Annotated in this window: 55 protein-coding genes and 1 tRNA gene (2 of these 56 only partly in view); 30 read left to right on the top strand and 26 right to left on the bottom strand. The window is 60.6% G+C overall.

Features of this window, described 5'->3' with window-relative positions; translation table 11 throughout:
* The 3 genes in view from mutL to Q1A32_RS04580 are tightly spaced (each overlapping or abutting the next) and all read left to right on the top strand, a layout consistent with a single transcriptional unit that may run on beyond the window.
* On the top strand, positions 1–1,796 hold the 3' portion of the coding sequence (gene mutL / locus Q1A32_RS04590) for a DNA mismatch repair endonuclease MutL (RefSeq protein WP_299650144.1). Its footprint begins 1 nt before the window's first position; only the last 1,796 of its 1,797 coding nucleotides appear in the window; only part of the start codon is in view: it crosses the left edge, with 2 bases visible at positions 1–2; the stop codon is at positions 1,794–1,796.
* Entirely contained in the window at positions 1,793–3,031 is a 1,239-nt protein-coding gene (locus Q1A32_RS04585; RefSeq protein WP_299650140.1) for a DNA recombination protein RmuC, read from the top strand. The genes mutL and Q1A32_RS04585 overlap by 4 nt, the downstream gene beginning before the upstream one ends.
* A complete protein-coding gene (locus Q1A32_RS04580) occupies positions 3,028–4,299 on the top strand; it encodes an adenylate/guanylate cyclase domain-containing protein (RefSeq protein WP_299650137.1) in 1,272 nt (423 codons plus the stop codon). Before Q1A32_RS04585 ends, Q1A32_RS04580 begins: the two co-directional genes overlap by 4 nt.
* Here Q1A32_RS04580 and Q1A32_RS04575 read toward each other — a convergent pair.
* The 4 genes from Q1A32_RS04575 to Q1A32_RS04560 all read right to left on the bottom strand — a co-directional run bounded on the left by Q1A32_RS04575 (position 4,266) and on the right by Q1A32_RS04560 (position 7,103).
* Complete coding sequence (locus Q1A32_RS04575; RefSeq protein ID WP_299650135.1) at positions 4,266–4,883, bottom strand: HD domain-containing protein; 618 nt, start codon at positions 4,881–4,883, stop codon at positions 4,266–4,268. The genes Q1A32_RS04580 and Q1A32_RS04575 overlap by 34 nt on opposite strands.
* Positions 4,883–5,761 (bottom strand): phytanoyl-CoA dioxygenase family protein, encoded by an 879-nt coding sequence (locus tag Q1A32_RS04570; protein ID WP_299650132.1) that lies wholly within the window; start codon positions 5,759–5,761, stop codon positions 4,883–4,885. Before Q1A32_RS04570 ends, Q1A32_RS04575 begins: the two co-directional genes overlap by 1 nt.
* Before the next feature lie 155 nt (positions 5,762–5,916).
* Positions 5,917–6,573: a ChrR family anti-sigma-E factor gene (locus tag Q1A32_RS04565; RefSeq protein WP_299650128.1), complete on the bottom strand. Its 657-nt coding sequence runs from the start codon at positions 6,571–6,573 to the stop codon at positions 5,917–5,919.
* Between the two features lie 5 nt (positions 6,574–6,578).
* Positions 6,579–7,103: a sigma-70 family RNA polymerase sigma factor gene (locus Q1A32_RS04560; RefSeq protein WP_299610906.1), complete on the bottom strand. Its 525-nt coding sequence runs from the start codon at positions 7,101–7,103 to the stop codon at positions 6,579–6,581.
* Between the two features lie 229 nt (positions 7,104–7,332).
* Here Q1A32_RS04560 and Q1A32_RS04555 point away from each other — a divergent pair, with 229 nt between their 5' ends.
* From Q1A32_RS04555 to Q1A32_RS04530, 6 genes are all read left to right on the top strand, one after another.
* Entirely contained in the window at positions 7,333–8,634 is a 1,302-nt protein-coding gene (locus tag Q1A32_RS04555; RefSeq protein ID WP_299650125.1) for an NAD(P)/FAD-dependent oxidoreductase, read from the top strand.
* Positions 8,631–9,389 carry a DUF1365 domain-containing protein gene (locus tag Q1A32_RS04550; protein ID WP_299650122.1) on the top strand — a complete coding sequence of 253 codons (759 nt, stop codon included), beginning with the start codon at positions 8,631–8,633 and terminating at the stop codon, positions 9,387–9,389. The genes Q1A32_RS04555 and Q1A32_RS04550 overlap by 4 nt, the downstream gene beginning before the upstream one ends.
* Positions 9,386–10,621, top strand: a complete 1,236-nt coding sequence (locus tag Q1A32_RS04545) for an MFS transporter (protein WP_299650119.1) — start codon at positions 9,386–9,388, stop codon at positions 10,619–10,621. Before Q1A32_RS04550 ends, Q1A32_RS04545 begins: the two co-directional genes overlap by 4 nt.
* Position 10,622: 1 nt before the next feature.
* A complete protein-coding gene (locus Q1A32_RS04540) occupies positions 10,623–11,201 on the top strand; it encodes a DUF3833 family protein (RefSeq protein ID WP_299650116.1) in 579 nt (192 codons plus the stop codon).
* Complete coding sequence (locus tag Q1A32_RS04535; RefSeq protein WP_299650113.1) at positions 11,198–11,935, top strand: SDR family oxidoreductase; 738 nt, start codon at positions 11,198–11,200, stop codon at positions 11,933–11,935. Before Q1A32_RS04540 ends, Q1A32_RS04535 begins: the two co-directional genes overlap by 4 nt.
* Positions 11,936–12,157: 222 nt before the next feature.
* Positions 12,158–12,481, top strand: coding sequence for a DUF3775 domain-containing protein (locus Q1A32_RS04530; RefSeq protein ID WP_299609087.1), 324 nt, complete (start codon positions 12,158–12,160; stop codon positions 12,479–12,481).
* A gap of 36 nt (positions 12,482–12,517) precedes the next feature.
* Here the strand turns inward: Q1A32_RS04530 and Q1A32_RS04525 are convergent, their stop codons facing one another.
* The 5 genes from Q1A32_RS04525 to Q1A32_RS04505 all read right to left on the bottom strand — a co-directional run bounded on the left by Q1A32_RS04525 (position 12,518) and on the right by Q1A32_RS04505 (position 16,431).
* Positions 12,518–13,651 (bottom strand): saccharopine dehydrogenase C-terminal domain-containing protein, encoded by a 1,134-nt coding sequence (locus Q1A32_RS04525; protein WP_299650110.1) that lies wholly within the window; start codon positions 13,649–13,651, stop codon positions 12,518–12,520.
* Positions 13,652–13,726: 75 nt separating this feature from the next.
* On the bottom strand, positions 13,727–14,107 hold the full coding sequence (locus Q1A32_RS04520) for a hypothetical protein (RefSeq protein ID WP_299650107.1): 381 nt from the start codon (positions 14,105–14,107) through the stop codon (positions 13,727–13,729).
* On the bottom strand, positions 14,107–15,159 hold the full coding sequence (locus Q1A32_RS04515) for a saccharopine dehydrogenase (protein WP_299650104.1): 1,053 nt from the start codon (positions 15,157–15,159) through the stop codon (positions 14,107–14,109). The genes Q1A32_RS04520 and Q1A32_RS04515 overlap by 1 nt, the downstream gene beginning before the upstream one ends.
* Positions 15,156–15,767 (bottom strand): glutathione S-transferase family protein, encoded by a 612-nt coding sequence (locus tag Q1A32_RS04510; protein ID WP_299650100.1) that lies wholly within the window; start codon positions 15,765–15,767, stop codon positions 15,156–15,158. The genes Q1A32_RS04515 and Q1A32_RS04510 overlap by 4 nt, the downstream gene beginning before the upstream one ends.
* Before the next feature lie 10 nt (positions 15,768–15,777).
* A complete protein-coding gene (locus Q1A32_RS04505; RefSeq protein WP_299650097.1) occupies positions 15,778–16,431 on the bottom strand; it encodes a histidine phosphatase family protein in 654 nt (217 codons plus the stop codon).
* A 236-nt stretch (positions 16,432–16,667) separates the two neighbouring features.
* Between Q1A32_RS04505 and fdhF the strand changes: the two genes are divergently transcribed.
* Both fdhF and Q1A32_RS04495 read left to right on the top strand, forming a co-directional pair.
* Positions 16,668–19,433, top strand: coding sequence for a formate dehydrogenase subunit alpha (gene fdhF / locus Q1A32_RS04500; RefSeq protein ID WP_299650094.1), 2,766 nt, complete (start codon positions 16,668–16,670; stop codon positions 19,431–19,433).
* A gap of 102 nt (positions 19,434–19,535) precedes the next feature.
* Positions 19,536–20,738 carry a hydantoinase/carbamoylase family amidase gene (locus Q1A32_RS04495; protein WP_299650091.1) on the top strand — a complete coding sequence of 401 codons (1,203 nt, stop codon included), beginning with the start codon at positions 19,536–19,538 and terminating at the stop codon, positions 20,736–20,738.
* Here the strand turns inward: Q1A32_RS04495 and Q1A32_RS04490 are convergent.
* Genes Q1A32_RS04490 through Q1A32_RS04480 form a run of 3 tightly spaced genes read right to left on the bottom strand, consistent with a single transcriptional unit; the run spans position 20,720 to position 23,559 of the window.
* Positions 20,720–20,941: a WGR domain-containing protein gene (locus Q1A32_RS04490; protein WP_299650088.1), complete on the bottom strand. Its 222-nt coding sequence runs from the start codon at positions 20,939–20,941 to the stop codon at positions 20,720–20,722. The genes Q1A32_RS04495 and Q1A32_RS04490 overlap by 19 nt on opposite strands.
* Before the next feature lie 27 nt (positions 20,942–20,968).
* Positions 20,969–21,670: a response regulator transcription factor gene (locus tag Q1A32_RS04485; RefSeq protein WP_299650085.1), complete on the bottom strand. Its 702-nt coding sequence runs from the start codon at positions 21,668–21,670 to the stop codon at positions 20,969–20,971.
* Positions 21,667–23,559 (bottom strand): PAS-domain containing protein, encoded by a 1,893-nt coding sequence (locus Q1A32_RS04480; protein WP_299650082.1) that lies wholly within the window; start codon positions 23,557–23,559, stop codon positions 21,667–21,669. The genes Q1A32_RS04485 and Q1A32_RS04480 overlap by 4 nt, the downstream gene beginning before the upstream one ends.
* Positions 23,560–23,751: 192 nt before the next feature.
* Between Q1A32_RS04480 and Q1A32_RS04475 the strand changes: the two genes are divergently transcribed.
* Entirely contained in the window at positions 23,752–25,722 is a 1,971-nt protein-coding gene (locus Q1A32_RS04475) for an AMP-binding protein (RefSeq protein ID WP_299650079.1), read from the top strand.
* A 134-nt stretch (positions 25,723–25,856) separates the two neighbouring features.
* Here Q1A32_RS04475 and Q1A32_RS04470 read toward each other — a convergent pair whose 3' ends face one another.
* Complete coding sequence (locus Q1A32_RS04470) at positions 25,857–26,021, bottom strand: hypothetical protein (protein WP_299609121.1); 165 nt, start codon at positions 26,019–26,021, stop codon at positions 25,857–25,859.
* Between the two features lie 82 nt (positions 26,022–26,103).
* Between Q1A32_RS04470 and Q1A32_RS04465 the strand changes: the two genes are divergently transcribed.
* The 3 genes from Q1A32_RS04465 (at position 26,104) to Q1A32_RS04455 (ending at position 28,652) form a co-directional block, all read left to right on the top strand.
* Positions 26,104–26,922 carry an ABC transporter ATP-binding protein gene (locus tag Q1A32_RS04465; protein WP_299609124.1) on the top strand — a complete coding sequence of 273 codons (819 nt, stop codon included), beginning with the start codon at positions 26,104–26,106 and terminating at the stop codon, positions 26,920–26,922.
* A gap of 120 nt (positions 26,923–27,042) precedes the next feature.
* Positions 27,043–27,621, top strand: a complete 579-nt coding sequence (locus Q1A32_RS04460) for a hypothetical protein (RefSeq protein WP_299650074.1) — start codon at positions 27,043–27,045, stop codon at positions 27,619–27,621.
* Entirely contained in the window at positions 27,621–28,652 is a 1,032-nt protein-coding gene (locus tag Q1A32_RS04455) for a branched-chain amino acid ABC transporter permease (RefSeq protein WP_299609128.1), read from the top strand. Before Q1A32_RS04460 ends, Q1A32_RS04455 begins: the two co-directional genes overlap by 1 nt.
* A 60-nt stretch (positions 28,653–28,712) precedes the next feature.
* On the opposite strand, the gene Q1A32_RS04450 is transcribed toward Q1A32_RS04455, so the two are convergent.
* Positions 28,713–29,039, bottom strand: coding sequence for an SHOCT domain-containing protein (locus Q1A32_RS04450; protein ID WP_299650071.1), 327 nt, complete (start codon positions 29,037–29,039; stop codon positions 28,713–28,715).
* 126 nt (positions 29,040–29,165) lie between these two features.
* On the opposite strand from Q1A32_RS04450, the gene Q1A32_RS04445 reads away from it, so the two are divergent.
* The 6 genes from Q1A32_RS04445 (at position 29,166) to Q1A32_RS04420 (ending at position 34,399) form a co-directional block, all read left to right on the top strand.
* Entirely contained in the window at positions 29,166–30,242 is a 1,077-nt protein-coding gene (locus tag Q1A32_RS04445; RefSeq protein ID WP_299650069.1) for a branched-chain amino acid ABC transporter permease, read from the top strand.
* 91 nt (positions 30,243–30,333) lie between these two features.
* Complete coding sequence (locus Q1A32_RS04440; RefSeq protein ID WP_299650066.1) at positions 30,334–31,611, top strand: ABC transporter substrate-binding protein; 1,278 nt, start codon at positions 30,334–30,336, stop codon at positions 31,609–31,611.
* Between the two features lie 70 nt (positions 31,612–31,681).
* Positions 31,682–32,506 (top strand): ABC transporter ATP-binding protein, encoded by an 825-nt coding sequence (locus tag Q1A32_RS04435; protein WP_299650063.1) that lies wholly within the window; start codon positions 31,682–31,684, stop codon positions 32,504–32,506.
* Between the two features lie 12 nt (positions 32,507–32,518).
* Positions 32,519–32,899: a hypothetical protein gene (locus tag Q1A32_RS04430; RefSeq protein ID WP_299650060.1), complete on the top strand. Its 381-nt coding sequence runs from the start codon at positions 32,519–32,521 to the stop codon at positions 32,897–32,899.
* A gap of 1 nt (position 32,900) precedes the next feature.
* Entirely contained in the window at positions 32,901–33,188 is a 288-nt protein-coding gene (locus tag Q1A32_RS04425; protein ID WP_299650056.1) for a hypothetical protein, read from the top strand.
* A 5-nt stretch (positions 33,189–33,193) separates the two neighbouring features.
* A complete protein-coding gene (locus Q1A32_RS04420) occupies positions 33,194–34,399 on the top strand; it encodes a phenylacetate--CoA ligase family protein (protein WP_299652767.1) in 1,206 nt (401 codons plus the stop codon).
* Here the strand turns inward: Q1A32_RS04420 and Q1A32_RS04415 are convergent.
* On the bottom strand, positions 34,396–34,752 hold the full coding sequence (locus tag Q1A32_RS04415; RefSeq protein ID WP_299650053.1) for a DUF1428 domain-containing protein: 357 nt from the start codon (positions 34,750–34,752) through the stop codon (positions 34,396–34,398). The two genes, Q1A32_RS04420 and Q1A32_RS04415, sit on opposite strands and share 4 nt — an antisense overlap.
* Before the next feature lie 209 nt (positions 34,753–34,961).
* On the opposite strand from Q1A32_RS04415, the gene Q1A32_RS04410 reads away from it, so the two are divergent.
* Complete coding sequence (locus Q1A32_RS04410; RefSeq protein WP_299652764.1) at positions 34,962–36,563, top strand: iron ABC transporter permease; 1,602 nt, start codon at positions 34,962–34,964, stop codon at positions 36,561–36,563.
* 18 nt (positions 36,564–36,581) lie between these two features.
* On the opposite strand, the gene Q1A32_RS04405 is transcribed toward Q1A32_RS04410, so the two are convergent.
* The 3 genes from Q1A32_RS04405 to Q1A32_RS04395 form a co-directional block, all read right to left on the bottom strand.
* Positions 36,582–37,061 carry an aggregation factor core gene (locus tag Q1A32_RS04405; protein ID WP_299650050.1) on the bottom strand — a complete coding sequence of 160 codons (480 nt, stop codon included), beginning with the start codon at positions 37,059–37,061 and terminating at the stop codon, positions 36,582–36,584.
* An 83-nt stretch (positions 37,062–37,144) separates the two neighbouring features.
* Positions 37,145–38,017 (bottom strand): glutathione-dependent disulfide-bond oxidoreductase, encoded by an 873-nt coding sequence (gene yghU, locus Q1A32_RS04400; protein ID WP_299650047.1) that lies wholly within the window; start codon positions 38,015–38,017, stop codon positions 37,145–37,147.
* Positions 38,018–38,110: 93 nt separating this feature from the next.
* A complete protein-coding gene (locus Q1A32_RS04395; protein ID WP_299650044.1) occupies positions 38,111–38,974 on the bottom strand; it encodes a LysR family transcriptional regulator in 864 nt (287 codons plus the stop codon).
* 96 nt (positions 38,975–39,070) lie between these two features.
* On the opposite strand from Q1A32_RS04395, the gene Q1A32_RS04390 reads away from it, so the two are divergent.
* Entirely contained in the window at positions 39,071–40,126 is a 1,056-nt protein-coding gene (locus Q1A32_RS04390; RefSeq protein ID WP_299650041.1) for a sodium-dependent bicarbonate transport family permease, read from the top strand.
* 31 nt (positions 40,127–40,157) lie between these two features.
* On the opposite strand, the gene Q1A32_RS04385 is transcribed toward Q1A32_RS04390, so the two are convergent.
* The 3 genes from Q1A32_RS04385 to Q1A32_RS04375 form a co-directional block, all read right to left on the bottom strand.
* On the bottom strand, positions 40,158–41,075 hold the full coding sequence (locus Q1A32_RS04385) for a YeeE/YedE thiosulfate transporter family protein (protein WP_299650038.1): 918 nt from the start codon (positions 41,073–41,075) through the stop codon (positions 40,158–40,160).
* Between the two features lie 150 nt (positions 41,076–41,225).
* On the bottom strand, positions 41,226–41,351 hold the full coding sequence (gene ykgO, locus Q1A32_RS04380; RefSeq protein WP_005850168.1) for a type B 50S ribosomal protein L36: 126 nt from the start codon (positions 41,349–41,351) through the stop codon (positions 41,226–41,228).
* Positions 41,352–41,459: 108 nt separating this feature from the next.
* Positions 41,460–41,534: transfer RNA gene (locus Q1A32_RS04375), tRNA-Val, on the bottom strand.
* Positions 41,535–41,683: 149 nt separating this feature from the next.
* Between Q1A32_RS04375 and Q1A32_RS04370 the strand changes: the two genes are divergently transcribed.
* On the top strand, positions 41,684–42,544 hold the full coding sequence (locus Q1A32_RS04370) for an N-formylglutamate amidohydrolase (protein ID WP_299650035.1): 861 nt from the start codon (positions 41,684–41,686) through the stop codon (positions 42,542–42,544).
* Between the two features lie 3 nt (positions 42,545–42,547).
* Here Q1A32_RS04370 and Q1A32_RS04365 read toward each other — a convergent pair whose 3' ends face one another.
* Complete coding sequence (locus Q1A32_RS04365) at positions 42,548–43,801, bottom strand: DNA polymerase IV (RefSeq protein WP_299609167.1); 1,254 nt, start codon at positions 43,799–43,801, stop codon at positions 42,548–42,550.
* Between the two features lie 49 nt (positions 43,802–43,850).
* On the opposite strand from Q1A32_RS04365, the gene Q1A32_RS04360 reads away from it, so the two are divergent.
* Entirely contained in the window at positions 43,851–44,297 is a 447-nt protein-coding gene (locus tag Q1A32_RS04360; protein ID WP_299650032.1) for an NUDIX hydrolase, read from the top strand.
* 231 nt (positions 44,298–44,528) lie between these two features.
* Here the strand turns inward: Q1A32_RS04360 and pyrF are convergent, their stop codons facing one another.
* Positions 44,529–45,230, bottom strand: coding sequence for an orotidine-5'-phosphate decarboxylase (gene pyrF, locus Q1A32_RS04355; RefSeq protein ID WP_299650029.1), 702 nt, complete (start codon positions 45,228–45,230; stop codon positions 44,529–44,531).
* 196 nt (positions 45,231–45,426) lie between these two features.
* A complete protein-coding gene (locus tag Q1A32_RS04350) occupies positions 45,427–45,738 on the bottom strand; it encodes an orotidine 5-phosphate decarboxylase (RefSeq protein WP_299650027.1) in 312 nt (103 codons plus the stop codon).
* Positions 45,739–46,177: 439 nt separating this feature from the next.
* On the opposite strand from Q1A32_RS04350, the gene clpB reads away from it, so the two are divergent.
* Positions 46,178–48,793: an ATP-dependent chaperone ClpB gene (gene clpB, locus Q1A32_RS04345; RefSeq protein ID WP_299650024.1), complete on the top strand. Its 2,616-nt coding sequence runs from the start codon at positions 46,178–46,180 to the stop codon at positions 48,791–48,793.
* Positions 48,794–49,104: 311 nt separating this feature from the next.
* Positions 49,105–50,778: an ATP-dependent endonuclease gene (locus Q1A32_RS04340; RefSeq protein WP_299650022.1), complete on the top strand. Its 1,674-nt coding sequence runs from the start codon at positions 49,105–49,107 to the stop codon at positions 50,776–50,778.
* Positions 50,779–51,127: 349 nt separating this feature from the next.
* Here Q1A32_RS04340 and Q1A32_RS04335 read toward each other — a convergent pair whose 3' ends face one another.
* Together Q1A32_RS04335 and Q1A32_RS04330 are read right to left on the bottom strand one after the other, a co-directional pair.
* Positions 51,128–51,970 (bottom strand): ParB N-terminal domain-containing protein, encoded by an 843-nt coding sequence (locus Q1A32_RS04335; RefSeq protein WP_299650019.1) that lies wholly within the window; start codon positions 51,968–51,970, stop codon positions 51,128–51,130.
* A 111-nt stretch (positions 51,971–52,081) separates the two neighbouring features.
* A complete protein-coding gene (locus tag Q1A32_RS04330; protein WP_299650016.1) occupies positions 52,082–52,570 on the bottom strand; it encodes a fasciclin domain-containing protein in 489 nt (162 codons plus the stop codon).
* 246 nt (positions 52,571–52,816) lie between these two features.
* Between Q1A32_RS04330 and Q1A32_RS04325 the strand changes: the two genes are divergently transcribed.
* The 3 genes from Q1A32_RS04325 to msrQ form a co-directional block, all read left to right on the top strand.
* Entirely contained in the window at positions 52,817–54,310 is a 1,494-nt protein-coding gene (locus Q1A32_RS04325) for an FMN-binding glutamate synthase family protein (protein WP_299650013.1), read from the top strand.
* Between the two features lie 72 nt (positions 54,311–54,382).
* Positions 54,383–55,291, top strand: coding sequence for a protein-methionine-sulfoxide reductase catalytic subunit MsrP (gene msrP, locus Q1A32_RS04320; RefSeq protein WP_299650010.1), 909 nt, complete (start codon positions 54,383–54,385; stop codon positions 55,289–55,291).
* A protein-coding gene (gene msrQ, locus Q1A32_RS04315) for a protein-methionine-sulfoxide reductase heme-binding subunit MsrQ (protein ID WP_299650007.1) crosses the window boundary here: on the top strand, positions 55,291–55,461 show its start. It continues 432 nt past the right edge of the window; the window shows 171 of its 603 coding nt (coding positions 1–171); the start codon lies at positions 55,291–55,293; its stop codon lies off the right edge, out of view. The genes msrP and msrQ overlap by 1 nt, the downstream gene beginning before the upstream one ends.

Genomic DNA, 55,461 nt, shown 5'->3' with positions numbered 1-55,461 from the left:
TGAACACCCACGCCCCCAACATACGTCCTGTTATCCGACAGTTGGACGATGCAGCAATCAACCGCATCGCGGCGGGCGAAGTGGTGGAACGCCCGGCCTCTGCCGTCAAGGAACTGGTTGAAAACGCGATAGATGCCGGGGCCAAACGCATCTCCGTTGATGTGGCGGACGGGGGCAAGACCCTGATCCGGGTGACGGACGATGGGTGCGGTATCGCTGCTGGTGACCTGCCCCTCGCGCTCAGCCGCCATGCCACGTCCAAGATCGACGGCAGTGACCTTTTGAACATCCACACCTTCGGGTTCCGGGGTGAGGCATTGCCGAGCCTTGGCGCGGTCGGGCGTTTGACCATCACCAGCCGCGTGCCGGGTGAGGCAGCGGCAGAGATCAGCGTCGCCGGGGGCGAGATGAGCGCCGTGAAACCCGCCGCTTTGAACGGCGGCACGGTCATCACCCTGCGTGACCTTTTCTATGCCACGCCTGCGCGTCTGAAATTCCTGCGCACCGACCGGGCCGAGGCACAGGCGATCACCGACATCATCAAGCGCCTCGCCATGGCCGAGCCTTTCATCAGGTTCGAGCTGCGAGATGTGTCGAACGATCCGCGCACTGTGTTCAAGGTTGAGGCGCAAAGCGGTGACGTGATGGCAGCCCTCAAGGGGCGGTTGCGCGACGTGCTGGGGCAGGACTTTACCGACAACGCCATTGCGATTGATGCCGAGCGTGAGGGTCTGCACCTGACGGGCTACGCCGCTTTGCCAACCTATTCGCGCGGCGCGGCCGTGGCGCAGTTTCTCTATGTGAACGGCCGCCCGGTGAAGGACAAGCTGCTGACGGGTGCGCTCCGGGCCGCCTATTTCGATTTTCTTAGCCGCGACCGGCACCCGGCGGCGGCCCTGTTCGTGGATTGCGACCCGCAGCTGGTCGACGTGAACGTGCACCCCGCCAAGTCCGAAGTACGGTTTCGCGACCCCGGCACGGCGCGCGGCTTGATCGTGTCGGGTCTACGCCACGCGCTGGCGGATGCGGGGCACCGGGCGTCTACAACCGTTGCAGGCGCGACGCTGGGCGCGATGCGGCCCGAACCAACCGAGCCGCGTGTGTATCAGATGGACAGGCCCAGCCTTGGTCCCCGCGGGGACAGCGGCTTTGCCGAGATGGCGCAGGACTTCAGCGCGCAGGTGGTCGAAACAGCGCCGATGGAAGAACCCGAGGATCTGCCTCTTGGCGTCGCGCGGGGCCAAGTGCACGAGAATTACATCGTGGCCCAAACAGCGACAGGCATGGTGATCGTGGACCAGCATGCGGCGCACGAACGTCTGGTCTATGAAAAGCTGAAACGCCAGATGGCCGAGAACGGCGTGGCAGCACAGGCATTGTTGATCCCCGAGATCGTAAGCCTGTCCTCCGGCGATTGCGCGCGGCTGTTGGAGGTTGCCGACGATCTGGCGCGCTTCGGTCTGGGCATCGAAGCCTTTGGCGGGGACGCCATCGCCGTGCGCGAAACGCCGGCCATTCTGGGTGAGGTCGATGCCAAGGCGATGATCCACGACATTCTGGATGAGTTGGCCGATCTTGGGTCCTCGCAATCCGTGCAAGCGCAAGTCGAAGCGATCCTGTCCCGCGTGGCCTGCCACGGCTCCATCCGGTCGGGTCGCTGGATGCGGGCCGAGGAAATGAATGCGCTTCTGCGTGAAATGGAGGCGACGCCGCATTCCGGCCAGTGCAATCACGGGCGGCCCACCTATGTAGAACTCAAGCTGGCCGATATCGAACGGCTGTTCGGACGCACATGATCCAGATTGGCGACATGACATTTGACACTAGCGACCCGCTGGTTGTGGCCGCTCTGGTCGGGGCCAGTGCTCTGGTGCTGATCGTTTTGCTGTTGATCCTCGCCTTGCGCGCCGCTGGTCGGTCTGCACGGGCGACAGAGCCGCTGGCGCAGCAATTGGGCTATCTCGGACAGCATGTACAGGGTCTGGCGCAGGGGCAGGAAGGCCTGCGCGCCTCGATCCAGACGGTGTCCGACACTGCTACCAACGGGCAGGCACAACTGGCCCAGACGGTCGAACAACGCCTTGGCGCGGTGCAGCAGCAGATGCAGGAACGGCTGGCCGACAACGCGATGCGCAGCCAGCGCAGCCTGACCGAAATGCAGGAGCGGATGAAGGAAACCCTGCACGGGAGTTCCAAGCAAACGACCACCAGCCTGACGCAACTCCAGGAACGCCTGGCCGCCATCGACAAGGCGCAAGATAACATCACCAAACTGTCGGGCGATGTATTGAGCCTGCAAGACATCCTGTCGAACAAGCAGACACGCGGTGCCTTTGGGGAAATCCAGCTGCGCGACATTGTGGGCAAGGCGCTGCCCAAGGACAGCTATGCCTGGCAGCCGACGCTGTCGAACGGCAAGCGCGCGGATTGCATGGTGCATCTGCCGAACCCACCGGGGCCGATTGTGATCGATTCAAAGTTCCCGCTGGAAGCCTATGAAGCGCTGCGCCGGGCCGAGACGGATCAGGATCTGAAGTTGGCTGTCGCCGCGATGAAAACGGCTGTCAAAAAACACATCGCCGACATCTCGGACAAATACATCATCGACGGTGAAACAGCCGATGGTGCGCTGATGTTCCTGCCGTCCGAAGCGGTCTATGCTGAACTGCACGCCAACTTCCCCGATCTGGTGCGCGAAGGGTTCGACAAGCGCGTGTGGATCGTATCGCCCACGACCTGCATGGCGACGCTGAACACGATGCGCGCGATCCTCAAGGATGCGCGGATGCGCGAACAGGCGGGGGCCATTCGCAAGGAATTGTCGATGCTGGTGACGGATGTGGACCGGCTGGGCACGCGTGTGGGCAATCTGGACCGGCACTTTTCCCAAGCCTCCAAAGACATCGAAGACATCAAGATCAGCGCCGAAAAGGCGGGCAAGCGGGCCAACCGGCTGGACAATTTCGATTTCGAGGAACTGGAAGACCAAGCCACTCTCGCGCTGAACAGCAGCGCGCCAGCGGCGGAATGACCCCCCAGGCACAACGGATTTTCTTCGAAGCCGAAGCGCAGGCGGAACACCTGATCGGCATTCTGCGGCTGATCATTTCCAGTTCTTTGGGCGTTGTCCTGCTCGTGGCACTGTGGTTCACGGGGATGCCGCAATCTGAGGTGCTGGAACAGCAACTGCTTTATGCCGCCTTCACCATGGCCAGCTATTTCGGGTTGGGCACTGTCATCATCCTGTTGATCCGCAGCGGTCAGTTCCGCGCGTGGATGGCGTGGCCATCGGCGCTGATCGACTGTGTTTTCATTCTGCTTGGGTCATGGCTCAGCCTGTCGAACATGGGCCTGTCGGGCCAGTTCATTTCCGCCTTCCCGACGATCTGGTTGATCCCTGTCGTGCTGGCCTGCGGCGCGTTGCGGTTCAATCCGGCGCTTTTGGCCTGCATGTCCGTGGTGCTGATCGTCGGTTTTTCGGTGATCCTGAACATTCCGTTTCTGGGCCCTGAAACCGAAGCGCGGGAGGGGCTGCGCTTTCTCTTTGGCTGGCCGCCCAATGTGGTGCGGATCGTCATGATCTCTTTGGCGGCGATTGTGCTGGTGGCCGCGTCCATGCGCATTCGGGCGCTGTTGCGCCGGTCGATTGACGAGGCGCAGGCCCGCGGGCAGCTGACCCGGTTTCTGCCGACGGAACTGGATGACCAACTGGCCGTGCGGGGACTGGATGCCATGCGGGCGGGTGAACAAAAGCGTATGGCAATTCTGTTCATCGACATACGGGGCTTCACGGCGCTGGCAGAAACCATGGCCCCGCCTGATTTGTCGGCCTTTCTGGCACGTTACCGGGCGTGCATTTCCAAGGCGGCGGATGCAACGGGGGGGATCGTGGACAAGTTCGTGGGCGACGGCGCGATGATCATCTTTGATGACCGGCACGCAGATGCGGCGACCTGTGCGGTCGCTTTTGCCCATGACGTTCTGGCCCATTTCGATGAGGTGCCCCTTGGGATCGGCATTCACTTGGGCAATGTCTTTGCCGGCGTCGTCGGGGACGAGGGCCGCCTGGAACACACGGTTCTGGGGGACACGGTGAACGTCGCGGCCCGGCTTGAGGCGGCGACCAAGGCCGAAGGCATGGCGCTGCTTGTATCAGAGGACGTGATGCAAGCCCTCGATCATCGCGAGCCGGGGTGGCAACATATTCCGTCACTCACGCTGCCGGGTCGTCAGGGCAGCATTTCTGTCTGGGGTCTGTCACTGGATCAGGCGCGCGCGGCGGCCACTTCCGCGTCCTGAAGCGGGACGCGCACGCCCGGTTGCATCACATCAGGGTCGTAAGCGTCACGCGCGAACACGTCGCGCACCATGTCCCGGAAGAAATCAAGAGACAGGCTAGCATAGTCAGGGTCGACACTCGACTGGTCCCAGCGTTCGCAGAACGCCGCACAGTCGTCGAAATAGGGGTGCCCCTTGTACGCATCCCGTTTGTGCGGGTTCGCGCCCACATGCTGCCCATAATAGATCATCTGGAAATCGCCGTGTTTCTCGACCACCCATGTGCATTGCTCGCGCACACAGGATTTGAGGATCGAGGCCGCATATTCGTCGTGGTTGTAAGGGGCAAAGATGTCGCCGATGTCGTGCAGCAGGGTTGCAACCACCCAGTCGGTATCCGCCCCGTCCCGCCACGCCCGTGTGGCGGATTGGACGGAACGGCCAAGGCGTGTGACTTGATAGCCGGACAGGCTGTCATCCAGCGTTTCGAGCGCGGTCAGCAGACGGTCAGCGGTGCCGCGCGTGTATTCGATCTCGTGCGCGGTCAGGAAGTCGTAATCCTCCTTGTCGCCGTCCTTCATCGCGGTGAATTTCACATGGTCCATTAGGCGTAAATCTCCGTACTGCCCTTGGCGTCTTTCATCATGACCTTGGCCTGTGAGGCGCGGATGTCATCGTAAAGCGCCAGTGCCTCGGGCGTAAAGTTGGCAGTCGGCACCGGCACATGGATAAAATTGCCATAGGTGTCCGTGCCCCGTGCGGGCATGGCGTAGTCCTGCGCGCCGACCTCTTGCGCCATATCGGGGCGGATATAGCGGACCACGCAGGCGATACGCCGGTCGTCGGTGGTATTGGGGCCCGAGCCATGGATGGACAGGCCATGATGCAGCGACATCTGGCCGGGGTGGATTTCGATGGCGGTCTTGTCCTCGGAGGCGACGTCCACCTTCACCTCCTGGCCGCGGGACAACAGGTTGTTGGGATCAAAGTTGTCCTCGTGTTCAAGGATCGCGTTCTTGTGGCTGCCCGCGACAAAGTCCATGCAGCCGGACGCAGGTGTGGCCGGTGACAGCGCGATCCATGCCGTGACCAGCCCGTCGATGGCGCCAAGGCCCCAATAGGTCAGGTCCTGATGCATCGACACGATGTGGGCGGTGTTGGGTTCCCTGATGAAGAACTCGGTCGAATAGATCAGGATGTCGGGGCCCAAGATGCCCTCGATCACATCCAATATGGCGGGATCACGCGCGATGCGGACGGCCATTGGCATGACCACGTGGGCGTTGACGCGTTTGTAGGTGTTGAGCGGGTGAGGCAGGTCCGCCATATGATACGCAGCTTCTATATGTTCCAGCTCAGCGCGGGCAGCATGGGCCGTGTCAACGGAAATAGACGGCAGCGGAAAGAGAAACCCGTCTTGCCAATACTGCGCTTGTTGATTGGCGCTGAGCCGACCTGCGGACAAGGTATGAGACGAAAGCATGGTGCCTCCTGACCTTTTGACGTGGTCAGGGTTGGCACATGGTGCGCGCAATTCTGTTCCGAGGGCGACAAAAGCACCGTCGGATTTTGACGGGCGACACGTCCGTCTTACACGGTGGGTGGGAAGAGTAGGGCGGAGGTACCCTCCGCCAGACCTCAGATGCGTGCGAACCGTTGTGCGATCTTGGGTAGTAGCCCTTGGAAGCGCAGTGGCGCGTCCGTCACGGCTAGGCAGATGCAATCTTCATGGATGTCGGCCACGGGCGTGTGGTGCAGATCGCTGTCGGCCACTTCCACATCGCCACGGGCGAAATAGTCATCTTCGTCCTGAAACGCGCCCTGCAACACCATCGTCATCTCGGTGCCGTGGTGGCCGTGGTCGGGCATCGCCGCACCTGCCGGGATATAAAGCAGACGGGCCGAGGCATCTTTCGACGTGGGCAGGATCGCCTGTTTCACGCCCATGCCAATCGACCGCCATTTAACACTGTCAAGGCCGCCGCCCACGTAGTCTTGCAGCGGTTTCGGCAGCACAACGTCACGGCTGCGGGGTTTGCGGATCTCATCAGGGGCACCGCCGGCAATCAGCGCCATCGTGGCGGCAAAGCTGCCCGGAGTGAGCGAAATATCGTTGCCGGGTGTCTGGTCCAGTACAGCACCGCCAACAGCATCGTAGCTTTCGACTTGCGCCCGACACGCATCGCAAAGCGACACATGTGTAGCAACCATAAGGTTGAAGGCCTCGGGTAACGTCCCCGCAGCATAGCCCATCAGGATGTTATCCGTCAGGTGATGTGTGATCTGTTGTGTCATATCCGTCACTTCATCGCGTGGCGCAATCGTTCAAGCGCCAATCTAATCCTAGATTTGATCGTGCCCAGGGGCAGACCGGTTTGTTCGGCGATTTCACTGTGGGACAGATCCCCGAAATACGCCTTTTGTATCAATTCCCGCTGGGCTGCAGGCAGTTCAGAGATTGCCCGACCCAACTGTTCGCTTTCCTGTTGCAAGGCCATCACATCGGCCTGATCAGGTTCTTCTTCAGGGCCCCATGCCAAATCTTCAGGCTCAGGGCGGCGCTGCTTGCGCAGCACGTCGATCTTTCGGTTCCGCGCAATGGTGAAGATCCATGTCGCCACCGAGGCCCGCGCGGGGTCAAACATGTGCGCCTTGTGCCAGCAGGTCGCCAGCACCTCCTGGGCGCATTCTTCTGCCAGCGACGCATCCGCGCCCGACTTCATCAGGAACCCTTTGACCCGCGGGGCAAAGTGGTCGAACAGCGCGGCAAAGGCCGCCTGATCCTGATCGTCGCGAATACGAACCATGTGGTCGACCCACTGCATTCGTTTTGCATCGCTGTCTTGCATGAGTGCCGGTCCTGTCGCCGCCCCCGGAATGATACCGATGGACAGCTGCGCATCTGTCTTTGACGTGTCTAAACCCGCAAACATAAACCGTCTACGCGACACAAAGTGCTTCGGATCAAAAATAAAAGTCTGGTTATTGTGCATCCGGTTGCGTCATGCCTGCGTAGATAGAACAAACCTTGGGACGTACGGGAACTGACGACTTATGCCATTTGAAATTGCTGCCGCCGCTCCGAAACGCATTGCCGTAATCGGGGGCGGGATATCAGGGATGGGCGCTGCCCATACTCTTGCGTCCGACCACCATGTCACCTTATTCGAAGCAGAGCCGCGCTTGGGCGGGCACGCTCGCACCATAATGGCGGGCAAACGCGGCGATCAGCCGGTGGATACGGGGTTTCTGGTGTTCAACTACGCCAACTACCCCAACATGGCCCGCCTATTCGATGAACTGGACGTGCCTGTCGTGAAGTCGAACATGAGCTTTGGCGCATCCATCGACGGCGGGCGGCTGGAATACGGCCTCGCCAGCCTGGATGCGCTTTTTGCCCAACGTCGCAATGCGCTGAACCCAAAGTTTCTTGGCATGGTCAGGGACATCCTGCGGTTCAACAAGAACGCCCTGCGTTTCGCGAATGAAGATCGAACGCGCACCGTCGCGCAGTTTCTGGACGTGATGGGGACGGGAGACTGGTTCCGCGATTTCTATCTGCTGCCGCTCAGCGGTGCGATCTGGTCCACCCCGGTGGAGAAGATCATGGATTTTCCGGCCCACGCCATGATCCAGTTCTTTGAAAACCACGCGCTTCTGAACGCCACCGGACAGCACCAGTGGTACACGGTCGATGGCGGGTCCATCGAATATGTCCGCCGGATCGAGGCGGCGATGCTGGGCAACGGCGTCGACATCCGCCTTGGTGCGCCGGTCCAGTCCGTGCGCCGCACGGAGGGCGGTGCACAGGTCAAGGCCTGGGGCGGCGAATGGGAGATGTTCGACGAGGTCATCTTTGCCACCCATTCCGACGACAGCCTGGCCCTGCTCGATGACCCGACCGAGGATGAAAAGGCCGCCCTAGGTGCTGTGAAGTACCAGCCCAATGACGTGGTTCTGCACCGCGACGACAGCATCATGCCCACGCGGCGGCAGGTCTGGTCCAGCTGGGTCTATACCGAGGACAAGGGCGCGCAGTCCGACCGCATCGACCTGACCTATTGGATCAACTCGCTGCAACCGATCCCGATGGACGACATGCACTTTGTCACCCTGAACACCAAACGCACGATCCGCGAGGAGTTGATTTACGACCAGACGGTGCTGCGCCATCCGGTCTATGATCTGGCCGCACTGGCCGCGCAGGATCAGGTGCGCGCGATGAATGGGTCCAACAACACGTGGTATTGTGGCGCATGGATGCGGCACGGGTTCCACGAAGATGGCCTGACTGCGGGTCTGGACGTGGCCCGCGCACTGCTGCGCACACCGCAATTGCAGGTGGCCGCGGAATGACGGCGACCGTCGATCATATCGCGGGCGTGACGTTTCACGGGCGCAAGGGGGGCATCGAGAATGCCTTTCGCTACAGCGTCGATTACATGCTGCTGGACGCCGAGGCTGAGCTGCGTGTGCCGCGCCTGTTCGGGCGCAATACGCGCGGGCTGATGGCGTTGGATGATGTGGATCACGGCGGCGCACCGCACCAGGGACGGGGGGCTGCGTGGGTGCGCGACGTGCTGCAGGCCCACCAGATCAACGGCGTGGCACGCATTGAACTTCTGGCCCAGCCCAAGGTCATGGGCTATGTATTCAACCCCGTCAGCTTCTGGCTGTGCCGCCGTGAAGATGATCAGATGATCGCCGTGATCGCTGAGGTGACGAACACGTTTGGCGACCGCCACAGTTACTTGGTGAACCACTCCGACCTGCGGCCCATCGCAGCCGAAGACCGGATGCAGGCGACCAAGATTTTCCATGTCTCGCCCTTCCAACCTGTTGAAGGTGGGTATGAATTTCGCTTCGACATCCGGGATGACCGGATCGGCGTTTGGATTGACTACACCCGCGGCGAAGGTGGGCTGATCGCCACATTGACCGGACAGCGTTGTGCCTTGACCAACGGGCGCATTCTGCGCGCGGTCCTGCGCCGTCCGTTCGGGTCGCGCCGTGTGCTGGCGCTGATCCACTGGCAGGCGCTGAAACTCTGGTGGAAACGCGCCACCTATCGCGCGCGCCCCGTGCCCCCGTCCAAGGAAGTGTCGCGGTGAGCAATGCGCAGCCCACACGTCTGCCCGCCTATGCGGTCTTCGCCGCGTTGCTGAGTGCGGCCGGGCTGCCGATCTATATCCATGCGCCGAAGTTTTACGTTGACGAATACGGTGTGTCGCTGGCCGCTTTGGGCGCTGTCTTATTTGGCTTGCGGCTGCTTGATGTGGTGCAGGATCCGCTGTTCGGGCGGATGTCCGAGGCGCTGCGCTCGCGGCGCGGTTTGGCGATTCTGATCGGCTCGACGGTAATGGCGGTGTCGATGCTGGGCCTGTTTGCTGTGCCGCCGCTTCTGCCGCCGCTGGTGTGGTTCGGCCTGATGCTGACGGGCGTGTTTTCGGCGTTCTCTTTCCTGACAATCAACTTCTATGCCCAAGGTGTGGTCAAGGCGGATCGGCTGCCCGGTCAGGGGCATTTGATGCTGGCGCGCTGGCGCGAGACCGGCGCGTTGCTGGGCGTTTGCTTGGCCGCGATTGCGCCTGTGATGCTGGGCGGTTTCATGGGCGCGCCCTTTGCCGGGTTCGCGGTTGGCTTTCTGGTTCTGGCCTTGGCCGCGGTCGTGATGATGCGCGGCGAATGGGTCAGCGATGGCCTGCCGCCGTCGGTCGGGTTCAAGGCCGTTTTGGGCGATGCGCTGGCGCGGAAACTGTTGTTGATCGCGCTGGTCAACGCAGCGCCCGTGGCCGTCAGTTCGACTCTGTTCCTGTTCTTCGTGGAAAGCCGACTGCAGGCCCCCGGTTTCGAAGGACCGCTATTGCTTTTGTTCTTTCTCTCCGCGGCCTTGGCAGCCCCCGTCTGGGGTCGGCTGGCGGAACGTTACGGTCCCAAATCGGTTCTTCTGTCTGCAATGGTGCTGGCCATTTTTGCCTTTGGGTGGGCTGTCACCCTTGGCCCCGGCGACTGGGTTGCGTTTGCCATCATCTGTGCGCTGTCGGGGGCCACGCTGGGGGCCGATCTGACCGTGCTGCCTGCCGTTTTTGCCACCCGCATGGCCCGCATCAGCCCCTCGGCATCCGAAGGGTTTGGCCTGTGGTCCTTTGTGTCGAAATTCACCCTGGCCTTTGCCGCTGTCACCCTGCTGCCCGCGCTTGAGCGGGCGGGGTTTGACAGCGGTGCGGCCACGCACCCGCCCGAAGCGCTTGCGCTTCTCACGCTGCTGTATGCAGCCGTGCCTTGTGGCCTCAAGGTTGTGGCCATTGCGCTGCTTGCCACGACCGATCTGAAGGAGACCTGAGATGGACGGACTGATCTTTGCCTTGCTGGGCGCTGTGCTGATCATGGCCTTTGGCTGGACACGGTCCCGCTATGCCGACTTTCTGGCCCAGAGCCCGGAGGACTACGCCACGGGCGGCCCGCAATTCGACGTGCGGAGGCATCTGAACGGACCACTCATATGCGAGGGCGTGATCTTTGGCCCGATGGGGCGCGTTTCGTCCCGGTTCGTGGGTGAGTTCGATTGCCGGTGGGAAGGCAACACCGGAACGATGGACGAGGTGTTCACCTATTGCGATGGATCGCAGCAGACCCGTGCTTGGAGTCTAACTATAGGAAATGACGGTAAAATTCTGGCGCGTGCGGATGATGTTGAGGGTGATGGAACCGGACAACAGACGGGCAGTTCGGTGCAGCTGAAATACAAGTTCCGCCTGCCGGAGGCGTCGGGGGGGCATGTGCTGGATACCGTGGATTGGATGTATCTGGCCCCGAACGGAACCATCGTGAACCGGTCGCAGTTTCGCAAATACGGGATCAAGGTGGCTGAACTTGTTGCCACCATGCGGCCCGCAAATACAGAGATGAAAGAAGCGGCATGAGTGACATATCCCTGAACGGCAAACGCTATTGGCTGGTGGGCGCGAGCGACGGTTTGGGCCGCGCATTGGCGCATCAGATGAGCCGGTCAGGGGTGGAAGTTGTCGTCTCCGCACGGTCCGAGGACAAGCTGAAAGAGCTGGTTGATGAACTGCCCGGCAAAGCGTCGTATCAGACCATCGATATTGCCGATACGGACAGTGTGCGGGCGGCGGCAGAGGCCCTGGGTGACATTGATGGCTTGGTGCTACTGGCCGGCGTTTATTGGCCTTTTTCGGCGCGTGAATGGGATGCGGATCAGGCGATTGCCATGGCGGACATCAACTTTACCGGCTTCATGCGCGTGCTGGGAGAGGTGGTTCCGGCCTTTGTTGATAAGGACGATGGGCACATCGTCATCACCTCGTCCCTGACCGGGTTTAGGGGCCTTCCGGGGTCGATTGGGTACACCGCATCCAAGGCGGCGACCATGTCGCTGGCCGAGTGCATGCACGCCGATCTGCGCAACACTGGCGTGCGGGTGCAGGTGGCCAATCCAGGCTTCATCAAGACGCAACTGACCGACAAGAACGACTTCAAGATGCCGTTTATTATGGAGCCGGAACAGGCCGCGCGCGAGATGTTCGAGCATATGCTGACGGACGGGTTCAAGAAGAGCTTTCCGACCTTCTTTTCGCTGCTGTTTCGCGGGTCGCAGTTTCTGCCGGACTGGTTGTATTACCGCATCTTTGCCTGAGGTCCATTCGGCACGCCTTATCACTTGGGCTGCGATTCTTTGTTTCCTGCGTCAGGTTGCTTGTGGCTTTAATTGTACAGCCTTCACGATGCGCTTGGCGATACGGCCCTCCGGGGGAAGTTTATCTGGCAAGATTAAGTTGATTGGTTTGCGCCAGAAATTGATTCGGATCAAGGCAGGGGGTTCCGGTTTGCCTCAGGGTCGGATCAGGAGGGTTGATCCATGGACCTTGAGATTGAGCGTGCCGTTGTGGCGCAAGTTGTATTGATGGGCCGAGAATTGGGCCGTGCCGAAGGCGAACTGCGCGGGTTGATTGATCGGCTTGACACAGATGAGCAGGCGGAGTTGGTCGCCATCATGTGGGTCGGGCGTGGTGCCTTTGAGCCAGGTGACTTTGACGAGGCGGTCGAGACGGCAGAGGCAGAGGCCACCACCCCTTGCGCGGATTACTTGCTGGGTACGCCGCACTTTGCGGATCACTTGGAAGCCGGGATGGAAGCCTTGGGTCTTCCGCTTGGTGCAGAGGAAGAGGCGTTGTTGCGGTGAGGGTTTGGGTGGGTTGCAAACCCAACCTACTGGTTGTCAGCCGGTATGGTCTACGATGGCGAGGTGTTGGGCGAGACGCGAGATTTCGTCCATCCAGTTGGCCACCAGTTGCAGATCCGATGGGGCCGCATGCACGCCGGGGGAGATAGCGCCTGATTGAGCAGCCTGCACGGCCAGTGACACCGGAATCGACACCAGTCGCGCCATGGCCGTGCCGCGTGCATCACCCCAGGCATCCATCACATATGTTTGATGCCATGCGGTGCCGTTTGCGTTATCCGCCTTGAGATCGACGCAGAGAATTACGCGGTCTGGCTCGCCCTCGTCATAGCTGTTGTCGGCCAGCATGGCGTCCGACATTTCCGCAAGCCGCGCGTCGCTTGGGTTGGTTTCAATCTCGGCAAAGACATCTTTCCAAGCCTCGGCCCAGCCATTGAGCCGGAGCGTGCCGCGGACGAATTCGTGCACCTCCCATTTTGGGTCAAAGCCGTATTCGGCCATGAAGGGCAGGCTGTCGCGGTTTGGGTAGACCTCGAACGCTTCGGGCTGGGGCAGCGGGGCGCTGTAGCTGCTGATCGCGTCCCAGGGTTTGGTGACGGTCAGTTTCTCGCCCGCGCGGATTGAGGTCGACGGGGATTTGAGCGCTTTGAGCACGCCGACGGGCGCCCAGCTGAATTTGTAGCGGAACGGATTGGCGTGTTTGGGCACGCCGCCGCAATAGGATGTGAAGCTGATCCGGTTGGCGTCGTCATAGGCATCGGAGTTCCGGTAGGCGGCGACGAGGTGGTGCGCCATGAGGTGGTCAATGCCCGGATCAAGCCCGACCTCGTTCACGAGGGCCACGCCCGCCTCTTTTGCCTTTTGGTCGAGGGCGCGCATTTCTGGCGCGATGTAGCTGGAGGAGACGAAATGCGCTTGTGCGTCGATGGCGGCCTGGGCCAGCGGGACGTGCCAGTCACCCGGCAGCATGGACACCACGGTGTCGCCGGGATGCAGGGCGGATTTGAGTGTGGGCAGGTCGAATTGGTGAATGTTTTGGGTATAGCTGCCGATCGCCTCTTCGGCCTTTTCGACTGTGCGGTTCCAGACTGTCACCGGGTAGCCCAGTTCGATGAGCCGTTTGAGACCGGGGATGGCGGAGAGGCCGGTGCCGCACCAGTGGATTGTCATGTCGGTGTCCTTTCATGCTGGTGGACCGGGGCGCTGCCCCGGACCCCGGAGTTTATTTGGCAAGATGAATGCGGATCATGGATTGTAAGGCAGGTCGGATGGGTCGCGCCCGATGTAATCAGGCGCTGGCGTTCTGGGCAAGCGGATGGCGTTGATTGTTGTGTCGCCTGCGAGCAGCGCTTGTACTACGCGGTGCATGCCGTCCATCAGCCGACCCTCTGAGTCGAGGATGATCGGGTAGGTGCGGTCCGCCGATTGGATCAGTTTCATGTGACCCGCGATGGCGCGCGGTGTGGGGGTGGTGCCGTGGGCGAACCACCAGTTTTCATCCAGTTCCGCGATGTTTTCGAGTGGGACGCTTTGGGGCGTGAGGTGTTCGGTTGTGGCCGCGATCTTGCGCATGTCCCAGGCCATGAGCCCGTCCGGGCCATCGCGGAAGTGGTATTGCGGCCGCATCAGCCAGTGATTGCCTGATCGAATGTTTGCTTGGCGCGGCCCCAGACGCCTGAGGTGAGGTCGGTGAGCGTCAGAAGGCTGGGCAGGAGTTGGTCGGCGTAGTCTTCGGAGGATTCCACCGGGAGCATGGAGGGCAGGTTGTCGATGGCGGTCACGTCGAGCGGGGGGCTGTCGTGGACCCGGAGGGCCGGGGCGTCCCATGTGGTGGTGCGGTCGTAGACCTTGATGGGGGAGAAGTCGCTGTCGGGGTCGCAGGCGATGTCGCCGATGACGGTGAGTTTGCGCGCCTTGTGCGGTGTGTCTGCTGGGACAAACACGGGCGTGCCGGGGCGGGCGAGGATGCAGTTGAAGAAGATGTCGTGCTGCGGGATTTCGGGGAAGGGGCCGCCATGTGCCGTTTCGGCCATGTCCCAGCGGGTGGTGGGCACACCCATCACTGTGCAGAGGTCAGCTGCGCCCGTGCCGACGCGGCCCACAGCTCCGATGATCAGTGCCGTGGGGCGGTGGGTGCCGGTGGCGACGAGGTCGGATTGGAGTTCTGCCAGCAGGTGGTTGGAGCTGGGGTAGGCGTGGACCGGGCCCGCGATCTTGCCGTGTTGTTGGGCGATCCAGCATTTGAGGCCGACCGCGGCGCCTGCGTAGCCCGCCCAGTAGCCAAAAGCGGCGACGCGTTTGCCTGCCTCGTCCACGAGGTATTCGAGGTCGTAGAGGGTGCCGCCCCCTGCCTTGAATCGGTTGAGGAGGATTTGGCCCGCAGGCTGGCCCTTGTAGGCGTGGCCGAACATGATGTGTTTGTGCGGCAGCGGTGTGCCGTCTTCGGGCAGTTCCTTGAGCCCGAAGATGATCGCGTCATCGGGGGCTGCGGACCAAGTGTTTTCGGGGGCGATGGTGGCTCCTGCGGCTGCGTATCGGTCGGTGGGGATACAGCGGGTCTTGCTGTCTTCGACTGTGACTTTCATTCCGTGTGCGATCAGTTTGGCGGCACCTTCGGGGGTAAGGCCAACCCGGTCTTCGTTTTCGCGTTGTTCGGCGCGGACCCAGAGATGTGTCATCGCAGCATGCCTTTGGCGCGGACGGCCTGGACGCTGGGCCGTGCGTCCATCGCGTCCATGAACGTGCGGATTTTGGGGAAGGGAGCGAGGTCGACGTCATCGCCGGGCAGCCATGTGCAGACCATGAAGAGGTAGGCGTCGGCGAGGGTGAATGTGTCCCCGAGGATATAGGGGCCGATGAGACATTCGGTTTCGACGAACTGGGCCGAAGCGGTCATGGTTTCGGGGACCTTGGCTGTCATGTCGTGCCAGCTGGATTCGTTATCTGCCCAGCGGTGGCCGCGCATTTTGTGGGCGTGGTTCACGTGCATGGTAGAGGCGAGGTAGTACATGACGCTGCGCGCCTTGGCCGCTGCGACCGGGTCGGTGGGCATGAGGTGGGGCGTTTGGGTCGCGATATAGTCGAGCAGGGCACCGGTTTCGGTCAGGATGGTGCCGCCCACGTCGAGCGCGGGCACGCGGCCCTTGGGGTTGATTGTGGCGTAGTCGGGGGATTGCTGTTCGCCCGCGGCGAAGTCCAGTTTGTGCGCGTCGTAGGGCAGGCCCGCTTCTTCGAGGGCGATGGCAACCGCGATCGAGATGGTGCCGGCGGCGTAGTAGAGTTTCATGTGCGGCTCCTTAGACATGCGTTTGGGCGTGTTGCCTGTCGGGGTGTTCGAGATGCGGGATGGCGTTGAACATCACCGGGGACCATGTGCCGCCGATGGGGTGCAGCCGGTGCATGGAGGTGTTCATGATCGCAAGGGCGACGTTGGCCATGGCGGCGACTTCGAGGCCGAGATGTAGGCGCATCGTCATGGCGATCAGCCCGCCGGAGGTGACGACGAGGGCGGGTCCGGTGCCTTCGCCGATCTCTTTCAGCGCGTCCTTGATCCGGGTTTCGAACTGGTGGAAGCGTTCCGGCGCGCCTTCCAGCTTGTCGTCTTGCCAGTATTTCAGGACCTTGGGAAAGTGGTGCACAAATTCTGAGGGCTCAGCGAGGGCGGCGATGCCGTGTTCGGCTTCGAGCGCTTGCGCCATGGTGAAATATTCCAGCTCGTTCAGGCGGGCGTCTTCTGTCGCTTTCATTCCCGTTGCCATCCCGTCCGCCGTTTCGCGGTGGCGGCGCAGGGTGCCTGTGTAGAGCCGTGTGTGGTGGTGGTGCGTGTCCCGCATGTGGTCGCCCAGCCATTTGGCCTGCTGGTGGCCGAGGTCCGAGAGCTGGTCATAGCTGGCCTCGTCCTTGGCATGGGTGTTGGCCTGGCCGTGGCGAATGAGGGTGATGTGGGACATGGGGGCCTTTGGCTGGTGTTTGGTCTGTTCTAGGTCAGCGTTTCGCGGGTGGGAAGTGCGGGAGCCTCCGGCGGGAGTTTATTTTGCAAAGTGAAAGGGATCAGGAGCGCATTTGCGGCTTGGCGTGCCAATAGGAAACGGGTGGGACGCGAAAATGGGTTTTGGTGTCGGGATTGGGAGTCCTTTGCGCCGTGTCTGCGCGCTAGAACTGGGCCGAGAGCAGGGAGATGTGCGCGATGACGGACAAGGTGACATTCACGCTGGATGGTGAGGAAGTGCAGGCCGAGGCTGGCATGACTATCTGGGAGGTGGCCAACGGTCGTGGTCTGGTGATCCCGCATTTGTGCCATAAGCCTGCCCCCGGTTACCGCCCTGATGGCAACTGCCGGGCCTGCATGGTCGAGATCGAAGGCGAGCGGGTGTTGGCGGCGTCCTGTATTCGTGAGCCCAGCGACGGCATGGTTGTGACCACCAATTCCGCGCGGGCGGAGAATGCCCGCAAGATGGTCGTGGAGATGCTGGTGGCCGATCAGCCCGAGCGCGATGTGGCCCATGACAAGTCCGCGCATCTTTGGGACATGGCTGAGATGAACGGCGTGTCCGAGAGCCGTTTTCCGAAGCTGGAAGAGGGGCGCATTCCATTGCTGGATGACAGCCATGTGGCAATGTCTGTCAATCTGGATGCCTGCATTCAGTGCGGGTTGTGCGTGCGCGCGTGCCGCGAGGTGCAGGTCAATGATGTGATCGGCATGGCGGGGCGGGGGCATGATGCCTATCCGACCTTTGATATGGCCGACCCGATGGGCGACAGCACATGTGTTGCCTGTGGTGAGTGTGTGCAGGCCTGTCCTACGGGCGCGCTGATGCCCTCGACCGTCGTGGATGAGCGTCAGGTTGGGGACAGTAAGGATTACGACAGTGAGGTCGAGAGCATTTGCCCGTTCTGCGGGGTCGGCTGTCAGGTGTCGCTGAAGGTGAAGGACGGTCGCGTCAAATATGTAGAGGGCATCAATGGCCCTGCGAACGAGGGTCGGCTCTGTGTGAAGGGGCGCTTTGGCTTTGACTATATTCACCACGATCACCGCCTGACCAAGCCGCTGATCCGGCGCGAGGATGCGCCCGCGAAGGGGTTGAATGTGGACCCCGGCGATTGGACGACGCATTTCCGGGAAGCGTCCTGGGACGAGGCACTGGATTTTGCGGCCAGCGGCATGAAGGGGCGGGGGCGCGAGGTTGCCGGGTTCGGGTCGGCCAAGTGTACCAATGAAGAGGCGTATCTGTTTCAAAAGATAATCCGGCAGGGCTTTGGCCACAACAATGTCGATCACTGTACGCGGTTGTGCCATGCGTCGTCGGTGGCGGCGTTGATGGAAAATGTCGGGTCGGGGGCTGTGACCGCGACCTTTAACGAAATCGAGAATGCGGATGTGGCGATTGCGATTGGGTGTAATCCGATTGAGAACCACCCCGTCGCCGCCACCTACTTCAAGCAGTTCACCAAGCGCGGTGGGAAGCTGATTGTGATGGATCCGCGGGGGCAGGCGTTGAAGCGCTTTGCCAGCCATATGTTGCAGTTCCGGCCCGGGGCGGATGTGTCGATGCTGAACGCGATCATGCATGTGATCGTGGAGGAGGGCCTTTACGACCAGCAGTATATTGATGCCTATACCGAGAATTGGGAGGCGGAGAAGGCCCATCTGGAGGGGTTTACCCCTGAGAAGATGGCCGAAATTTGCGGGATCGAGGCGGATGTGCTGCGCGATGTGGCGCGGACCTTTGCCGGGGCGAAATCTGCGATGATTTTCTGGGGCATGGGTGTCAGCCAGCATATTCACGGGACGGACAATTCGCGGTGCCTGATCTCGCTGGCTTTGATGACGGGGCAGGTGGGGCGGCCCGGTGCCGGGCTGCATCCCTTGCGCGGGCAGAACAATGTGCAGGGGGCCAGTGATGCGGGTCTGATCCCGATGTTCCTGCCGGATTATCAGACCGTGACGGATGATGGGGTGCGGTCAGCATTCACTGACGTTTGGGGGTCTGGCGATTTCTCGAATGAGAAGGGCCTGACCGTGACCGAGATCATGGATGCGGTCCATGAGGGTGACATCAAGGCGATGTATGTGCTGGGCGAAAACCCGGCGATGTCGGACCCGGATGTGGAGCATGCGCGGGATGCGCTGGCCAAGCTGGATCATCTGGTGGTGCAGGATATTTTCATCACCGAGACGGCGAATTATGCGGATGTGATCCTGCCTGCGAGTGCTTTTGCCGAGAAGACCGGGACCGTGACCAACACGAACCGTCAGGTGCAGATGGGTCGCCCTGCGGTGCCGCCACCCGGCGAGGCGCGCGAGGATTGGTGGATCGAGGTGGAATTGGCGAAGCGGTTGGGTCTGGGTTGGGACTATCAGAGCCCGGCGGATGTGTTTGCCGAGATGAAGCTGAACATGAAGTCGCTGAACAACATTACGTGGGAGCGGCTGGAGGGGCAGAATGCTGTCACCTATCCGTCGCTGTCGCCCGAGGATCCGGGCCAGCCGATTGTTTTTGGCGATGGGTTCCCGCGGCCCGATGGGCGCGCGCGGTTTACGCCGGCCGCCGTGATTGCGCCGGATGATGTGCCCGATGCGGAGTATCCGATGATCCTGACCACGGGGCGGCAGTTGGAGCATTGGCACACCGGGTCGATGACGCGGCGGTCGTCCGTGCTGGACGCGGTGGAGCCGGAGGCGAATTGTTCGTTGCATCCCTCAACCCTGCGCAAGCTGGGCGTGCCCGCGGGCGGCATGGTGCGGTTGATTACCAAGCGCGGGTCCATCGAGATCATGGCGCGGGAGGATCGGGCTGTGGCACCGGATATGGTGTTCGTGCCCTTTGCCTATGTCGAGGCGGCGGCGAATATTCTGACGAACCCTGCCGTTGACCCCTATGGCAAGATCCCGGAGTTCAAGTTTTCGGCGGTGCGGGTTGAGGCGGTCGCCGGGGCTGTGGCGGCGGAGTGATCCGGATGAGCGCCTGACGGCGCGCGCGATTTTCGTCTTGTGAATGAGGGGTTTCACCCCTCAAACTCCCCAGAGTTTGTCTGGCAAGATGAAGAGAGCGCGATGATCGACCCGAACAGGTTTTTGGAGGATTTGCATCGCTTGCGCGCCTTTGGCGCGTCGGGTGTGGGCAAGGGTGTGGTGCGCCCGGCCTATTCCGATGCTGACATGGCTGCGCGGGATTGGCTGGCGTCGCGGATGGCCGAAGCCGGGTTGACGCCGCGCTTTGATCCGATGGGCAACCTGTTTGGGTTGGCGGAGGGGCCGTCGCTGTTGCTTGGGTCGCATTCGGACAGTCAGCCGCAGGGCGGGTGGCTGGATGGGGCGCTGGGCGTTGTCGCTGCTTTGGAGGTGGCGCGGGCGAGTTTGGAGGCCGGTGGGCCTGCGATATCCGTTGTTTCGTTTCAGGATGAAGAGGGGCGGTACGGTGTGACCACCGGGTCGAATGTGTGGACCGGGGGGCTGTCGCAGGCTGAGGCGGACGCGCTGGTGGACCATGAGGGCGTGGCTTTGGGGGATGCGCGGCGGGTTGTGGGGGACCGCGTTGGTGCGCCTGTTGATCCGGCGCAGTTCACTGGATTTGTCGAATTGCATATCGAGCAGGGGGCCACGCTGGATACAGCGGGGGAGCAGATTGGGGTTGTGACTGACATTGTGGGCATTCGGGATCGGGTGATCACGCTGACCGGTCAGCAGAACCATGCTGGTACCACCGCGATGGCGCTCAGGCGGGATGCGTTTCAGGGTCTGGTTGCGTTTTCGGCGCGGTTGAATGAGCGGTTGCGGAATGTGGTCACGCCCTCATCCGTCTGGACAATTGGGCATGTCAGCGTGGCCCCCAATGCGTCGTCCATCGTGCCGGGGCAGGTGCGGTTTTCCATGCAATGGCGCGATGGCAGTGTGGATCGGTTGGCGCGGATGGAAGCGGGGATCGAGGAGACCCTGGCGGAGGTTGCCGCAGAGATGGCGTTGGGGGTTGAGAAGGGGCCGCTTTTGGGGCTGGAGCCGGTGGCGATGGATGCTGATCTGCGTGCCCGGTTGGAAGCGGGGGCGGAGGCCTTTGCACCCGGCAAGTGGCGGCGTATGCCATCGGGGGCCCTGCATGATGCGACCAATGTGGCGCGGGTGATGCCGGTGGCGATGCTGTTTGTGCCGTCCATTGGCGGCATCAGCCATGCGTTTGAGGAAGATACGGACGAGGCTGATCTGGTGGCGGGCCTGCGCGTGTTGGCCCATGCCGCGGGGCTTCAGGCCGCCCTTGCGTAGCCGCGGCTGAGCGCGCGCTGGCGGTAGCGATCGGCGGCGGTCGAGGCGGCGCGCAGGTCGCTGTGGCAGGTGATGTGGCGGCAGGGTTGGCCGCCCTTGAAACCCCATTCAATCACCACAGACGCTTCAGCAAAGAGGTTGAGCGTGATTTCGACACGGTAAAACCGGGCGTCGTCGGATCGATAGAGGAGCGCTTCAACCATGGTGCGCTTCTGCCATGAGTTGAATCGTCATGTCCACTCCACATCGCCCAAAAAGATATACCCCGCGCCGTAGATTGTCTTGATCAGGCGGGGGTTTTTAGGGTCTTCGCGCAGCTTGGTGCGCAGGCGGCTGATGCGCACGTCCATGGCGCGGTCAAAGCTGTCACCTGCGCCGCCGCCCAGCATTTCCTGCATTTGCGCTCGGCTGATCAGGCGTTTGGGGGCGTCGAGGAAGAGGCGCAGCACTTCGCCTTCGGCATGGGAGAAGGGGGTTTCTTCGCCCATTTCGTCCGTCAGCGTGTAGCTGTCGAAGGACGCCGTCCAGCCGTTAAAATGGGCGACCTGGCTGGACTGTGACGTGGCTTTGGGTGTGCGCAGGCGGACGCGGATGCGGGCGACAACCTCGGCCGGGTCGAAGGGTTTGATGATGTAGTCGTCGGCACCGAGTTCCAGCCCTGTCACCCGGTCCTGCACCTGAGCGCGGCCCGAGATGATGATGACCGCCTCCCCTTGTTCGAGGGCGAGCTTGTGCACAAGCGTCAGCCCGTCGGTGTCGGGCAGGCCGAGGTCGACGAGGCAGACGTCGGGTTTGTGGGTTTTGAGCGCCGCTTCGAACGCGGACGCGCGGGAAAAGGACAGGGTGCGGAACCCGGCTTCTTCCAGCGCATCCGCAAGGATCGTGCGGATCGCCGGTTCGTCGTCGAGGATGGTGACGAGGGGCTGGGTCATGCGGCGTCTGCTTGCAGGAGGGCGGCGAGGTCGGAAGCTTCGAACGGCTTGCGTAGGACCGGGGCCGCGCGGGTGGCTGCCTGGAAGGTGGGGTCGCTGGGCAGAAGCGATGTCATCAGGATCACTGGCAGAGTGCCGTTGAGTTGGGTGGCGAGGTCGATACCGGTGCGGGTGCCCGAGCCAAGGTTGATGTCCGACAGCACAAGGCCGATGTCGGGCAGGTCTGCGGTGAGGGCGATGGCCTCGTCCACGCCTGCCGCTTCGATCACCGCGTGGCCAATGCCCATCAGCTGGTCGCGGTAGTGCTGACGCAGGTCTGGGTCATCCTCGACCAGCAGCACAAGTGCGCCCGCGAGTTGCGGGGCGGGGCCCAGGGGCAGGCGCAGGCGAACCTGCGCGCCGACATCTCCGTTGCCGAGCTTCAGGTCGCCGCCCGCGCGTTTGGTCATGTCGTAGACCATGGGCAGGCCGAGGCCCGAGCCTTCGGACCCTTTGGTGGTAAAGAACGGGTCGAACCCGTGTTCGAGCGCCTCGTCTGAGAAACCGGGGCCGGTGTCGGTGACGGTAAATTCGAGCCATGTGTCGTGGACCGGGCGGGCGGTGAGGGTGATTTGCCCAGCGGTGCCGCAGGCGTCGCGGGCATTGAGGATGAGGTTGAGGAGGCTGTCCTGCACGAGGCCGGGGTCGAGCATGTAGGGGCCGGTGACGGTGGTACCTGTGGTCAGCGTGACACCTGTGGGCAGGGTCGAGCGGGCCATGGTTTGCACTTCGCTGAGCAGGGTTTCGATGTCTGTTGCTGCCGGCCGCATGGCGCGGCCTGCGGTCATGTCGGCGATGGCGTTCAGCAACTCGCCGCCCCGGCGGGTGGCGGACAGGGTGCCGTCGATGAGGCCGGTCGCACCTTCAGGCAGACCTTCCATACGAGATAGTTTGGATTGCAGGCCGAGGATGATGGTCAACAGGTTCGAAAAGTCGTGCGCCATGCCAGAGGTCATCTGCGCGGCCAGCGTGCGGCGGCGGTTTTGTTGCAGGGCCACGCGAGCTTGGGTTTCTTCGGTGATGTCCATGGACAGGATGTAGACGCCGCCCGAGGCTTCGGGAGTGAAGGCCACACGAATGCGTCTGGCGCTTGCCTCATCCGTGAATTCGAAGACGGATGCCTCGCCGTGGTATGCACGGGCGAGGTTGGAGGCGATGCGCCCGTAGGCGAAGGCGCCGAGGGCGTCGGAGATGTGTTCGCCAACAATCTCTGAGGGACGGTTGGGGATGACCGTGCTGAGCCGTCGGTTGGAGTAGGTGTAGTGCCCGGTCGCGTCCACATGGGCGATGTGGGCGGGCATCATTTCGGTGGTGAGTCGAGTGCGTGCCTCGGTTTCGGTCAACTGGCGCTTGGCCTCTTCCAGCGCTGAGACGGTCGCGGCCAGTTGGCGGTTGGTGGTGCTGAGCGCCTCGGTATGTTGCAGCACCTGATCGCTGAGTTCGGTGGCGCGGGCGCGCAGCAACGCCTCTTGGGCCTTGGTGTGGGAGATGTCGGTGTAGACGGTGACCCAACCGCCCTGGGGCAGGGGCGAACCTTCAACCGAGATTGTACGCCCATTGGCACGGGTGCGTTCCATATAGTGCGGTTCGAACGCGAGGGCCTGATCGACCCGTTCCTGCACGAAAGCGTCCACATCCTCAATCGGGCCGTATTCGCCCCGCTCTGCCAGATGGGTGATGGTTTCGCGAAAGGTGGAGCCTGGAGTGACCAGCGCGTCGGGCAGCTCGAACATCTGTTGGAACGGGGCGTTGCAAACGGCCAGCCGCAGATCGCGGTCATAGATCGTGAGCGCCTGCGCGATCAGGTTCAGGCCCGAGGCCGTGAGCGATGCCGTGTGATCCTGTGCCATGCGCCATGGCTAGCATTGGTTTTATGGGGCGCACAACGGCGGGTGTGTGGCTGTTACAATTCGTAAGGATTGGGAAAACATCAGGAAAAAGTTGACGCGCAGCCTGTGAACAACATCCTTAGACGCAGGAAGAATCGTCTAAGCGATCATGCACGTCCCCAACACGGGGGGATGTGTTCGGGAGGAACATACGTGGTCAAGTCGCCTGAAGGCGCAAACGGGCTGGTGTCCGTTCCTGCGCTGCTACACCGGAATGCCAAGGAATTTGGATCGGCACCGGCCTATCGCGAGAAAGAGTTCGGGATCTGGCAAAGCTGGAGTTGGGCCGAAACGCTGGAAGAGGTCGAGGCGCTGGCGCTTGGGCTGATTGATCTGGGCGTGCAGCCCGGTGACCATATTGCCGTGATCGGGCGGAACCGGCCTTACCTCTATTGGTCAATGATGTCCGCGCAAATGGCAGGGGCGATCCCTGTGCCGCTGTATCAGGACGCCGCGGCGGAGGAGATGGCCTATACCCTTGATCATTCGGGCGCGCGGTTTGTGATTGCCGGTGATCAGGAGCAGGTGGATAAGGTCATTGAGGTGCAGGGTGGTCTGCCGAATTTCGAGCAGATGATCTATCTCGATCCGCGGGGGCTGCGGAAATACGATCATTCGAAGCTGCACCAGTATTCTCATGTGCAGGATGCCGGTCGGGCCAAGCGGGATGAGCTGGCGCCGGAGATGGCTAAGCGCATTGCGGCGCTGGACTACGACAGCACCTGCGTGATGCTGTATACCTCAGGGACGACGGGCAAGCCGAAGGGTGTGGTGCTGTCGAACCGCAATGTGATCGAGACGTCGAAATCGTCTTCCGAGTTTGATGGGCTGCGGCAGTCAGACGACATTCTGGCCTATCTGCCGATGGCCTGGGTGGGTGATTTCATCTTTTCCGTCGGGCAGGCGCTGTGGTCGGGGTTCTGTACGAATTGTCCGGAAAGCGCGGACACGATGCATGTGGACCTGCGCGAGATTGGGCCGACCTATTATTTCGCCCCGCCGCGCGTGTTCGAGACGCAGTTGACCAATGTGATGATCCGCATGGAGGACGCCAGTGCCTTCAAGCAGAAGATGTTTCACTACTTCATGGATCATGCGCGCAAGGTCGGGCCTGCGATATTGGACGGCAAGTCCGTGGGCTTCATGGACCGGCTGAAATACCGTCTGGGCGAGTTGATGGTCTATGGGCCACTCAAGAACACGCTTGGGTTTTCCCGCGTGCGCGTGGGGTACACAGCCGGTGAGGCGATTGGGCCGGAAATCTTTGATTTCTATAGATCTTTGGGCATCAACCTGAAGCAGCTTTATGGTCAGACCGAAGCGACCGTCTTTATTACCGCACAGCCCGATGGCGAGGTGCGCAGTGATACGGTGGGCGTGCAATGCCCGGGCGTGGAATTGAAGATCGAGCCCAATGGCGAGGTGTTTTACCGCTCGCCCGGTGTGTTTGTGGAGTATTACAGGAACGCCGAAAGCACTGCCGATACCAAGGATGCCGAAGGTTGGGTGGCAACGGGCGATGCCGGGTTTATCGAGGAAGACACCGGGCATCTGCGCATCATCGACCGCGCCAAGGATGTGGGGCAGATGGCGTCTGGTGCGCTGTTCGCGCCGAAATATGTCGAGAACAAGCTGAAGTTTTTTCCGAACATTCTGGAGGCCGTGGTCTTTGGAAATGGGCGTGAAGAATGCACGGCCTTCATCAACATCGACCTGACGGCTGTGGGCAACTGGGCCGAGCGGAACAATATCGGCTATGGGTCCTATCAGGAATTGGCGCAGCATCCACAGGTGCTGGCGACAATTACCGAGCATGTGTCTGAGGTGAACAAGTCTGTCGCTGAGGACGAGATGCTGTCGGGCTGTCAGGTGCACCGGTTTGTTGTGCTGCACAAGGAACTGGACGCGGATGATGGGGAGTTGACGCGGACCCGCAAGGTGCGCCGCCGCATCATCGAAGAGAAATACGGTGATATCATCTCGGCGCTTTATGATGGATCAAAACAGGTATCGACGACGACCGAGGTGACCTATGAGGATGGGCGCAAGGGGTCGATTTCGGCGACGCTGGAGATTTGTGAAGCAGCGGTCCTGCCCGTCGCGCAGAAGATGGCAGCGGAGTGAGGATGTTGGCTCGACGCTCGGCTGCGCCATCGCCCCGCCCACCATCCCGTCGGGCGCTTTTTGGCCGTCGGGTGTACCGCTTGGCTAACCGGCCCACCGGGAGGAATTTACTCAAAACAGTGAGTTGTGGTGCGTCAGTCTTCGAAAACGTGCCGCACCGCGCAGATCAAGCGGTTGTCGCCGGTAAAATGGCCGATGTTGCGGCGCATGATCTTGCGTGTTTCCGCGGCACTCAGCCCCTTTCGGCGGCAATCGAATGCGAGTTTCAAGAGATAGCGGCGTTCAAGTGCATCAAACATTGGGACCCCTCCGAAATGTGTCCCGAGCTTGCGCAGAAAATGGTTAATATCCCGCTTAAGCCGCGGACGATGGAGGCACCCCATGCTTGATCAGGCTGAAGGATACGTCACTGCCGATGGTCGCAAGATCGGTGCGGTGGTCATGGAGATGCGCAATATTACCCTGCGATTTGGGGGGGTTGAGGCCATCAAAGATATCTCGTTCGACATCCGAGAGGGTGAGATCCGCGCCATCATTGGCCCCAACGGGGCAGGCAAATCGTCAATGCTGAATGTGATTTCCGGCTTTTACATCCCGCAAGAGGGGCAGGTGTATTACAAAGGTGCGCCGCGGCCGCAGATGAAGCCCTTTGAAGTGGCGCGGCAGGGGATTGCGCGGACCTTTCAGAACATCGCCCTGTTCGAAGGGATGAGCGTTCTGGACAACGTGATGACGGGGCGGTTGACCCACATGAAAACCGGGCTTTTTGGTCAGGCCATCTGGCGTGGCAAGGCCGAGGCCGAAGAGACGGCCAACCGGGAAGTAGCCGAAAAGATTATTGATTTTCTGGAAATTCAGGCCATCCGAAAAACGCCTGTGTCGCGTCTGCCTTACGGGTTGAAGAAACGGGTGGAACTGGCACGGGCGCTGGCCGCTGAGCCCTCGCTGCTGCTGTTGGACGAGCCGATGGCGGGCATGAACGTTGAGGAGAAGGAGGACATGAGCCGCTTTATCCTTGATGTGAATGACGAATTCGGGACGACCATTGCGCTGATCGAACACGATATGGGCGTGGTGATGGACCTGTCCGACCGTGTTGTTGTCATGGATTATGGCAAGAAAATCGGGGACGGGACGCCCGACGAAGTGCGCAACAATCAGGATGTGATCGACGCCTATCTTGGGGTGTCGCATGACTGAGTTGACGCCCGACATCAGGGTGTCACCCCCCGTGCACCAGGCGTACACCCCCTGTGCACCCCCAACGCGCGGTCATGTGCCGCGGCGCGCAACGCAAGCGGGGGCCAAAGGATGAGAATATTGGGTCTTGCCATAGGTCTGGCGGTCTGGGGCGGTGCGGCGCTGGCCGACGAACCTGCGATCTGCGACCCGGCGCAACCTGGGATGGCAGGTCTGTGCGATGTGATCGAGACACGGTGCCTACCCTATCTGGAGGACCCGGCGAGCCTGTCGCCGCAGGACATCATGCCGATCCCGCGCACATTCCGGCGCTATTTCGAAAGCACGCTGAATTCTTATGCTCTGGGGTATCAAGAGACCGATCTGGCCAACACGCTGGTGGTGTTCATGTATGACGAACCCGCCTGCGAGATCATCAGCCAGGGGCTGAGCTATTCCGAGTTGCTGCTGGCTTTCAACGAATGGCGCGATGGGGCCGGGGCACGGTTTGTGTCCACGACAGGGTTCGAGCCGGTGAGCAGGGTGACGATGGACCGGGCCTATGCTGCTGCTTTCTTGGCCGCACCCCGCCGGGATGGTCGTGTGACCGAGATTACATTGAACTGGAACCTGACTTTCGCTGGGCTGACACGGCTGCGTGTGAGTTACCAGCCGCTGCGCCCGCATACGGCGGACCTGATGCAAATAGGGATGAAATGATGTCTGAACAGCTGATTTATGCCAGCGAAGTCTTTCTGAACGGCCTGATGGCCGGGGTGCTTTACGCCCTTGTGGCGCTTGGCTTTGTTCTGATCTTCAAGGCGTCCGGCATCTTCAACTTTGCTCAAGGGGTCATGGCGCTGTTTGCGGCCATGACTTTGGTTGGTATTCAGAACGGGCAAGTGCCCTTTGCGCACCTGATCAATGCGCTCTTTGGTACCGACATCCACTATTTCGGGTGGGAGGTGCATTCGATGCTTGCCATCCTGCTGACAGTTGTTGTGATGATTCTGCTGGCGTGGATGGTGCAGCGGTTCATCTTCAAGCATCTGGTGGGGCAGGAGCCGATCATCCTGTTCATGGCAACCATTGGTTTGGCGTACCTGCTGGAAGGCGTGGCTGACCTGATGTGGGGGTCCGAGATCAAGAAGCTGGATGTGTGTCTGGCGGAGGGCACGTGCCTGCCGCAGGGTATAAACCTTGCCATTGATGAGGCGACCTTCAACCTGTTCGGCTATGGGTTCTTTATCGACAATCTGGATATCACGGCGACGATCATTGCGATCCTGCTGGTGACTGCGCTGGTGATTTTTTCCCAATACACCAAGCAGGGGCGCGCGATGCGGGCTGTTGCGGATGACCACCAAGCCGCGCTGAGCGTGGGGGTTTCGCTGAACTACATCTGGATCTTGGTGTGGTCGGTGGCTGGTTTTGTGGCACTGGTTGCCGGCATCATGTGGGGTGCAAAGTCTGGTGTGCAGTTTTCGCTGTCGCTGATTGCGCTCAAGGCGTTGCCGGTGCTGATGCTGGGCGGGTTTACGTCCATCCCCGGTGCCATCGTCGGCGGGTTGATCATTGGCGTGGGCGAGAAGCTGTTTGAGTTCTTCATGTCCTCGGGTGATCTGGCGGGTGCGCTGTTTGGCTTTACCATGAACGCGACCGAGAACTGGTTTGCCTATGTGCTGGCGCTGATCTTTCTGGTGTTCCGCCCGCAAGGCCTGTTTGGGGAGAAGATCATTGAGCGCGTATGATCGCCGCACGGGTGACTGCGTGAGGCGTGGCCTCACGACACCCACCCGCCCGGCGCCTTCTTACCCGTCGATCTGCCGGAACAGTGTTACCGTCAGTGCGGCCAAAACTGTGATCGACAGCGTCATGGCCAGCATGAGGTCACCTGTCAGCAGCATTGTCGCCCCGGCGCACAGAGTCAGCACGAAGATGCACAAGAGCAGCGTTTGCCCCAGTCGCGAATGCGTTCGCCGCGGCGGCTCGCGTGCGGGCGCTTCGACATATACGTCGCTTGCGTCCGGTATCGACTCGAACAGCTTGGCCTTGGCCGCTGCGAGGTCGACGGCATTGATTTCACCCCGCGCATGCGCGGTATCGAGACGACGGATGTCGTCCAGAATTGCGGTCATAGATCCCACTCCACTTACCCATGACGAAGGTGCCATCGGGATTGGGGCGAAATGTGGCGAAACAGGAAAACCACAGATGTTGGTTAAGCGCGCATTCACCATGTGCGCGGCAGAGGGAGCGAGCTGATGTTCTACCGTGAGGCGGGCGATTTTTCGACCACATATCCGCAGGATAGCCAGACCTTCCCGATCAGGTTCGACCGTTATCGGTACTATTTTGTTCTCGCTGTGGCCTTGTTGGTCATGCCCTTTGTCATGACGGATTATCTGGTCAATTCGATCTTTCTGCCTTTTTTGATCTACGCGATTGCCGCCATCGGGCTGAACATTCTGACCGGATATTGCGGGCAGGTGAGCCTTGGCACCGGCGGTTTTATGGCCGTGGGGGCCTATGCCTGTTACAAGCTGATGACCGCCTTTCCGGATGTGAACATCTTTTTTCACGTGATCATTGCGGGGGGCATTACGGCGCTGGTGGGCACTGCTTTTGGTTTGCCGAGTTTGCGCATCAAGGGGTTCTACCTTGCGGTGGCGACGCTGGCCGCGCAGTTCTTCCTCGTTTGGCTGTTCAACAAGGTGTCGTGGTTCTACAACTACTCGGCTTCCGGCCAGATCAACGCGCCGGAGCGAACCGTGTTCGGCATTGAAGTCACAGGCCCAAATACCGAAGCGTGGGCGACGTATCTGTTCTGTCTCGTGTTCACCGTGGGGGCCGCCATTCTGGCGCGCAACCTGACGCGGGGGTCCATCGGGCGCGAATGGATGGCGATCCGCGATATGGACATCGCGGCGGAGATCATCGGGGTGAACCCGCTGCGCGCCAAGCTGACGGCCTTTGCCGTGTCGTCCTTCTTTGTCGGCATCTCGGGCGCGTTGTTCTTTGCTGTCTATCTGGGCGCGGTCGAGGTGGGTGAGGTGTTTGGCATCACCAAGTCGTTCCTTGTTCTGTTCATGATCATCATTGGCGGCCTTGGGTCGATCTTTGGGTCCTTTGCGGGGGCTGCGTTCTTGGTCGTCCTGCCTGTGGTGCTGAAGATCGTGGGCGTGGACCTGATGGGGTGGCCCACGGATATCGTGGCCCATTTCCAGCTTGTGATCGTGGGCGGGCTGATCATCATGTTCCTGATCCTGGAACCACACGGGCTGGCCCAGCTGTGGCGCGTCGCCAAGGAAAAACTGAGATTGTGGCCGTTCCCGCACTAGCGGGGCTGGTCGCCAAGAATGGCGGGGTGAACCCCGCCCAACGGATGGGCCGTACGGCTCGCATCGGACAACCACTAGGGAGGAATTACCGATGAAGATGAAACTAGGCACTTACGCTGTCGCTGCCATGATGGCCGCAAGCCCCGTGATGGCGGACCTTGTGTTCCCATCGCTGAGCTATCGCACCGGTCCTTATGCGGCGGGTGGTATTCCGTTTGCGGATGGCTATGCCGACTACTTCACACTGCTGAACGAACGTGACGGCGGCATTGGCGGCGTCGAGGCGCGCGTGCTGGAATGTGAAACGGGCTACAACACCGAAAAGGGTGTGGAATGCTATGAGGCGACCAAGGGCGAAGGCTCGCTTGTCTATCAGCCCCTGTCCACCGGCATCACGTACCAGCTGATCCCCAAGACCACGGCGGACGGCATCCCCATGCACACCATGGGCTATGGCCGGACGTCTGCCGCGAATGGCGAAGTGTTCAGCCACACCTTCAACTACCCTGCCAACTACTGGAACGGTGCGTCGGGTGCGATCAATTACCTGATGAGCCAGGGTGACATCGCGGGCAAGAAGATCGCGCTGGTCTACCACAACTCCGCCTACGGCAAGGAACCCATCCGCACACTCGAAGAGCTGTCGGAAAAGCATGGGTTCGAGCTGATGCTGGTGGCCGTGGATCACCCGGGCCAAGAGCAGAAGTCGCAATGGCTGCAGATCCGTCGTGAGCGTCCCGACAATGTTATCATGTATGGCTGGGGTGTGATGAACCAGGTGGCCATTCAGGAAGCGGCCAACATCCGTTACCCAATGGAGAATTTCATTGGCATCTGGTGGTCCGGGTCGGAAAACGACGTGCTGCCTGCGGGTGATGCGGCGAACGGCTACAAGGCGCTGACGTTCCACGGTGTGGGCAGCGACTTCCCCGTGTTTGACGACATCAACACGCATGTGGTCGAAAAAGGTCTGGCAGCTGGAGCTGGCGACCAAATCGGCACGGTGCTGTACAACCGTGGACTTTACGCGGCGATGCTGGCGGCTGAGGCTGCCAAGACAGCGCAAGAAATCCATGGCGTGGCCGATATCACACCTGCGATGATGCGTGACGGCATGGAAGCGCTGGAGATCAACGAAGCCAAGATGACCGAATTGGGTCTGCCGGGCTTTGGTCCAGAGTTCAACGTGTCCTGCGCCAACCACGGTGGTCCCGGCCTTGTCGGCATGACCCAGTGGGATGCGTCGGCAGGCACGTGGTCGCTGGTCTCTGATTTCTCGGAATCCGACATGGACGTGATCCAGCCGCTGATCGACGAAGACAGCGCGGCCTATGCTGCCGAGAATGGCATCGAAGCGGGCTGTAACTAAGCCTTTTGCCCGGCGGCAGCATGCGTTGCCGCCGGGGATTTGCAAACTTTTCGAACAATGAAGGTGGCCCATGCTGGATGCCGAGACACAGACCGAGACCGTTCTTGAGGTCAACAATATCGAGGTGATCTACAACCACGTGATCCTTGTGTTGAAGGGCGTGTCGCTGAAGGTGCCCAAGGGCGGCATCACGGCGCTGCTGGGTGGTAACGGCGCGGGCAAGACCACGACGTTGAAGGCCATTTCGGGCCTGCTGGCGTCCGAGCGTGGTGAGGTGACCAAGGGGTCAATCCTGTATCACGGGGAGAACACGGCCGAGAAGGACCCCGCCGATCTGGTGAAACGCGGCGTCGTGCAGGTGATGGAAGGCCGTCACTGTTTTGAACACCTGACCGTGGAAGAGAACCTGTTGACCGGGGCCTATACCCGGACCGACGGCAAGGGCGCTGTCGCTGCTGATCTGGAGATGGTGTATAACTACTTCCCCCGTCTGCGCGAGCGTCGCAAGTCTCAGGCAGGCTATACCTCGGGCGGAGAACAGCAAATGACGGCCATTGGGCGCGCGCTGATGTCCCGGCCTGAAACCATCCTGCTGGACGAGCCATCGATGGGTCTGGCCCCGCAATTGGTGGAACAGATCTTTGGCATCGTGAAGTCGGTGAACGAGAATGAGGGCGTGACGTTCCTGCTGGCCGAGCAGAACACGAACGTGGCCCTGCGCTTTGCCCACTATGGCTACATTCTTGAATCCGGTCGTGTGGTCATGGACGGCCCCGCGGCCGAGTTGCGCGAGAACCCGGACGTGAAGGAATTCTACCTCGGCATGTCGGACGAAGGGCGCAAGTCTTTCCGCGATGTGCGGTCCTATCGCCGCCGCAAGCGGTGGCTGAGCTAAGGGAGCTTTGAGATGAAGACACTTGGTTTGAGTTTGGTTGCCTTGCTGATAGCGGGCAGCGCTTGGGCGCAGGACATCGCGCGCGAGGAAATTCGACGCGCTGACGTGCCTGGATCCGACACGATGGAAGTGGTTGTGGCGCGGCTGACCGTACCTGTTGGCGCGCGCATCCCGCTGCACACCCATCCGGGCGACGAACATGCTGTCGTGATGACCGCCGCCCGTGCCGAAGCGCCCAACGGCAACATCGTTGAGTTCGCCGTGGGCACCCCGCTCTACTTTCCAGAAGGCGAAGTGCATGGCGGGCTGACCAATGTGGGCGACGGTCCCATGGTTGCGATCACCACCCATGTCGTGCGCAAGGGCGAGCCTCTGACCGTTCTGGCGGAGTAGAATGAACAAGGTCGCCTGCCGCACGCCTGCCGAAGGGCGGGACGGTGTCACGAACATCCCTGCGTGGAAGTTCGATACGGTCAGGGCGGCGATACTTGATGCTTTGAAAGGTGGGCCGATCAAGGCCATGACGCTGAAGGATGCGGTGGGTGAACGGCTTGATGACAAGACGCTGGCCGACCTGGGCAAGCTGGGGTGGCACGTGGTGACGGTGAAGCTTGAGATGGAAGTGCGGGGCGAGATTGAACGCCTCGATGTCAAAGGTCCGCAACAGATCAGGGCGGTATGAAAGAGATGCTGGACAAAGTGTATTACGACGATCTGGAAACGCGGTCTTCCGACGCGCGGCACGCGGCGCAGTTGGAGGCGGTGAATGCCCAGCTGGCCCGCGTGGCTGAAGCCGCAGGCAACTGCCTGCCCGATATCGGTAAGCTGAAATACCTCGAAGATCTGGCGCATCTGCCGGTGTTGCGAAAGTCCGAACTGGCGAAATGGCAGGCCGAAAAGCCCCCTTTTGGCGGTATCCCGGTCAAGAACATCGCGCATATCTTCCAGTCCCCCGGCCCGATCTACGAACCCGGCGGTGTGGGCCATGACTGGTGGCGCATGGGGCGGTTCCTGCATGCGGCGGGATTTGGGCCCGGTGACATCGTCCAAAACTGTTTTGGCTATCACCTGACGCCTGCGGGCATGATCTTTGAAAACGGCGCACGGGCCGTGGGGGCCACGGTGATGCCTGCGGGCACCGGGCAAACGGAACTGCAAGTGACGGCGGCGCGGGACATCGGTACAACGGCATATGCGGGCACGCCCGATTATCTGAAGATCATCCTCGACAAGGCCGAAGAGATGGGCGTCAAGCTCCAGATCACCAAGGCTGCGGTTGGTGGAGGCGCTCTGTTCCCATCGCTGCGTCAGGAATATGCGGATCGCGGTGTAACCTGCATGCAGTCCTATGCGACTGCCGATCTTGGCAACATCGCCTACGAATCTCCGGCCCTCGAAGGCATGATCGTGGATGAAGGCGTGGTCATTGAGATTGTCACCCCCGGCACCGGCGACCCGGTGGCACCGGGTGAGGTGGGCGAGGTTGTAGTGACATCGCTCAACCCCGATTACCCACTGATCCGCTTTGCCACGGGCGACATGAGCGCCGTACTTGAGGGCCACAGCCCGTGCGGCCGCACCAATATGCGCATCAAGGGATGGATGGGCCGCGCCGATCAGACCACCAAGATCAAAGGCATGTTTGTCCGGCCTGAACAGGTGGCAGCCCTCGTGGCCAAACATGAGGACATCACCCGTGCACGTGTGATTGCCACGCGGCAGGGTGAACAGGACGCCATGACGGTGCAGATCGAAAGCCTCAATGATAACGCGGACGCTTATGCGCAATCCGTCGCGGACACGCTCAAGCTAAAGGGCGCAGTGGAAATTCACGCGCCCGGCTCATTGCCCAAGGACGGCCTCGTGATCGAAGACCAGCGCAGCTACGACTAGTCTGTGATCAGCACCGGCGCAAAGCCACCGAAGATCATGCGCTTTCCGTCAAAGGGCATAGGCGCACTGTCCTGCGACATGCGCGGGTCTTCCATGACCTTGGCCCAGGCCGCATCCCGCGTGCTTTTGTCGGGCCACATGATCCAGCCAAGTGCCACGCGTTCCCCGTCCTCGAGGGCGACGGCCTTGCGCATCGAGGTCACGTCTCCTTTCGGCACGTCATCCTCCCAAGCGTCGACAACGACATCGGCGCCGTATTCTTTGAAGATCGCGTGCTGATCCTTGAGCCAGGCAACATAGGTGTCGCGGTCATCGGCGCGCACAGGGGCCATGAATCCATCGATATAAGCCATAGGACAATTCTCCCTGTCTATGCGGCTGGAGTTTACCAGACTTGGCCCGTTAAACGGTGTCCTTATTTGCGACGGAAGGCCTGACCCCAAAAGGCTGGAAACCCGAGCGAAAACGTAAGATAACGGCGCAACCGTATATGGGGTCTTTGGTGGCGCTGATATCTCCCTTCCAATCCGACGCGCGCAAGGCGCGGACAGTAACGGGCGTTTTGCCGGTTCTAGGATGGATTGTGGCCTTGATCTGCCTCTTGCCGATGCTGGCCGTAGGGCTGGCCGCGATGACGGGGGGTACTGACACGCTTGGTCACCTCGCTTCGACCGTGTTGGGCGGCTATGTCGGGAACACGTTGCTTCTGGTGATACTGGTGTCCATGGGCACTTTTGCCATCGGCGTCGGCGCGGCTTGGCTGGTGACGATGACCCGGTTTCCCGGTGCGCGCCTGTTCGAGATCGCATTGGTGCTGCCGCTGGCCTTCCCGGCCTATGTGCTGGCCTACGCTTATACCCATATCCTTGACCATCCGGGCATCGTTCAGGCGACATTGCGCGACATCACGGGCTGGGGGCCACGCGACTACTGGTTTCCGGAAATTCGGTCACTTGGCGGGGCGGCGGTCATGCTGGTGCTGGTGCTTTACCCCTACGTATACCTGCTCAGCCGGGCTGCTTTCCTGCAACAAAGTGGGTCGACCTTCATGGCGGCGCGCGCGCTGGGATCACGTCCGCTTGTTGCCTTTTTCCGGGTGAGCCTTCCACTGGCCCGCCCGGCCATTGCAGCGGGTGTGTTGCTGGCCGTGATGGAGACGATCGCGGATTTTGGCACCGTCGCCTATTTCGGCGTTCAGACCTTTGCCACCGGGATTTACACAAGCTGGTTCTCTCTTGGGGACCGGGCAGGGGCAGCGCAGCTGGCGCTGTGCCTTTTGTCCTTTGCCCTGATGCTGGCCGTGCTGGAACGGATGCAGCGCGGGCAGGCCAAGTATCACGATCCAAGCCGCGGACAACGGCACCATCCGCCGATCATGCTAAGTGGGTGGTCAGCCGGCGCGGCCATCGTCCTCTGCGGTGTGCCTGTGCTCTTTGGTGCGGTTTTTCCCATTGTTGCCTTGTTCAACCTGGGGCTTGGATCTGAACAGGATCTGATGAGCGCGCGTTATCTTGGCTTCATCCGCAATTCGCTGGTTCTGGCGTCGACCGCCGCTGCCTTGACCTTGGGGGCGGCCATCGTCGTGGGGTACTATCTGCGCACCCGACCTGGCCGGTCCTCGACCATTGCCGCCTATATCGCACGTTTGGGATATGCCGTGCCGGGTGGGGTCATCGCCGTGGGATTGCTGGTGCCGTTCGCGGCCTTTGACAATGCTCTTGATGCATGGATGCGCGAAACATTTGATATCTCGACCGGCTTGCTGATCACCGGCTCCATCTGGCTTCTGGTCTTTGCCTATATGGTGCGGTTTCTGGCAGCGGCGTTGGGGGCGTATGAGGGGGGGCAGGCGCTGGTGCATGCGAATATGGATGCGGCCAGCCGGTCTTTGGGAAAGGGCCCGTTTGCCACACTGCGCCGCGTGCATCTGCCAATTCTGACGCCGAGCCTTTTGACCGCGTTGCTGATCGTATTCGTCGACGTGATGAAGGAGCTGCCCGCAACGCTGATCATGCGCCCGTTCAACTACGACACGCTGGCGGTGCAAGCCTACCGCCTTGCGTCGGACGAGCGGTTGGACGGCGCGGCTGTGCCCAGCCTTGTGATTGTGGCTGTGGGCCTGTTGCCCGTGATCCTGATCTGTCGCCAGGTGGGCCGCCGTTAGGGCGCACCGAGGTGCGCCTTACGACAGGCAGTTCTGCAGAGAGACCGTCGCGCGGCCATTGGCGTCGAAGGGGGCAGCCTGTCCTTCGACCCTGACCAAGGCGCCTGCCATTTCAGACCCGTCTACCGTGATCTGACGCGTGCTGGTTGTGTCGTCGATGTCGACAGTAAAGGCCCATGTGGCACCCGGGGTGACGTTGTCCAGCGACATGGACAGCAGTGTATCGCCATCCGTCACGTCCGACGTACTGGCGGTGCCAACGACCCATTCCAACGGTTGAAACACCTCAACACCGGCACCGGCGCTTGTGGTGTCAAAGATCAGACCGGCGGGCGCTGCGCCCAGATCAATCTGCACGTCCAGCCTGTCCAATGTGCAGGCCCCGTCATAGCTGATGGCAAAGCGATCCTTGGGTGCGCCGTCACGGAATGTGACAGTCAGATCTGCCAGGACGGGAGATGGCGCAACGAGTGCAAGGACAAGGGCGAGACGACGCATATTTGGAACCTCCGGTGATGCCCTGAGGAAAGTAGCGCCGTCTTGCCGATGGGAAAGGCGGAGGACACCTCCGTCTTACGCGGTCACTCCTTCGGGCCGATCTTGTCTTGCGTCTGCGTGTCGAAGTCCGACGCGTCGTGCCGTTCGTGCAGTTGCAATTCGGGCTCGCCGAAGGCGCGATTGACCATGCGACCGCGCAGGGTTGCGGGGCGCGCGTCGATCTTTTTGGCCCACGCCATCACGTTCGCGTAGCTCTCTACATCCAGGAATTCCGCCGCCGAATAGAGCCGCCCAAGGCAGAGTTGCCCGTACCAAGGCCAGATCGCCATGTCGGCGATGGTGTAGTCGTCGCCTGCGATGAACGGTTTGGTTGCCAGTTCCCGGTCCAGCACGTCCAATTGCCGTTTACTCTCCATCGCATAGCGGTTGATCGGATATTCGTATTTTTCGGGCGCGTAGGCATAGAAGTGGCCAAAGCCGCCGCCAAGGAACGGGGCAGACCCCATTTGCCACATCAGCCAATTCAGCACCTCGGTGCGTGCCGGGCCGGATGCAGGCAGGAACATCCCGAACTTTTCAGCGAGGTGGATCAGGATCGAACCCGATTCAAAGACCCGCAATTCTGAGTCGCCGGAACGGTCCACCAGAGCAGGGATCTTGGAGTTCGGGTTCGCATCCACAAAGCCCGACCCGAACTGGTCGCCCTCACCGATGTTGATCAGCCATGCGTCGTATTCCGCATCCGTGATGCCGGCGGCCAGCAGCTCTTCGAACAGCATCGTGACCTTGACTCCGTTGGGCGTGGCCAACGAATAGAGTTGAAACGGATGCTTGCCGACGGGCAGGTCCTTGTCCTGTGTAGGTCCAGCAATTGGTCGGTTGATCGAGGCAAACTGGCCGCCGCTTTCAGCGTCCCATGTCCATTTTTCGGGGGGCGTGTAGGTGGGATCGCTCATGTTGGTGGCCTTTCTGTTTACATTGCCGTGCAACCTATGGCCTTGCGGGGCCGTCGCAAGGGGCGGGGGTGTGCCGTGCTGCACATGGCCCCCTCAGTCCGGGAGCAATTCGTTCAACATGGGGTGGGGAAAACTGCGTTGCGTGGTGACGGCATAGAAGGTGTCGGTGATCTTGGTGTCGAAGGGTGCTGTCACCAACTGTCCGCTGGCAATCTCGTCCGCCAGAACAATTTCGGGCGCAAGGGCAAGGCCGACCCCTTCGCGGGCAAGGAGGCGCACCATCGCCATGTCGTCTACATCCGCGACGATGCGGGGCTGAACGCCAAGCCGGGCGGTCAGGCGGTTGAAGCCGGTGCGGATCGCGCTTTCGGTCGGGACGATGACCGCTTCTGCTGTAAGAAGCGATTTCAAAGATGCGTGTCCCATGCGATCGGGCGTGCCGTGCAGGCTGACAGGATGACCCGCGAGGCGGTGAGCGATGAAATCGGAGCCTGCGGCACTTGTCGGCGCGTCGGTGGTCAACACGACATCCAGAGCCAGTTCAGCCAATGACCGCAACAGAGGGGCGTTCTGCCCCGATTTCAGAACGATATCCTGGTCGGCGTGCCGGAGAATCGGACGCAGGAACTGCATTTGGAAGTTCCGCGACAGGGTCGACAACGCTCCCACGCGCAAAGGGGGGGCATGGGCGGCGCTACGGTTCAGGGTTTCCATCAACTCCTGCCCGGTGCCAAAAATTCGGTCGGCATGGTCCAGCGCAATGCGCCCCACCTCTGTCAGGTGCAACTGACGGCCAACGCGATCGAACAGGTCATGCCCCAAGCGCGCCTCCAACGCCTTGATTTGCGTGGACAATGCGGACTGGGACAGGTTCAGCTTTTCGGCGGCACGGGTCAGGTTCCCTTCGTGCGCGACGGCACGGAAATAGCGCAGGTGGTGATAATTCAGGGCATCCATACATCCAAAATATAGAACGATTTGTGCGAATAGTTATATTTTTTATCACAAAGGTGTTGGTCTATCTCGTTCCTCGACCCTGAGGAGATACGTGTCATGGACATCATCACGGAAATTGTTTCGACCATTCTGGCGCAAATGCAGAAACCAACACTCGCCTTTCTGATAGGGGGAATGATGTTGGCGGCGCTTGGCAGCAAGTTCGAAGTGCCCGAGCCCATCTACAAGTTCATCGTGATCCTGCTGTTGCTCAAGGTGGGCATCGGCGCTGGTATCTCGGTCCGCGAAGCGAATTTCGTCGAACTGGCCGTGCCCGCCTTGTTGGCAGCAGGTGTCGGCATCGCAATTGTTCTTCTGGGCCGTGTGACGCTGGCCCGGTGGCGGGGTGTGTCGCAACTGGATGCGACGGCGACCGTGGGGCTGTTTGGTGCAGTATCCGCATCCACGTTGGCCGCCGGTATGGCGGTGCTGGATGACGAAGGCATTGCGTACGAGGGGTTCATCGGCGCGCTTTATCCGTTCATGGATGTGGCCGCTTTGGTCACGGCCATCGTGTTGGCGCGGCTGGCGGCAGCACGGAAGGCGGCAACATCCGTTCAGGGTGGCGGAACCATGACCATGGGCGGCGGCGCGGGTGGGCCTGTCATCGAAAAGGGTCTGATCAAGAATATTCTGCTCGACACGGTGCGGTCACCTGCGATCTCCGCCCTGCTGTTGGGACTGGCGCTTGGTCTGTTTGCACGGCCCGAGACGGTTTATGCCAGCTTTTACGAGCCGCTGTTCCGGGGATTGCTGTCGGTGTTGATGCTGATCATGGGGATCGAAGCGTGGTCGCGGTTGTCCGAACTGAAGGGCGTGGCGCATGCGTACCTGTTCTACGGCATCACCGCACCGTTGGTGCATGGCGCACTGGGCTTCGGGGCCGGGCTGATTGCCCACCACTTCACGGGCTTTTCCGCAGGTGGTGTGGTGTTGTTGTCGATCATGGCAGCATCCAGTTCCGACATTTCCGGCCCGCCCACCATGCGCGGCGCACTGCCCGAGGCGAACCCGTCAGCCTATGTCGGGGCGTCCACCGGGCTGGGCACACCTGTCGCGATCCTGAGCATCCCGTTGTTCATGGCGCTGGCGGATTACTTCATCGGCTTCTAAGGGAGGCCACTCACAGACCGCCCCCTCGGCTCTAGGCCGCAGGGGGCGGTTTGATCATGAGAAGCAGTGCGACCGTTGCAATCATCAACAGGTAGGCAACCAGCGCATGGAACGCAAAGCTGGGAATGACCCAGAGGATCAGAGTGTCGTTGCCACCGGGCATGAGCTGCGCGCCGAGGCCCATCAGCAGACCACCCAGAAAACACGAAATCGTTCCGATCACACCCATATGGGTCAGTTGAAACTTCTGGTTCAAGGCGGCTGAAATCGTGGCACCGGCAAAGAGGGCTGCAACGGTCAGAACCACCACAAGATCGTTCAGGACGTTCTCACCATGTACGAGACGCCCGATCAGGGCCTCGTAGCTCCAACTGGGTTGCAGCGAATAGACGATGGCCGCCGCAGCACCCATTGTGGCCAGAGCAATAATGGCCTGCTGCCTGCGCCGGGTGATGCGCCAAACGCTCCATCCCAGAAGGGCTGCGAAGGTGGCGACGAAACCCCAGAACGGCGCGCCGGACTGTGTGGACAAGCGCGCGACGGGTTCCATCGATGCAAAGTTCGATTGGTGGACAACATCGCTCAGCATCTGTGACGCGGCGAGTCCCAGAAAGGTGGCTACAAAGGACAGGTTACCGCTGCTGACGCGGCCCACCGACCCGATGAAGCACCCGCTGTTCATCCACGCCCCGACGCCCATGATGATGGCGGCGGCCACAAGGGTCGCGTTGATCGCAAACGCTTGGGGTGCTGCCATGCTGTCCGAAAACACCAAGCGGATCAGAAACAACGCAAGGGCCGACCAGCTGACGGCGACTGCTATGCCCAAAAGCCAGTCAAATTTGCGCTGATGCACCAGGCGCATTGTTGCGGCAACCGTGCAGGTGGACGCGCGTGACAGGGCGAAGCCAAGAATGAAGGCGGCCAGTATTGTCAGAGCGTTCGTCATCAAGTGCCTTGTTCGGTGCCAGCGCAATCAAGCGGTCAACATGTCGAGTTAAACAGGCAGACTTGGAATTGTGGCAACACAAAACACCGTGCAAAAGAAAAACCGCCCCCGAATGGGAGCGGTTTGACGAATTCTCGAATTGTGCGGGGCTTAGCCCTGGCGGGCTTTGAACCGGCGCTGCGTCTTGTTGATGACGTAGACGCGGCCCTTGCGACGCACAACACGGCAATCACGGTGCCGGTTTTTGAGCGAACGGAGCGAGTTGCGAACCTTCATGGCGCTTCTTCCCTTAATTTCATGGCGCGAAGCAGCGCCGGGTTGCATTTCGGCACATGCGTGCCGGTGTCTGGTGCCGTGCGGGGAAGCCCCGGTTGGCGAAATCGGTGGTGGGCGATACAAGGATCGAACTTGTGACCCCTTCGATGTCAACGAAGTGCTCTACCGCTGAGCTAATCGCCCACTTTGACCGTCCCGGATGCCTTGCCCACAATAAAAGCGGGCGCGGAAATCCGCGCCGGGTGAGGGGCGTATAAAAGGAGTCGGAAGCGGGATCAAGGGCTTTTGGATTTCGTGTTTGTCGGGCTATGTTGGTGGACAGAGGAGGACCCATGCCAAAGGTCGCATACGAAGTTCTGCACCCGGAACGCCGGACATCCTGCGTGGTGTTTGCATCGCCCCATTCCGGGCGCGATTACCCGTGGAGCTTTCTGCGCCGCACGGCCCTCGACGAGCACACGGTGCGGTCGTCCGAAGATGCCTTTGTCGACAAGCTGTTCGAAATGAGCGCGCAATACGGTGCCCCCTTGTTGAAGGCTGGCGCGCCGCGTGCATTCGTGGATCTCAACCGCAGTGCGGATGAATTGGACCCGGCGTTGATCGAAGGTGTGCGCCGTCAGGGGCACAACCCGCGCATTGCCAGCGGTCTTGGTGTGATCCCTCGGGTGGTGGCCAATGGCCGCGTGATCTATCGCGGGAAGCTGCCCTTGCGCGAGGCCGAGCGGCGGATCGAGCTGTATTGGCGGCCCTACCACCAAATGCTTCAGAAGCTGTTGAATGGCGCGCATCAGCATCATGGATTGGCCGTTCTGATCGATTGCCACTCCATGCCGCATGAGGCGATGGACGGTATCGCCCAAGGTGCCCGGAAGCGCCCCGACGTTGTTCTGGGCGACCGGTTTGGTGCCGCTGCCGGAGGCGAGATTGTCGATCTGGTCGAGGCATCCTTTGCGTCGGCAGGCTTCACCGTGGCGCGCAACGCGCCCTTTGCCGGTGCCTACGTGACGCAGGCTTACGGCAGACCATCCCGCAACCAGCATGCCGTTCAGGTCGAAATTGACCGGTCGCTTTACATGAACGAGCGTCTGATCAAGCCAAATGCCGACTTTGAGAATGTGCGGGATCGGTTGCGCGCGGTCGTGGCAGAGATTTCGACCATCGGACAGAACAGGTTGCCGCTGGCGGCTGAGTAGCGGTCAGCGCAGAGCGCGCCCTTTCACAATTGCATCTGGTCCGAACCTGTCACGGATGGCGTCCGCGGCGCGTTCCGCTTCTCCGCGCTTGCGGGCGTCCGGGTCCAACAGATCGCCAGATGCATGTACGCTGTCCGCATCCACGAGGTCCGAAATCCCGCACCCCAGCAACCGGTAGGGCCCTTCATCGCCCACTTGGTCAAACAGACCACGCGCAGTGCGGTAGATCGTATCGGCCAGTTGTGCCGGATCGCGCAAAGACACCCGGCGCGTCAGCGATGAGTGATCGTGGCGTTTGAGTTTCAGCGTCACCACGCGCCCGGCGATGCCCTTGGCCTTGGCCCGGCTGGCAACCTTGTCAGCCATGCGCCAGAGGTGGCCGTCCAGAATGTCCGGGTCATTGGTGTCTTCACCAAACGTGGTTTCATTGCTGATGGATTTCATCGGCGCATTGCGATTGACACGACGCGCGTCCTTGCCCCGCGCCAAATGCCACAGGCGATCACCCATCGACCCGAAGCGGGCGACAAGGTCAGTCTGTTCCCAACGGAGAAGGTCGTTGAAGGTGCGGATGCCAGCCTTGTCGAGCGACGCTTGCGCCGCAGGGCCAATGCCCCAGATCAGGCGCACGGGTTTTTCGCGCAGGAAGTCCATGGTTTCGGCAGCACCGATGATCGAGAATCCATGCGGCTTTTCGAGGTCGGACGCGACCTTGGCCAGAAACTTGTTGTGGGACAGGCCGATAGAGCCGGTCAGCCCCAACTCATCCCGCATCCGCTTGACCAGCCGCGCCAACATAACGGCAGGCGGTTTGCCGTGCAGGCGGGCGGTGCCGGTGAGGTCAAGAAATGCCTCGTCCAGCGACAGGGGTTCGATGGCGGGTGTCATCTCCTCCATCATCTCGCGAATCGCGCGGGAGGCTTCGACATAGGCGTCCATGCGGGGTTTGATGACGATGGCATTGGGACAGAGTTTGAGGGCCTGAAACATCGGCATGGCTGACCGCACGCCACGGATACGGGCCACGTAGCACGCGGTGGAGACAACGCCGCGCCGCCCGCCGCCGATGATGACAGGTTTGCCTTCCAGACTGGGATCATCCCGCTTTTCGACCGAGGCATAAAAGGCGTCGCAGTCCATGTGCGCGATGGACAGATCAAACAGTTCAGGATGGCTGACCACGCGTGGTGCCCCGCAGGACGGGCAGCGGGATCCTGCGTCAAACGTGGTCAGGCAATCGCGGCAGAGGCTGGGCATGTGGCGGCTTTTTGGCTAGTGGTCTTTGGTATAGCGAAGCAGTCGAGGAATGAACATGGGCGGGCGACTGATCGGTGCAAAACTGGCCCTGTTCGTGGGCGACCGCCTGGCGACCCTGCTGCGCGACGACAAGCCCGGTCTAATGTGGGCCAATCACTGGGACCTGCCCGGAGGTGGGCGGGAAAGGGATGAAACGCCACTGCAATGCGTGCTGCGTGAAACCGAGGAAGAGCTGTCCCTGACGCTTGATCCCGGCCTTGTGCGCTGGGGGCGCGATTATGGCGCTTCAAGCGGGGACATTTCGTGGTTTTTCGCAGCGCATGTTCCCGCGACCGTGGCGGATGAAATCCAATTGGGGGATGAGGGACAAGCCTGGTCGCTGATGGACGTTCAGGCGTTTCTGGATCACGAGCGTGTGGTGCCGCAATTCAAGCCACGACTGCGGGATTATCTGGCTGGTGTGCGGACTGCTGCGATTGAGAGACCCCCAACATAAAGCCCCCCGCGCGGGGCGGGGGGAGGTGACGAACCTCAGGAAGAGCCGGTTCGTCGGGGAGTATCACCTAACGTAAACTACCACTTTTGCGTGAGTTCTCCGAGTCAGGAATTCCTGACCCTGCAATATACTGTGGCCCGTTGCTCAAATGGCACAACCCGTTGATCACCGGGGTCGCCGCATGGTTGTGCTGCGAGACAAAAAGATTTGTGAACTCAGTACTTTGACAGGCTATGCCTGCGAATTGAGCATCTCATTTTGAATCGCCTCTGCGGCGGCTTTTGGGTCGGGATTTTGCCAGATAGGACGACCGACCACGATATGATCAACGCCATTGGCGATGGCACTGGCCGGTGTCGCAACCCGTTTCTGGTCGCCCACATCCGCCCCGGCAGGACGCACACCGGGGGTCACGATCAAGCGTCCGTCGGCTTCGGGCAGCGCCCGAATGGATGCTGCTTCGTGTGGTGAGGCGATAACGCCATCGGCCCCCGCATCAAATGCGCGGCCCGCCCGTTCGGTCACAAGGTCCGCCACATCGCCAGCCTGGATCAAGCAATCATTAAGGTCCGCGCGTTCCAAGGACGTCAGGATGGTCACCGCGAGAATCTTCATATCGCTGCCGGCGGCACCTTGCTTTGCGGCGCGCACCACGTGTGGGTCGCCATGAACCGTCAGAAAGTCGAGGTCGAATTGCGCCAAGCCACGAACGGCAGCTTCCACCGTGGCGCCGATGTCGAACAGTTTCATGTCCAGGAAAATGCGTTTGCCACGCTCTTGCTTCAGCTCATTGGCAAGGCCCAGACCGCCGCCTGTCAGCATGCCAAGACCGATCTTGTAAAAGCTGACGCTATCGCCCAACCGATCAGCCAGGTCAAATCCCGCAACGGCATTTGGCACATCCATTGCCACGATCAACCGGTCATCTGCCATCTATCTTCCCTCGCGTTGTCCTTGCGCGGGTGTAGGGCAGGTCAAGGCCGAAAAAAAGCCCGGATGCGCGTTGCACCCGGGCCAGTGTCAGAGACTTAGCAGGCAGGCACCTGTCTCTGTGTGTTCCCGCTGTCACGGGCTTTTGCGCGGGGGACAGAAGTTGCGCAAAGCCAAGGGGACGGCGGGAAAGGCAGTGTCAGGCTGCGCGGGGGCGCAGCACCGCGAATTTGTCGATGGTCATGCGGCGCAAACCGGCAAGCCGATTGGTGCGTCGCGGGGCCATTGCTGTAGGCATATGCACCGCATCAGACCGCCCGTGGGTGTGACGGCGCATGGCTTGCGTCGCAAGACCCTCGGCGGCGTCTTCAAACTCCATCGTGATCGGCGCGTCGATGGCGCAGGCATAGCTGCGAGGTCCTTGCGCGTCGTGCACGGTTACGAGTGCTTCGAAAGACTGCGTGGCGGCGTTGTAAATCACATCGCTCAGTTGCAACGGAACAGTCTGCATTTTGGTCACCTACATTTTGTGGTTCTGCTCTTGTAACTTTCAACATGGGCTCGAAGTTCCCGAATTTCAGGGGGACCAAGGCTCACGTGGATTCACGGAACTGTGCCTTCGGTTTCAGGGTAAGATGCTGATTATCCGCAAGATTCTGATTTTGTTAAATATTTAGGGACGTATGCGTATGGTTTGAGTGCGTTTTGCTAAGCCTTTGAATCGGCAAGGTTTTGCCGAAAGGCCTGATTTAGACGCTCCAATTGCGCCTCGCGTGACGCGTGTGGGTCAATCGGGACGCGGTGGGCGATTGCAAAAAACGATGTGGAAAATACCCCTGTGGCACTTGTGCAACGGCGGTCTGTTTCCCATCTTGTTCTCGTAGGCCCACACGGCCGCGTGCCTCTTGCAGGGCGTGGCATAGAAGGGCGCTAAAAAAGGAGAAATGCCCATGGACTTGTCGAAGTTCACGGAGCGGTCGCGCGGCTTTGTGCAAGCAGCGCAGACGATCGCCACACGCGAAAGCCACCAACGGCTTGCCCCCGAACATGTATTGAAAGCATTGATGGATGACGAGCAGGGCCTCGCCTCCAATCTGATCACCCGTGCGGGCGGAGACCCCGCGCGTGTGCTGACCCATGTGGATCAGACCCTTGCCAAGATGCCGAAGGTGACGGGCGATGCCGCACAGGTTTATCTGGACAACGCAACGGCCAAGGTTCTGGCCGAGGCTGAAGCGCTGGCCAAGAAGGCGGGCGACAGCTTTGTGCCGGTCGAGCGGGTGCTGATGGCGCTTGGAATGGTGAAATCTGGCGCCAAGGACGCGCTGGAGGCGGGCAAGGTGAACCCGCAAGCGCTGAATTCTGCCATCAATGACATTCGCAAGGGACGCACCGCCGATACGGCGAGCGCCGAGGAAGGCTATGACGCGCTCAAGAAATACGCGCTGGACCTGACCGAACGGGCCGAAGCGGGTAAAATCGACCCGATCATTGGCCGCGACGAAGAGATCCGCCGCGCGATGCAGGTGCTGTCGCGCCGGACCAAGAACAACCCGGTCCTGATTGGTGAGCCCGGCGTGGGTAAAACTGCGATCGCTGAAGGCTTGGCCCTGCGCATTGTGAACGGTGACGTCCCAGAAAGTCTGCGCAACAAGCGGCTGTTGGCGCTCGACATGGGCGCACTGATTGCTGGTGCGAAGTATCGCGGTGAGTTCGAGGAACGCTTGAAAGCTGTGTTGACGGAAGTCACCGAGGCTGCAGGCGAGATCATCCTGTTCATTGACGAGATGCACACGCTTGTGGGCGCGGGCAAATCGGATGGCGCGATGGATGCGGCAAACCTGATCAAACCCGCCCTTGCACGGGGCGAGTTGCACTGTGTCGGTGCCACGACCCTCGATGAATATCGCAAGTATGTAGAGAAGGACGCGGCCCTGGCCCGCCGGTTCCAGCCTGTCATGATTGTCGAACCAACGGTCGAGGATACGATCAGCATCCTGCGTGGCATCAAGGAGAAATACGAGCTGCACCACGGTGTACGGATTTCGGACAGCGCCCTGGTGACGGCTGCGACCCTGTCGCATCGCTACATCACAGATCGCTTTCTGCCGGACAAAGCCATCGACCTCATGGATGAGGCCGCCAGCCGCTTGCGGATGGAGGTGGATTCGAAACCCGAAGAACTCGACGCGCTCGACCGGCAGATTCTGCAGATGCAGATCGAGGTAGAGGCATTGCGCCTTGAGGACGATCAGGCGTCCAAGGACCGGTTGGAGACCTTGGAAAAGGATCTTGCCGACCTGTCCGAGCGCAGTGCCGAGATGACGGCGCAATGGCAGGGCGAGCGGGACAAGCTGGCCTCGGACCGTGACATCAAGGAAGAGTTGGACCACGCCCGCGCAGCTTTAGATATCGCCAAGCGCGAGGGCAATCTGGCGAAGGCCGGGGAGCTTTCCTACGGCGTGATCCCCGAGTTGGAACGCAAGCTGGGCGAGGCGGAAGGGACCGAGACCGACGCGATGGTCGCCGAGGCTGTACGCCCCGAGCAGATTGCCAGCGTCGTTGAACGGTGGACCGGTATTCCGACCTCCAAAATGCTGGAAGGTGAACGCGAGAAGCTGCTGCGCATGGAAGATCAACTGCACAATCGGGTGATTGGTCAGGACAGCGCTGTGCGGGCGGTTGCAAATGCGGTGCGCCGGGCGCGGGCTGGGTTGAATGATGAGAACCGGCCATTGGGCTCGTTCCTGTTTCTCGGGCCCACGGGTGTCGGGAAAACCGAGCTGACCAAGGCTGTCGCCGAGTTCCTGTTCGATGACGAGCACGCGATGGTGCGGATCGACATGTCCGAGTACATGGAGAAGCATTCTGTTGCGCGTCTGATCGGGGCTCCTCCGGGCTATGTCGGGTACGATGAGGGGGGCGCGCTGACGGAAGCTGTGCGGCGGCGGCCTTATCAGGTTGTCCTGTTCGATGAGGTCGAGAAGGCGCACCCGGATGTATTCAACGTGCTGTTGCAGGTTCTGGATGACGGGATGCTGACGGATGGGCAGGGGCGGACTGTGGATTTCAAGCAGACGCTGATCATTCTGACATCCAATCTGGGGGCGCAGGCGCTCAGTCAGCTGCCGGATGGGGCGGATGCTTCGGATGCGCGGCGGGATGTGATGGACGCGGTGCGGGCGCATTTCCGGCCCGAGTTCCTGAACCGGCTGGACGAGACGATCATCTTTGATCGGCTGGCCCGCGGGGACATGGACGGCATCGTGGACATCCAGATGGACCGGCTTCTCAAACGGCTGGCGGCGCGGAAAATCGAGCTGTCGCTGGATGAGGGCGCGCGGCAGTGGCTGGCGGATGAGGGGTATGATCCTGTTTTCGGGGCGCGGCCCTTGAAACGGGTGATCCAATCGGCGCTTCAGAACCCGCTGGCGGAGATGCTGCTGGCCGGGGATATCAAGGATGGAGAGGTCGTCGAGGTGTCGGCCGGGCCGGATGGATTGATCATCGGGGACCGGATTTCGGGAACCAACCGCCCCCGCCCCGAGGATGCGGTCGTCCACTGATTTTGATGGGCCCCGGATGGGGCCGTTTGGGGGGTGTCCCACGCTGGGACACCCAACGCCCCCATAGACTTCAATGGGTTACAGAGGTGTGTTTAGGATTTGTTAGTGTTTTGGGTGGGTGGTTTTTGTTGAAGGCTGCCCTTTGGGATATACTTTTAATTGCACTTCTCAGCCCTAAGCTGACATTAACATTCTGATGGTCGTGCGGAATGCTGACCTTTGCAGCAAGAAGGGTCGAATGTCTGTGTTCCGCTACGACGATATACGCGCTAAGGTAGATCGACCAGAGCAATGCAATAGCGGAAGCATAAATGAAATTACGTGAGGTTGGCGCCAAGAACTTTCGCACGCTTGAAGATTTGACAGTCGAATTCGTCGATAACTTTTGCACTTTGAGCGGACGAAACAACGCGGGCAAGACTGCTGTTGTAACAATTATTCGTCATTTTCTGGATGATGAGGATCGGCCATATCTACATGGCGAAAACCAGCTTTCATTTGCCCGTGATCACACGCAATGGTCGTCGACAGAGGAAATGGAAATGTCGGTGCGGCTAGAGCTCCATCGCCATGATGATGCTGAGGTCTTCTTTGTTGTGGAAAAGTTTGCGACGTTGCCGATTGAGGGGGACGTCGCGCGAGTTAGGCTGACTGAGAGGTTCTCAAAGGACGGGGAGAGCTCTCTGGTCTGCCGTGTTAACGGCACCGACTTAGACAGTCAAAATTCAAGTGAAATCGCAAAAAAGCTTAAATCTGCCGCAAACTTAGTGGTCCACAACTCCACTGCACCAAGTAGGCGCCTGTATTATTTCTCTGGCGAAATGACCGAGGTCCTAGAGTCCCATTTCTCACAAGAAGATCGAAAGAAGATTTCTGATGCGGAACGTAACCTTTCGAACAAAGTAAAGAATGCAGCGAAGCAACACAAAGAAGAACTGAGCCAGCTGCTAGGGCGACTCGGTGAAAACTATGATGTTGAATTGACAACGCTTGACCGAGGTGGATCCTCGCGATTTCCCCTGAACGTCAAGCTGAATGACAAGAGCGTCGACGCTAACTTGGGAGGATGGGGTTCCGGCACTCAAAACCGAACACGGGTGCTGATTTCCGTTTTGGAAGCAGATCGAATTAGGAAGTCGCAGGCGTCTGAAAATAGATCAACGCCGGTTGTAATCGTTGAAGAACCCGAAAGCTTCCTGCACCCGTCAGCTCAAGCTGAATTTGGAAAGGTTTTGAATAATCTAGCAGAAGACTTTGGCATTCAAATACTAGCGACGACTCATAGTCCCTATATGTTGAATCAAAGGGTTCCAGAGGCAAACTTGCTCCTAGAGAGGAAAGTGTCGCGCAAGAAGCTTAAGGAAACAGAAAGAGTGGATACTTCCGGCGACGATTGGATGTTACCGTTCGCCGACAACCTTGGTGTAACATCGGATGAGTTCATACCATGGAAGAAGATTGTTGGCTCGGCGAATTCTAGAATTGTCTTGGTGGAAGGTGCAATTGACGTCGAGTACTTCAGCATTATAAAGACTAAGTTCCCTGAGATTTACGGTCTCCCGGATGATGTTGAGGTCGTCGGGTATGGCGGCAAAGATGCGTTAAAGAATACTCAGGTTCTTCAGTTCATGCTGTCCCGCCTTGATAGAGTCTTTATCACTTTTGATCTAGATGCCAAAAGTGAGGTCGTTCGCAAGCTGGAGTCAATTGAACTTGCGGCTGACAAGGATTTTTGCGCCGTAGGACTTGATAAACCTGGACGAGAGTGCATTGAAGGGCTGCTTCCGGAGACGATTATGGCTCAGGTTTATAACGAATGCGTTGACGACGTAATGGCACTTGGTTCGGCGAACGGCGCGGCAAGAAAATCAGCAAAAAGCAACTTGAAACAGGCTGCGCTTCGGAAATTCGAGACGAGTACGCTGACTAGCGCCGACCTTCCGGAGATGGCAAAGCTAATCAAGAAGATAGCAAAGGCTTTTTAAGAAGCGTTCATTGGCTTGCTCGAAAAGGTAAGCTTCTTAGCTGCCATTTGCTTTTGTTGTTGCGAATTCTATCGAGGACCCGCTTTGGGCGGGGCACCAAACTTCGCAAAGACCACTTCTTGCCCGCACCCGACACACGCAAAATTCACATGGCGGGCTGAAGCCCGCCCTACGGAGGGGTGGGGGGTATATTGCCTGCCTTGCGGGGTTAGGGTTCTGCGCTCAGCCGACACACAAACTCACACCACATGGCGGGCAGACCCCTGCCCTACGGGTTTGGGGGATGGGCGGTTTTTGGGTGTGACCGCATTTTGATCGCGGGGGTGCGCATGAATGCGCACCCTACGGGTTAGCTCTCTGATCCGAACTGCCGTTCGATTGTCTCCATCACGTCGTCCATGAGGCCCGGGACCTTGGCTTCGCGGCCGGAGAAGCGGAGGATCCAGCCGGTGCGGGTGAGCTCGCGGCGGATTTGCAGACCTTGGGCGAATTTGATCGACCGGCGCGGTGCGCGGGGGGTGCCGGGGGCCGCGTCGTCGTGGCGGGGGTTCAGCGCTTCGGTCAGCACCGGGTCGAGTGCTGCCCATTGCCCCTCCAGCGTGTGGCTGCCTGAGGTGCGCAGCGTGTCGGACAGCAGGTCTTCCCACCCGGCGCGCAAGGCTGAGGCGAGCCGTTCGATGCGTGCGACCGACAGGCGGTCCGGCGTGGCGAGGGCGCCGTCAAACACCTGCACCACCAGCACGATGCTGCGCAGCCGCGCCTTTTTCTGGCGCGAGAGTGTGCCGAAGAGGGCGGCGATGGCGGCGTCTTCGGTCTCGAACAATTCCGACCGGATGCAATCGAGGATGAGCTGCCCCTTTTCCCATGGGCTGATCTGGGCGCGGATTTCGTTTTCCGTGACCATGGAGGCGAGCGCGTCGGGGATGTCTTTGGGTGTGCGGAGGAAGACGGGGATCGTGTCGTGTTTGAGCGCGCGGGCGGCGGCGAGGCGGCGGAAGCCGGAGATGAGTCCGTATTCGTGCCCGTCGCGCGGTTGGGAGAGTTTCCAGACCTCGATCGGTTGGCGCAGCCCTTGGGTGAGGATGGAGTGTTCAAGCTCTGTCTGTGCCTGCGCGTCATGCGTGCCGCGGTCGCGGGGCAGGGCGTTTGCGTCGATCTGGGACAGGGGGATGGTGTGAAGTGGGTCGGTCATATCTGGGCCTCTGGGTTGCTGGGCGCAGTATGAGGCCGGATGCGCGTGTGTTGCGCAAAGCAAAGGGGCCCCGTGCGGTGGGGCCCCTTTTTCGGTTATGTCAGCCGTGGTTTAGCTGTTGCCTTCGGGCAGGATCACGGCGTCGATCACGTGGATCACGCCGTTGGACGTTTCGATGTCGGCGCTGACCACGTTGGCCTGTTCGATCTGCACGCCGTTGTCGAGGTCGATGGTGACTGCTTCGCCCTGGACGGTCGTGGCTTCCATGTCGTCCTGCAGGTCTGTCGACATCACTTTGCCGGGCACGACGTGGTAGGTCAGGATCGCTGTCAGCTGGTCCTTGTTCTCGGGCAGCAGGAGGCTTTCGACCGTGCCTTCGGGCAGGGCCGCGAACGCTTCGTCCGTGGGGGCGAAGACGGTGAATGGGCCGTCGCCTTTGAGTGTGTCTACGAGGCCTGCCGCTTGCACGGCGGCGACCAGTGTTTCGAAGGAGCCTGCGCTGACGGCGGTGTCAACGATGTCTTTCTTGGCCGAGCCTGCGATGGCGGCTGTTGCGAAGGCGGCGGTGGCGACTGTGGCCAGAAGTGTCTTGCGGATCATAAAGGTGTCTCCCGTAGATAGGTTGCGATTACCGTCAGGCGGCATCGTGAAGGAAACGTGCGGTTTGCGCCGTTGGATCACGTGGAAATTTTTCCCACCATGCCTTGACGGATGGCCGGGGCTGCCTAAGCCGGGGGCTTTTTTCATTTCCACTCACGACTTTGTTAAGCCGGGCAGAAAACCGCCTGTACTTGCGCCCGTGCCGCGTGCTTTGCACAGTGCGGAAAGATCAGTGGAGGATTGCCCGTGGGATTTGCAATGGCCGTGCTTGAGGTCATGGCCCTCAGCTTTTTTGTTGTGATCGGGATCGCTGCTGCGGTTGCCGTGGTCATGTTTGTTGTGGACCGGGTGCAGACCCATGATGCCATTCGCAGGAACTATCCTGTCATTGGCCGCTTTCGGCATCTGTTTTCGCAGTTGGGCGAGTTCTTCCGTCAGTACTTTTTCGCGATGGACCGCGAGGAGTTGCCGTTCAACCGGGCGCAGCGGGAGTGGATCAAGCGGGCGGGTGAGGGTGTCAGCAATACGGTGGCCTTTGGATCGACCCGCAATCTTGGGATCGTGGGCACACCCATCTTTGTGAATGCGGCCTTCCCGCCGCTGGAGGATCAGTTTGCCCGCACCGCCCCCATGACCATCGGAGAGGGCGCGCGGATGCCTTTCACGGCGCGGTCCTTCTTCAATATCTCGGGCATGAGCTATGGCGCGATTTCGAAACCGGCCGTCCGGGCCCTGAGCCGTGGGGCGAAAGAGGCGGGTATCTGGCTGAACACGGGCGAAGGGGGGCTGAGCCCGTTTCACCTTGAAGGCGGGTGCGACATCGTCTTTCAGATCGGGACGGCCAAGTTCGGGGTGCGGGATGAGGACGGCAACCTGAGCGACGAGAAGTTGCGCGAGGTGGCCGCCCACAAACAGGTCCGCATGTTCGAGATCAAGCTGGCGCAGGGGGCCAAGCCCGGCAAGGGGGGTATCCTGCCGGGGGCCAAGGTGACTGAGGAGATTGCCAAGATCCGCGGCCTGAATGTCGGACAGGACGGCATTTCGCCGAACCGCCATGCCGAGGTGGACGACTGGGACGATCTGCTGGATCTGGTCGGCCACATTCGCGAGGTGACGGGCAAGCCCGTGGGCATCAAGACGGTGGTGGGGGCCGAGGGGCCGATTGCCGATCTGTTTGCGGCCATAAATGCGCGCGGTGCAGAGTGCGCGCCCGACTTTATTACAGTGGATGGCGGCGAAGGGGGCACGGGGGCCGCGCCCATGCCGCTGATTGATCTGGTGGGGATGTCCATCAGGGAGGCGCTGGTGTCCGTCGTCGATCTGCGGGATCAGGCCGGGCTGAAAGAGCGCATTCGCGTGGTGGCGAGCGGCAAGTTGGTGAATCCCGGCGACGTGGCGTGGGCGCTGGCGGCGGGGGCCGACTTTATCACCACCGCGCGGGGGTTCATGTTCAGTCTTGGCTGCATTCAGGCGCTTAAATGCAACAAGAATACATGCCCCACCGGCATCACCACCCATGACAAGCGGTTCCAGAAGGGGCTGGTGGTCAAGGACAAGGAAAAGCGGGTCACTTTATATGCGCGCGATCTGATCCACGAGGTCGAGACCATTGCCCATTCCGTAGGCGTGGCCGAGCCGCGGATGATGCGCCGCCGTCATGTGCGCATCGTGCAGGACGATGGCAGGTCACGGCCGCTGAATGAAATCACCCCGAGTTACAACCCGGTGACAAGGCCGTGAGCGGATATCATTTTCGTAATCGTGCGGAACCATCTATGAGGCATGATGCTTTTAGTCTCGGGAGACACATGAATGGCCCATCGTTGGAAAAACACCCTCACGCGTGCTGATGCGACGCCCATGGCGGCCTATATGAATCGTCGGCAGATCATGGGGGGCGCTTTGGGTCTTGGGTTGATCGGCGCGGCTGGCATGGCGCGCAGCCAGGACGCCGACGCGCTGGTGCCCAATTCCTGGGAAGACATCACACAATATAATAACTTCTACGAGTTCGGCACCGGCAAGAGTGATCCGGCGCGCAATGCGCACACGCTGACGACCGAGCCGTGGACCGTTGTGATCGATGGCATGGTCGACAATCCCGGTGACTACTCCATGGCGCAGATCATGGACGCTATGACGATCGAAGAACGCATCTATCGCTTCCGCTGTGTCGAGGCGTGGTCGATGGTGATCCCGTGGAACGGTTTTGAACTGGCGGACCTGCTGACCATGGCCGGTGTGCAGGACGGTGCCAAATACGTGGCCTTTGAAACGGCGCTGCGCCCCGACGAGATGCCGGGCGTCCGCTTCCCCGTTCTGGATTGGCCCTATGTCGAAGGTCTGCGTCTGGACGAGGCGATGCACCCGCTGACCATGATGGCCACCGGCATCTATGGCAAAACCATCCCGAACCAGAACGGCGCACCCATGCGTTTGGTGGTGCCGTGGAAATATGGGTTCAAGTCGATCAAGTCGATTGTCCGCATCACCGTGACCGAGGATGAGCCGCCCACAAGCTGGAACAAGTCGAACGGGCGCGAATATGGCTTCTATAGTAATGTGAACCCGGAAGTGGATCACCCGCGCTGGAGCCAGGCGAGCGAGCGTGTTGTCGGTGGCGGCCTGTTTGCCAAGCGGCAACCGACGCTGATGTTCAACGGGTACGAGGACGAGGTCGCGAGCCTGTATGAAGGCATGGACCTGCGCGCGAATTACTGATGCTTGTGGACCGGATCAACCAGGCGGCCCGAAAGGTCCCCACATGGACGTTATATATAGTGTCCATGATTCCGGTCCCTGTACTTCTTTATATGGCACAGACCGGGGGCCTTGGCCGTGAACCCGTCAAGGCGCTGGAACACGAGCTGGGTGAGATCGCACTGCAGCTT

It is taken from the genome of uncultured Tateyamaria sp., from assembly GCF_947503415.1.
Lineage (GTDB): Bacteria > Pseudomonadota > Alphaproteobacteria > Rhodobacterales > Rhodobacteraceae > Tateyamaria.
This window is presented reverse-complemented; position numbering and strand designations above follow the sequence as displayed.

Coding starts and splice junctions, on each gene's coding strand:
- Q1A32_RS04445 (WP_299650069.1), top strand. CDS start 29,166: ATGTTCTACCGTGAGGCGGGCGATTTTTCGACCACATATCCGCAGGAT.
- msrP (WP_299650010.1), top strand. CDS start 54,383: ATGGCCCATCGTTGGAAAAACACCCTCACGCGTGCTGATGCGACGCCC.
- Q1A32_RS04405 (WP_299650050.1), bottom strand. CDS start 37,061: ATGCGTCGTCTCGCCCTTGTCCTTGCACTCGTTGCGCCATCTCCCGTC.
- Q1A32_RS04450 (WP_299650071.1), bottom strand. CDS start 29,039: ATGACCGCAATTCTGGACGACATCCGTCGTCTCGATACCGCGCATGCG.
- Q1A32_RS04570 (WP_299650132.1), bottom strand. CDS start 5,761: ATGCTTTCGTCTCATACCTTGTCCGCAGGTCGGCTCAGCGCCAATCAA.
- pyrF (WP_299650029.1), bottom strand. CDS start 45,230: ATGGCAGATGACCGGTTGATCGTGGCAATGGATGTGCCAAATGCCGTT.
- Q1A32_RS04440 (WP_299650066.1), top strand. CDS start 30,334: ATGAAGATGAAACTAGGCACTTACGCTGTCGCTGCCATGATGGCCGCA.
- Q1A32_RS04465 (WP_299609124.1), top strand. CDS start 26,104: ATGCTTGATCAGGCTGAAGGATACGTCACTGCCGATGGTCGCAAGATC.
- Q1A32_RS04370 (WP_299650035.1), top strand. CDS start 41,684: ATGCCAAAGGTCGCATACGAAGTTCTGCACCCGGAACGCCGGACATCC.
- Q1A32_RS04390 (WP_299650041.1), top strand. CDS start 39,071: ATGGACATCATCACGGAAATTGTTTCGACCATTCTGGCGCAAATGCAG.
- Q1A32_RS04330 (WP_299650016.1), bottom strand. CDS start 52,570: ATGATCCGCAAGACACTTCTGGCCACAGTCGCCACCGCCGCCTTCGCA.
- Q1A32_RS04485 (WP_299650085.1), bottom strand. CDS start 21,670: ATGACCCAGCCCCTCGTCACCATCCTCGACGACGAACCGGCGATCCGC.
- Q1A32_RS04550 (WP_299650122.1), top strand. CDS start 8,631: ATGACGGCGACCGTCGATCATATCGCGGGCGTGACGTTTCACGGGCGC.
- Q1A32_RS04360 (WP_299650032.1), top strand. CDS start 43,851: ATGAACATGGGCGGGCGACTGATCGGTGCAAAACTGGCCCTGTTCGTG.
- Q1A32_RS04525 (WP_299650110.1), bottom strand. CDS start 13,651: ATGACAATCCACTGGTGCGGCACCGGCCTCTCCGCCATCCCCGGTCTC.
- Q1A32_RS04340 (WP_299650022.1), top strand. CDS start 49,105: ATGAAATTACGTGAGGTTGGCGCCAAGAACTTTCGCACGCTTGAAGAT.
- Q1A32_RS04455 (WP_299609128.1), top strand. CDS start 27,621: ATGTCTGAACAGCTGATTTATGCCAGCGAAGTCTTTCTGAACGGCCTG.
- Q1A32_RS04515 (WP_299650104.1), bottom strand. CDS start 15,159: ATGACACATCTCTGGGTCCGCGCCGAACAACGCGAAAACGAAGACCGG.
- Q1A32_RS04335 (WP_299650019.1), bottom strand. CDS start 51,970: ATGACCGACCCACTTCACACCATCCCCCTGTCCCAGATCGACGCAAAC.
- Q1A32_RS04565 (WP_299650128.1), bottom strand. CDS start 6,573: ATGACACAACAGATCACACATCACCTGACGGATAACATCCTGATGGGC.
- Q1A32_RS04395 (WP_299650044.1), bottom strand. CDS start 38,974: ATGGATGCCCTGAATTATCACCACCTGCGCTATTTCCGTGCCGTCGCG.
- yghU (WP_299650047.1), bottom strand. CDS start 38,017: ATGAGCGATCCCACCTACACGCCCCCCGAAAAATGGACATGGGACGCT.
- Q1A32_RS04415 (WP_299650053.1), bottom strand. CDS start 34,752: ATGGCTTATATCGATGGATTCATGGCCCCTGTGCGCGCCGATGACCGC.
- Q1A32_RS04510 (WP_299650100.1), bottom strand. CDS start 15,767: ATGAAACTCTACTACGCCGCCGGCACCATCTCGATCGCGGTTGCCATC.
- Q1A32_RS04560 (WP_299610906.1), bottom strand. CDS start 7,103: ATGCAGTGGGTCGACCACATGGTTCGTATTCGCGACGATCAGGATCAG.
- Q1A32_RS04350 (WP_299650027.1), bottom strand. CDS start 45,738: ATGCAGACTGTTCCGTTGCAACTGAGCGATGTGATTTACAACGCCGCC.
- clpB (WP_299650024.1), top strand. CDS start 46,178: ATGGACTTGTCGAAGTTCACGGAGCGGTCGCGCGGCTTTGTGCAAGCA.
- Q1A32_RS04505 (WP_299650097.1), bottom strand. CDS start 16,431: ATGTCCCACATCACCCTCATTCGCCACGGCCAGGCCAACACCCATGCC.
- Q1A32_RS04540 (WP_299650116.1), top strand. CDS start 10,623: ATGGACGGACTGATCTTTGCCTTGCTGGGCGCTGTGCTGATCATGGCC.
- Q1A32_RS04425 (WP_299650056.1), top strand. CDS start 32,901: ATGAACAAGGTCGCCTGCCGCACGCCTGCCGAAGGGCGGGACGGTGTC.
- Q1A32_RS04495 (WP_299650091.1), top strand. CDS start 19,536: ATGATCGACCCGAACAGGTTTTTGGAGGATTTGCATCGCTTGCGCGCC.
- Q1A32_RS04580 (WP_299650137.1), top strand. CDS start 3,028: ATGACCCCCCAGGCACAACGGATTTTCTTCGAAGCCGAAGCGCAGGCG.
- Q1A32_RS04430 (WP_299650060.1), top strand. CDS start 32,519: ATGAAGACACTTGGTTTGAGTTTGGTTGCCTTGCTGATAGCGGGCAGC.
- Q1A32_RS04365 (WP_299609167.1), bottom strand. CDS start 43,801: ATGCCCAGCCTCTGCCGCGATTGCCTGACCACGTTTGACGCAGGATCC.
- Q1A32_RS04585 (WP_299650140.1), top strand. CDS start 1,793: ATGATCCAGATTGGCGACATGACATTTGACACTAGCGACCCGCTGGTT.
- ykgO (WP_005850168.1), bottom strand. CDS start 41,351: ATGAAGGTTCGCAACTCGCTCCGTTCGCTCAAAAACCGGCACCGTGAT.
- Q1A32_RS04535 (WP_299650113.1), top strand. CDS start 11,198: ATGAGTGACATATCCCTGAACGGCAAACGCTATTGGCTGGTGGGCGCG.
- Q1A32_RS04420 (WP_299652767.1), top strand. CDS start 33,194: ATGCTGGACAAAGTGTATTACGACGATCTGGAAACGCGGTCTTCCGAC.
- Q1A32_RS04385 (WP_299650038.1), bottom strand. CDS start 41,075: ATGACGAACGCTCTGACAATACTGGCCGCCTTCATTCTTGGCTTCGCC.
- Q1A32_RS04520 (WP_299650107.1), bottom strand. CDS start 14,107: ATGCGGCCGCAATACCACTTCCGCGATGGCCCGGACGGGCTCATGGCC.
- Q1A32_RS04575 (WP_299650135.1), bottom strand. CDS start 4,883: ATGGACCATGTGAAATTCACCGCGATGAAGGACGGCGACAAGGAGGAT.
- Q1A32_RS04555 (WP_299650125.1), top strand. CDS start 7,333: ATGCCATTTGAAATTGCTGCCGCCGCTCCGAAACGCATTGCCGTAATC.
- Q1A32_RS04435 (WP_299650063.1), top strand. CDS start 31,682: ATGCTGGATGCCGAGACACAGACCGAGACCGTTCTTGAGGTCAACAAT.
- Q1A32_RS04530 (WP_299609087.1), top strand. CDS start 12,158: ATGGACCTTGAGATTGAGCGTGCCGTTGTGGCGCAAGTTGTATTGATG.
- fdhF (WP_299650094.1), top strand. CDS start 16,668: ATGACGGACAAGGTGACATTCACGCTGGATGGTGAGGAAGTGCAGGCC.
- Q1A32_RS04480 (WP_299650082.1), bottom strand. CDS start 23,559: ATGGCACAGGATCACACGGCATCGCTCACGGCCTCGGGCCTGAACCTG.
- Q1A32_RS04470 (WP_299609121.1), bottom strand. CDS start 26,021: ATGTTTGATGCACTTGAACGCCGCTATCTCTTGAAACTCGCATTCGAT.
- Q1A32_RS04490 (WP_299650088.1), bottom strand. CDS start 20,941: ATGGTTGAAGCGCTCCTCTATCGATCCGACGACGCCCGGTTTTACCGT.